The organism is Streptomyces venezuelae, from assembly GCF_008642335.1.
GTDB lineage: Bacteria > Actinomycetota > Actinomycetes > Streptomycetales > Streptomycetaceae > Streptomyces > Streptomyces venezuelae_F.
The window spans coordinates 282822-338650 of sequence record NZ_CP029191.1; the positions used below are offsets into that span (position 1 = coordinate 282822).

The window sequence follows — 55829 nt, forward strand, 5'->3', positions numbered from 1 at the left end:
CATGAGCGGCACGTCGTACCGCTTGAGGAGCCGGTAGACGGCGTATCCCGCCCAGGGCCCGACGATCGCCATGGAGAAGACGTTGGCGCCCAGGGTGGTGAGCCCGCCGTGGGCGAGCAGCAGCGCCTGGAAGAGCAGGGTGATGGTTCCGAGCACCGTCATGATCGGCGGCCGGAACAGGATCGCCCCGAGCCCGGTCCCCGTCGGGTGCGAGCAACTGCCCGTCACAGAAGGGATCTTCAGGGCGGAAAGGACGAAGGTGAAGGCCCCGGAGGCGCCGAGGAGCAGCGTGCTCTCCGGGTGTTCCTTGACTTCACGGGTCAGGGAGCGGACTCCGTGGACGACGAACGGCGCGGACGCTACGCCCCAGGCGATCGCGTGCGCCGGTGGGAGGAAACCCTCGGCAATGTGCATGGCTCGGCAGACCCTCTCCAGCACCTCGTGGATGGACAACGCGCCTTGGCCGGTCTCCTGGCTGACGGGTCGTACCGACCGGACTCCGCCTTCCCGGGTACGTGCGTACCCAGTGGCTGCCGCGAGGGCTGGAGCCGGACTTCCCGATCACAGTGGCGAGGGCCGCACCGGCATCACACCGGATTTCCCGTTCACCAAGGCGTGGTGACATTAGTGCGCATCAGACGTGCTGACAACTTGCGCGCCGTTCGGGGCGGCGCCACGCGGGCCGTGCCCCGGAAAGAGTGACGGGACCTCGGTGGATGGCCCAGGCGTGATTGGTCGTACCGGCGCGGGAGGTACATCTGCGGCTGCCGCCCCGCCACGAATGGAGACGCCTTGAAGGCAGCATCGAGAGTCCGGGCCACCCGTCGCATCCGCATCGGCGCGAAGGTGCTCGCGCTGGTCGCCACGGCCTCGCTCACCGTGGGAGCCCCCTCGTACGCGAGCGCCCCCTCCCCCGAGGACGCCCCGGCCCCTCGGATCACCTCGCCCTTCACCGGGCAGTCGGCACGGCAGAATCCGGTTCTCGCCGTGAAGTTCGACAACGCGCGCCGCGCCCGGCCGCACACCGGTCTCGACCGCGCCGACATCGTCTACGTGGAGAAGGTCGAGGGCGGCATGAGCCGCCTGATGGGCGTGTACTCCAGCAAACTCCCGAAGGCCGTCGGGCCGGTGCGCAGTGCGCGCGAGTCGGACATCGAGCTCCTGCGCCAGTTCGGGCGGCCCGCCCTCGCGTACTCCGGGGTGCGCAGCGCCCTGCAGAAGGTGCTGCGGAACTCTCCGCTGTACGCACGCTCGCACGGCAGGGTGCCCGGCGCGTACTTCCGCCACAGCGGGCGTCCCGCCCCGCACAACCTCTTCGTCCGCCCGAAGGCCCTGCTGCGTTCGGCGCCGCGGGCCGACCGCCCGACCGACATCGGCTTCCGCTTCGGCCCGGCCCCCGAGGGTGGTGCCCGTACGGCCGCGCGGACCGTCAGGTACGCCGCCGCGAGCCACACCTTCCGGTGGTCGCCGCGGCAGGGCCGCTGGCTCGCGTCGTTCGACGGGGCGCCGGCCCGCAGCACGTCGGGGCGGCAGTTGGGCGCCCGCACCATCGTGATCCAGCACGTGACCATGCGTCCGTCGCGCTTCAAGGACGTCAACGGCGCGGTGACGCCGTACATCGAGACGGTCGGCCGCGGCAAGGCGACGGTGCTGCGCGACGGCAAGCGGTACGCGACGCGCTGGGAGCGTCCCACGGCCGAGGGCGGCACCACGTTCACCCGGCCGAACGGCGAGCCGATGCCCTTCGCCCCCGGTCAGGTCTGGATGGTGTACGCGGACCGCCGCTGAGGGACCACGGCTGAGGAGCCATGTACGCCCCGGGAACGACCGAGCGGGCCGGTCGGGACTCCCCCGCTTGTGGGGTGTCCCGACCGGCCCGCTCAGCGAGTACCGCGGTGTGTCAGCGGCCGACGGGGGCCAGCTCCCGGTCCGTCTCGGCGTCGGGCGTCCCGGTGTCGCCGAGGTTCTTGTGGAGCTTCTCGCCCTCCACGTCGACGTTCGGCAGCACCTTGTCCAGCCAGCGCGGCAGCCACCAGGCGGACTTGCCGAGCAGCGCGAGGACGGCGGGCACGATCGCCATGCGGACGACGAAGGCGTCGAAGAGAACGGCGATGGCGAGACCGAAGCCCATCATCTTGATCATGTCGTCGTTCTCCATGATGAAGCCGGAGAAGACGCTGATCATGATGATCGCGGCCGCGGCCACGACCCGTCCGCCGTGGGTGAAGCCGGTCACGACCGACTCGCCGGGGCGCGCCCCGTGGACGTACGCCTCGCGCATCCGGGTCACGAGGAAGACCTCGTAGTCCATCGCCAGGCCGAAGACCACGCCGATCATGAAGATCGGCATCATGCTCATGATCGGACCCGGCTGGTCGACGCCCACGATGTCGGCGAGCCAGCCCCACTGGAAGACCGCGACCACGGCGCCGAGCGCGGCGGCCACCGAGAGCAGGAAGCCGAGCGCCGCCTTGAGCGGGACCAGGATGGAGCGGAACACCAGCATCAGGAGCAGGAAGGCGAGTCCGACGACCAGGCCGAGGTAGGGCAGGAGCGCGTCGTCGAGCGTCTGCGAGAAGTCGATGGTCATCGCGGTCTGGCCGGTGACCAGGATCTCGGAGCCGGTGTCGGCGCCGATGCCGTCTGCGGTCGAGCGGATCGACTTGACCAGTTCCTCGGTCTCGTGGTCGCTCGGTCCGGTCTCGGGGATGACGTTCAGGATCGCGGTGTCGCCGGCCTTGTTGGCCTGGGCGGGCGTCACGGCGGCGACGCCGTCGATCTTGGCGATCGAGTCGCCGACGGTCTTGGCGGCCCCCGCGACGTCGGCGTCCTTGCTGACCGTGATCATCAGCGGGCCGTTGAAGCCGGCGCCGAAGGACTGGGACAGCATGTCGTACGCCTTGCGCTGCGTGGAGTCCGGCGCGGACGAGCCCTCGTCGGGCAGACCGAGTTCCAGGCTCGCGGCGGGTACGGCCACGGCGCCGAGGCCGAGGACCGCGACCAGGAGCACGGAGAGCGGGTGACGCAGGACGAAGCGCGCCCAGCGGGTGCCGAGCTTCGGCTTGGCGTTCGGGTCGGACAGTTCGCTCGCGGACTTCTTGCGGTCCTTGCGGCGCAGCACCTTGCGGCCCGCGAAGCCGAGCAGCGCGGGGATCATGGTGAGCGCGATGAGGACGGCGATCACGACGGTGGCCGCGGCGGCCAGACCCATCTTGGTGAGGATCGGGATGTTGACGATCGCGAGGCCCGAGAGGGCGACGACCACGGTGAGGCCGGCGAACACGACGGCGGATCCGGCGGTTCCGGTGGCCCGGCCCGCGGCTTCCTCCGGTTCGCGGCCCTCGGCTATCTCCGCGCGGTAGCGGGAGACGATGAAGAGGGCGTAGTCGATGCCGACGGCGAGGCCGATCATCATCGCGAGCGTGGAGGTCGTGGCGGAGAGGTCGAGGACGCTGCCGAGCGCCGCGATGCCGGAGATGCCGATGCCGACGCCGATGATCGCGGTCAGGAGCGGCATGCCCGCGGCGACCAGCGAACCGAAGGTGAGGATCAGGACGACCGCGGAGATGGCGATGCCGATGAGTTCGGCGCTGCCGCCCATCTCCTGCTCGGCCATGACGGCGTCACCGCCGGTCTCGACCGTGAAGCCCGCGTCGCGGGTCTTGTCGGTCGCGTCGGTCAGCGCGTCCCGTGCCTTGTCGGTGAGCTCGGTGGCGGCGACCTTGTAGGTGACCGAGGCGTAGGCGGTGGTGCCGTCCTTGCTGACGGCGTTGGCCTTGTAGGGGTCGTCGACGCTCGACACCTGCGGGCCCTTGCCTATGGTGGCGACGAGCCGGTCGACCTCGCTCTTCTGCTGCCCCTCGGTGAGCTTCTCGCCCTTGGGGGCGCGGATCACGACGCGGGCGCTCGCTCCGTCGGCGCTGGCGTCGGGGAAGCGCTCCTCGAGACGGTCGAAAGCTTTCTGCGACTCCGTTCCCGGCATGGAGAAGGAGTCCTCGGGCGGGGCGGGAGCCGCCGAGGAGGCGAAGATGGCCCCCGCAAGGGCCACGACCCACAGCAGCGCCACGTAACGGCGCCGCCGGAAGGCGAGGCGGCCTAGTTTGTACAGGAACGTAGCCACGGCGAAGGGGACTCCCGTCGGGTTCGGCAGGCACGGACGACCCTCTGCCGGTGCGATCGCCGCACGTCAGGGGGTCCAGCAGGATTTCCCCTCAATCTTCACCGCGCTTTGACGTGAGCAAGTCCGCCTGCAAGCCGGACTATCGACCCACGGTCGCTGTACTGCGTCGGGCGGAGTGTCATCCCCTGGGAGGAGAGCGGATCTCCCTTTCTAGGCCACAGGGTGCAGTCACGTGTCAACGGTTTCTTCATCATTGGCGCGGAACATGCGACTCCCCTTACGTCGCGCCGCAGCTCGGTCCGTATACCTGCACCCCACACGCATCTGCGCCAGGAGGCGACGGATACGGCCGCTGGCCGGATCTCGCCGTTCCCGCCGCCCGCGCCTGCCCGAAGCCGCCCCGCGCGTCAGCGCTTGAGTGCCGCCGCGCCGTCGGCCGACTGCTCGTCCGCCCTGGCGCGGGCCACCGCGGCCCGCGCGTCGTCCCCCAGCGCGTCGGCGAGGCGGGCCTGGGCCAGCCAGTTGTACGGGCAGACCGGGCGCAGGTTGATGCGCTCGCTCAGGAGGGTGCGGGACAGGTCGTGGCGGCCGGCGCGCAGGGCGGCCTCCAGGAGCGTCTTGTGCACGGCGTCCCGTTGGGCGTGGCTCCCGCCGTACTCCGCCAGGCGGTGCCGCACGGGGAGCAGGAGCTCCACGGCCCGGTCGTAGTGGTGCTCCCCGTACGCGATCAGGGCACGGCACACGGGCAGCCCGATGTCCGCGGTCATGGCGTGGTTGGACACGCCGGAGCCGCTGCACGCGACGTACTGCTCTCGCGAGCGGACGATGCGTTCGGCGTCGCCGGTGCGGCCCGCGCCCACGTACGCCATCACGGCGTGCACGTCGTTGAAGGCGTAGTACGGGCCGTCGTGGCGGGCGGCCCAGGCGTCGGCGAGCGGCCCCCACCGGCCCCCCGTGTCCTGTCCGGCGAGCATCAGCCGCCACAGCAGGGCCGCGGCGTCCAGGAGCTCCATCGCCGCGCCCGTCGACTCCGCGTGGTGCAGGGCGGCGTCGTAGATCTCCAGGACGCGGGCGCTGTCGCCGGCCTCCAGGGCGTAGAGGCAGTAGTGCCACCAGTTGTGGACGTTGAGGTAGTTGCCGGTCGCCCAGTCCGCGGTGCGGGCGTCGAGCCAGCGGATGCCCTCGGCGAACCGGCCCTGCATCTCGTAGGTGTGGACCACGGCGTGGATGCCCCACACGTCGTTCGGCCGGCGTTCGACGGCTGCGAGGCCGGTCTCCCGCGCCTGCTCGTAGTGGCCCGACTCCTCGAGACCGAAGGCGTACATGCCGAGGACGGGGCCGTACTGCGGGTCCGACGCGTCCCAGGCGGACAGCGCGCCGCCGATGCGGTCGCGCAGGCGCCCCGCGTTGCCGGTGAAGAAGTCGATCTGGTGGCCGACGGCCAGCGCGAGCACGTCCCGCGGATACTCCACGGAGATCTCGCCGAGCACCCGGCCCGCCTGGTGCAGGTCGCCCCTGAGCCAGGAGGCGGCGGCGGCGACGTGCATCCGCTCGCGCGGTGTCATCTCACCCCGGTGCACATGCTCCTTGAAGCGTTCGAACGCGTTGCGGGCGTCGGCGGCCTCCTTCTCCTCCGTGCCGAGCAGGCCGAGGTGGGCGGCGAGGACGTGGCCCATGACCGAGCGGGGCGCGGCGGCGAGCAGTCGCTGTGACGTGTCGGCCACGTCTGCGCGGAAGAACAGCAGGTGTTCCAGCGCCTGTTCGTAGAGGGCGGCGCCCTCCGTGCCGGTGCGGGACATCGGGTGGCCGTGCCGGTCGGCCGCCCTGGTCGGCTCCTTGGCCATGGTCGGCTCCTTCCGCCGGGGGGACGCCGGGCAGGTCCGGTGAGCGGCCCGCCGGGTGAGGGAGCACCAATCCTGCCCGGCGTGCGGGCACTTGACGCCCCGCCGCCGACACGGATCCCGTCACGGGGCGCCCTGGAGGCACTCTGGCATCACCGCTTCGGGCGGCCTACCTTGGCAGCGGTTGACGCACCACTCGAACGGCTTGTCACGCACTTGTCCCTTTTCTTCCCGGCAAGAGGCACGAGGTGAGCCATGTTCCTCCGTCACAGACGTCCCAGACGCCCCGTACGCGGCCCCGCCACCACCATCCGTCCGCGCCGCCGCCCGGCCCGTCGCGCCACCGTCCTGATCGCCGTCCTCGTCGCCATGGCGACGGCCGCGGTCGGGACGGCCCGCGCGACGCCCGACGAGACCGGCCCCGCCGACCGCGGCCGGCCGTCCCTTGCGCGCCCCATCGACCCGCAGAACTGGCGCAATCCCGACGACATGACCTGGAGCGAGTACCGCTCCGTGCCCGGCACCGACTGGGCCAACCCCCGCATCGAGCCCACCGACCGGACGTTCAAGGGCGCCCTGGTCCTCCTCGACTACCCCGACGAGGAGTTCACCGTCAGCAAGCCGGCGGGCTCGACGGTGTTCGGCAACCCGCAGACCACCGCGTCCGGCATCCCGCGCGAGCGCCTTCCGCAGTTCTACGAGGACTTCCTCAACAAACCCGGCGCGCTCAACCGCGGCCACACCATCAACGAGTACTGGATGGAGGACTCCGGCGGCCGCGTCGGAGTCGACCTCAAGGCCTTCGGCGTATACCGGATGCCGTTCAAGTCGTTCCAGTACGGCATCGAGCCCGGCATGAACCCGGGCGCCTGCCCCACCGACAGCACATGCGGCAAGGACATCCGCGCCAACGGCAAGGCGGCCTGGATCGCGCAGGTCGGCGAGGCCGAGGCGGCGAAGTACGACTTCGTCTTCTATCTGACCGCGGGGCAGGACGAGTCCTCCACCTGGCAGGAGTTCGGCCAGATGAAGTTCGGCTCGGAGGGGCAGGTGCCTGCCGCGTGGGGCCCGCCGTCCCCGATCCTCTCCGGCGGCAACGCCGCCACGACCCGGTACGTGCCGTGGACGTCGTGGCAGGCGGCGGCCCGTATCTGGCCGAACGCCGTCACCGGCTCGTCCACCCAGGCCGAGAGCTCGGGCATGGGGGTGTATGCCCATGAGCTCAGCCACATACTGGGCATCGGCGACAACTACAACAACCCCTACGGCAAGCCCCTGAGCCGCGCCTACACCGGCATCTGGAGCATGCTGTCGCGCGGCTCGTTCAACGGGCCCGGCGGACCGCACACCCGCTGGAAGATCCCGGCCACCGAGGGCGGGTCGATGGGCTCGCAGCACATCCTGCGCGACAAGCTGAAGCTCGGCATCGTGGACGAGAAGAACGTGCTGCGCCTGGACCGCGACGCGCTGGACGAGTCCGGCATGGTCGTCGCGAAGGTCACCGCCCGGTCCGCGCCGCCCGGCGCGCGGGGGCTGTCCGGCATCAACATCGCCCTGTCACGCGACCTCTCCCCCGCCTGCGACCGCGCCACCGACCCGCTGTGCGACGGCGGCGGCTACGAGAACTACACGGTCGAGGTCGTGGACCGGATGGGCATGGACTCCTTCACGCCGGACAACGGCGTGCTGATCACCAAGACGAAGAACCAGGACCGCGCCCCGTTCGCCTGGGTGGTCGACGCGCACCCCGAGGACATCGACATGGTGGACTTCGTCCGCCCCGACGGCACCGAGCAGAAGATCACCATGGGTGACTACCGTCAGCTCAGCGACGCGCTCTTCCACGCCGGAACGGACTCCGGCAGTTCCTACGAGTACGTCGACCGCGCCAACCGTCTGCACTTCTACGTCACCGACATCCGGCGCGGCCGCTCGGGCGTCCTGTCGTACACGATCGCCGTGAAGTCGCTCGACGGCGCGGGCTCGCAGCGCCGCGGGACCGCTCTGCACCGCGGCGAGGCGTCGGGCAGCCCCGTGAAGAGCCGCGCGACGTGCACCTTCCCGCTGACCAACACGGGCCGCGCGCTCGCCGACCCGCCGGGCGAGCACCCGGAGGACGCCGCCCGCTACCTCGACTCGGACGTCTACCGGCTCTCCGCCGAGACCGCGGGCCGCGGCTGGTCCGCCTGGCTGCCCAACAAGCTGGCCACGGCACGGGCGGGCGCCACCGTCGACGTGGACGTCGCCGTCTCCGCGACGGCGAACGCCCACGCGAAGGGCAGGCTCACGCTGACCGCCCGCTCGGTCAGCGACCCGGGCAAGTCGGCCACGGCCACCTGCGCCCTCTCGAAGAAGGGCGGCGCGAAGAGCGACGGCCGCTGACGGAACCCCCGCGAGTTCTTCCGCCGTCAGCCCGGCAGCCTGTCAGTCCGGCAGTCCGTCAGTCCGCGGGGCGCAAGGGGCGGAAGAACTCGCGCAGTTCACGCGCGACCTGCTCGGGCTCCTCGTGCGCCATGAAGTGACCGCCGCGCTCCGGGGTGCTCCAGTGCCGCAGGTCGGTGAAGACGCGCTCGGCGAGGCTCTTCGGGTAGTGCGCGAAGGCCGGTTCGTGGCTGAGGGTGACGGCGCCGGGCACGGTGATGGACCGCACGGGCGTGTGGTGCCGTACGTAGTCGTAGTACTGCCGGAAGGACGAGCCGATGCTGCCGGTGGCCCAGTAGAGGGTGGCGACGGTCAGCAGGGTGTCCTTGTCCCACCGGGTCTCCAGGTCCCCGTCGCAGTCGCTCCAGTCGCGGTACTTGTCGATGATCCAGGCGAGCAGGCCCGCCGGGGAGTCCCGCAGGGCGGCGGCCAGCGTGTCGGGGCGGGTGCACATGATCTCGCTGTAGCCCTGGTCCTCGGCGTCGTACGCGTCCAGGTGGTCCAGGTAGGCCTGCTCCTCGGAGGTCGGCGGCCGCGCGTCGAAGTCCGCGGGGATCACCGCGGAGGTGATGTGCACGCCGACGACGTCGTCGGGGTAGCGGGCGCCGAGCCACTGGGTGACGCCGCCCCCGATGTCCCCGCCGAACGCGCCGAAGCGGCGGTAGCCGAGGGTGCGGGTCATCAGCTCGTGCCAGATCCCGGCCACGCCTCTGCGGGTGAACGGCCCCTCGGGCAGCCCGGAGTGGAGGAAGCCGGGCAGGGAGGGCACGACGACGTCGAACGCGTCGGCGGGGTCGCCGCCGTGGCCGCCCGGGTCGGCGAGCCGCCGCGCGAGGGGCAGCATCTCGACGTAGCTGCTAGGCCAGCCGTGGCTCAGGACCAGCGGCAGCGGCGCGGGCGCGCCCTCGGGCCGTACGCCGCGCAGGTGCACGAAGTGGACACGGCCGCCCGCGACGTCGGCGACGCGGTGCGGGAAGGTGTTGAGCGCGGCCTCGGCGGCGCGCCAGTCGAAGCCGTCCGCCCAGTAGGAGACGAGTTCGCTCAGGTAGTGGGGGTCGGTGCCCGCGGCCCAGTAGGTGGGGTCGGAGACCGCGGTGTAGAGGGTGCGGCGCAGGCGGGTGCGCAGGTCGTCGAGGACGTCGTCCGGGACGGAGACCTGGAAGGGCGTGGCATTCACGGTGGAGCGGTTCCTTTGCTCAGGAGGGTGCGACGCGACGTTCGGTCGCGGCGCAGTGGGCACTCCTGGCGGTGGCGTCCGGCGTGGGACGTCAGACGAGGCCGCGGACGCGGGCCGCGGGCAGGAGGGCCCGGACGGGGTGCTGCGTGCTGTGCCGCGCGGTCATCGGGCTCACCTCCATGCGTTCCACGTGTCTCGTGTCGCCGCGCGTCGGGTGCGGCGCGGGCGTCGTCGGGATCATACACACGTACGACCGTGCGATGCCGCTGAATTGGCGCGCCCCGGGCGAAAGTTGCCCTCGTACGGAAGTCCTAGGACCGACGGACGGCGCCGACGCGGTCCGGGGACCGTGGCCGGAACACCGCACCCCGCACCACACTGGTGCGCATGGACACCGAACAGATCGACGCCTACCTGCGCCGCATCGGCGCCGAGCGCCCCGCCGCCCCGACCTCGCGGGCTCTGCACGACCTGCATCTGGCGCATCTGCGCAGCGTTCCCTTCGAGAACCTTTCGATCCACCTCGGCCAGGACATCGAACTCACCGACAAGGCCCTGGTGAGCAAGGTCGTGGAGGCTCGCAGGGGCGGTTTCTGCTACGAGCTCAACGGCGCCTTCGCCGCACTCCTGGAGGCCCTCGGTTTCGACGTCGTGCTGCTGCAGGCCCGGGTGTACGACGACGCGGGAGAGCCCGGCATCCCCTTCGACCACCTCGCCCTGCGGGTGCGCACGGAGGACGGCGGCGACTGGCTCGCGGACGTCGGTTTCGGCGCCCACAGCGAGCTGCCGCTCGCCTACGCGGACCGCGGCGAGCAGGCCGACCCGGCGGGCATGTTCCGCATCGCGGAGACCCCGGACGGCGACCTCGACGTCCTCAAGGACGGCAAGCGGCAGTACGTGGTCGACCCGCGTCCCCGCGCACTGGCCGACTTCAAGGCCGGCACCTGGTACCACCGCACGTCGCCCGACTCGCACTTCACGCGGTCGCTCGTCTGCTCCCGCCTCACCGACAGCGGCCGCGTCACCCTGGGCGGGCGCACCCTGACGACGACCGCGGACGGCGAGCGCGACACCGTCGAACTGACCACGGAGGCGGAGGTGCTCGCCGCGTACGAGAGGCACTTCGGCATCGCGCTGGAGCGGGAGCCGCACGTACGGGGAGGCGCGTGACCGGTCCGAGGCGAGCAACCGGTTCACCGTGTGGCGATGAGTTCGGGGCGGTGCGACGGTCCACATAGGGAGAGACGACAGGCGGACAGGACCGCCGCGTACGCGACAGGAGAGCGTCATGCCCACGATCACGCCAAGCCTCTGGTTCGACCTGCAGGCCGAGGAGGCGGCGAACTTTTACGTCTCGGTCTTCCCCGACTCGGAGATCAAGAGCATCTCGTACTACGGCGAAGGCGCCCCGCGCCCGGCGGGCACCGTCCTGACCGTGGAGTTCGTCCTCGACGGCCAGCACTGCACGGCGCTCAACGGCGGGCCCCAGTTCAAGTTCAACGAGGCCGTGTCCTTCCAGATCTTCTGCGCCGACCAGGACGAGGTCGACCACTACTGGTACAAGCTGTCCGAGGGCGGCGAGGAAGGCCCCTGCGGGTGGCTGAAGGACAAGTACGGCCTGTCCTGGCAGGTCGTCCCGACCGTGCTCAACGAGCTCCTCACCGACCCGGACGCCGAGCGCGCCCAGCGGGCCATGCAGGCGATGCTCGGCATGAAGAAGCTGGACGTGGCGGCGCTGCGCGCGGCAGCCGACGGCACGCCGTAGCGCTATCGCTTCCGGGCCACGACAAGACGCCAGTGCGGACTCCCGTCCGGGCGGCGCCCGAAATCCTCCAGGGGCAGCAGGCGTACGTCGAATCCCGCGGCCGTGAGGTCCTCGCGGACCGGGCCGAGCGGGAAGGTCCGGTAGTACATGACGAACGGCGGGCGCCACAGGAGGTTCCGGGCGCGCATCACGGCGTCGAAGCCGAGCAGTGCCCAGTACCAGGGTGACGTGAAGGGCTGCGGGGCGCCGATCGGGAACGCGAAGAGTCCGCCGGGCCGCAGGGCCCGGTGGACGCCGGCGAACAGGGCGGGGCGTTCGGCGGGGAGGAAGTGGCCGAACGCTCCGAAGCTGACGGCCAGGTCGAAGCCGCCGTCGAAGGGTCCGGAGGACGGCAGGGCGCGGGCGTCCGCCCGGACCCAGTCGACCCCGGGGCCGCCCGGTCCTCCCGCGTCCCGCGGCACCGCTTCCGCCGCGGCGGCCAGCATGCCCCCGCTGAAGTCGACGCCGGTGACGCGCTCCCGGCACAGCTGCAGCAGCGTCTCGACGCCCGCACCGGTTCCGCAGCACACGTCGAGGCCCGCGTCGAAGGGGCCGAGGGGGCGCAGCGCGTCGGCCGTCGCCGCCAGGAATCGGCCAGGCGTGCGGAAGGGCGTGCGGTCGAACTTGGGGGCGAGCAGGTCGTACCCGTGCTCGGTGGACGACAACGCCTGAACGGCGAGCTCGCGCAGCGTGGGACCCTGGGAGGAGAACATCGTCTCCAGGGTAGTCAGCGGGGCGGTGGGCCGGGTCCGCGGCGGGGCGGTGCCGTGGCCGGATACCGCCACGAGGTCTATCGGGGGTGGCGAGGGTCCGGTAGGAGTGCACGTCTGCCCCAGACCCATTCCTCGCTCCCGGAGGTGCCCCATGGCCGCAGACCGGCACAGGACAAGCAACGCGTCGGGCAAGACCCGGTTCGACGACATCTACGACCAGCCGGACCCGCGCGCGTACTTCCGGACGCTGGCGCCCTTCGCGTACGAGATCCCGCAGCACGCCCAGGCGGTCTTCCGCCGCACCCGCGATCTGCGCGCCCGGGCGGGCGGCGGCGAGGGCCCGGTGACCGTTCTCGACCTGTGCTGCTCGTACGGCATCAACGCGGCACTGCTCAACCACGACCTGACGCTCGCCGACCTCTACGCGCACTACACGAGCGACGAGGCCGCCGCGCTCACGCCGCCCGAGATGGTCGAGCGCGACAAGGAGTTCTACGCCTCGCGGCGGCGCGCCGACGCCACCCCCGTCATCGGCCTGGACATGGCGGCGAACGCGACCCGCTACGCACTGGACGCGGGTCTGCTCGACGAGGCGTATGCCGAGAACCTGGAGCGGCATCCGCCCAGCTCCGGGCTGCGTGGCGCGATGGCACGCACCGGTCTGATCACGGTCACCGGAGGCATCGGCTACATCTCGCACCACACCTTCGACGCGCTGCTCGACTGTGCACGGATGCCGGTCTGGGTCAGCGCGTTCGTGTTGCGCACGGTGCCCTACGGGCGCATCGCCGAGACGCTCGCGGCGCACGGCCTCGACACCGTGACCGACACCTCGCGGACCTACACGCAGCGGCTCTTCACCAGTCCCGACGAGCAGCGCGACGCCGTGCGGCAGGTGCTCCTGGCGGGTGAGGATCCCGAGGGGTACGAGTCGGAGGGCCGCTATCACACGCGGCTGCACGAGTCGCGGCCGCGTCAGAGCGTCAAGGCGTAGCTGATGCCCTGACGCCCGTCGAGGCGGATGTTGCCGACCGGCGCGAACCCGGCCCGTGTGAGCACGGTCTGCGAGGCCGGGTTGTCGAGCGTCGTCGCGGCACGCAGTTCGGTGAGGCCGTACGCGGTGCCGGCGAGGCCGCACATCCGCCGGACGGCCCAGGTGGCCAGGCCCCGACCCGCGGCCTTCTCGGCGATCCGGTAGCCGAGCTCGGCGCCGCCGTCCGCCATGTCGATCAGGTTGACGCGTCCGAGGATCTCGCCGCCGTCGCCCACCAGGACGTGGAAGAAGCAGACCCCGGCGGCCTGTTCGGCCAGGCGGGCGCGGCACATCGCGTCGAAGTCGCGGAAGAAGGCGTCGCCGCGGTCGGGGACGGAGGCCGCGAAGTAGGCGCGGTTGGTCTCCTCGAAGGCGCGCAGCGCGGGCACGTGGTCGGCGCGGAGGAGCTGCAGGTCGGGGAGGTTCGCGGGGTCGGGCAGGCGCGCGGGATCGGGCATGGGAGAACTGTAATGACCTCTGTTCGGCGTGGACCGGTCAGCCCGGATCTTGCGGTTGCGCGTGCTCGTACAGCGCCACCAGCACGCCGTGCACCGGTTCTCCCTCCGCGTCCTCCTCGGCCTCGTCGACCAACCGGGCGAGGGTCTCGCCGAGTTGCCGCGCCTTGTCGGGGCTGAGGCGCACGTGGCGCAGGGACAGCGTCGTCCGCTCGGACCTGCCGAGCTCCTGGGCCACGGCCCCGAGCATCGCCGCCGTCCCCTCGGCCCGGGGTTCGGCGACGGCCATGCGCACGGCCATCCGCTGGTAGTACTGCTCGGTGCCGCCTCTGACCTTGCGGGTCTCGGCGACGTGGACGAGTCCTGCGGTGCGCAGCACCTTCAGATGGTGGGCCACGTTTCCCTTGCCCGTGCCGAGCTGGGCCGCCAACTGGCTGATGGTGGCGGGGCGGTGGCCGAGCAGGAAGAGCAGGCGCTGTCGCATGGGGTGGGCCAGCGCGGCGTGCTGTTCCGGTGACTCGATCGCGAGGTTCTGATGCGGTGGGGATTGCTGCGGCTCGGGCATGCATCAAGTGTCCAATCTTCTTGACGCTTTGGGAAGGGTGCTGCTCTACTCCTCTGCCATGACCACCACCGAGCACCACCTCGACGTCGCCCCCGTGATCGAGGCGACCAGTCAACTCCTTCTGGACCACTACGTGTTCCCGGACGTGGCCGAGCGGCTCGCCGCGCTCCTGAGACGTCACCTCGCCGACGGCACGTACGACGTCGCGGACGCCGCCGACCTGGCCCGTCTCGTCACCGCCGACCTCCAGTCCCTCAACGGCGACCTCCACCTGCGCCTCAAGCACCACGCCGGGCCCGTGCCCGCGAAGCAGGGCGCGGCCACCCTGGCGAGGATGCGCGAGAAGTTCGACCGCTCGCTGGGCGGCGCGCCCCGCGTGGAACTGCTCGACGGCCGCGTCGCGCTGCTCGAACTGGCCCCGGCCCTGTTCCCGCTGTCGTGGTCCGCCGAGCCACTGGGGGCCGCGCTCACCCTGGCCGCCCCCGCCGACGCCCTCATCCTCGACCTGCGCGGCAACACCGGCGGGGACCCGGACACGGTCGCCTTCGTCTGCGGTCACCTGCTGGACGAGCGCACCCACCTGAACTCCATGTACTGGCGCGACGGCGACCGTCTCGAACAGTCCTGGAGCCCGGCGCACGTCCCGGGCGTGCGCTTCGGCGGCAGCAAACCGCTCTACGTGCTGACGAGCGCGCAGACCTTCTCCGCGGCCGAGGAACTCTCGTACGACTTGCAGCAGTTGGGCCGTGCCGTCGTCGTCGGGGAGGCGACCAGCGGCGGTGCGCACCCGTGCGAGGGCTGGACCGTGCATCCGCACCTGGAGGCGACCATCCCGATGGGCCGGGCCGTCAACCCCGTCTCGGGCACCAACTGGGAAGGCACGGGCGTACGTCCCGACGTGCCCTGCGCCGCCGAGGACGCTCTCGACCGGGCGCGCGCACTGGCCGAGGCGAGGCTCGCCGACGCGCAGTCCGGCGAGCCCCACGACGCGACGGTCAACCCGACGCGTTCGCAGCCGAGTTGACCGTCGTGCGCGCTACGACGCGTCGCGGACCGTGCCCGTGACCACCGGGCCCGGCTGCGGCCGCCACCCCGGGTCGTAGACGTAGAGCCGGGCCTTGAGGGACTCCTCCGGCTCGCTCATCTCGTCCTTGAGGGTGGGGATGCCGACGTCGGCGGTCGTCTCGCCCGCGGGCACGCTCACGAACAGGCCCTGCCCCCGCACCAGCATCTTCGACAGTGCCCTCTCCGGGCGTGGGTCCATGCCGAGCTCGTTCGCCAGCCACTCCGGGTCGACGTCCAGGGTCGTCAGCTCCGGGCCGCCGTCGACCGGCTCGAAGGAGAGCGTGGCCAGCATGTCCACATCGACCGGCTCGGACAGCGTCATCCGCCAGGTCAGGGCCTTGCCCTCGGTCACCCGGTCCGCGACGGGTTCGAGGGTGACCTTCGGCGCCGGGTCGTCGTTCAGCGCCAGCACCCCGCCGCGGTAGGAGCCGACCACCGCGCCGCGCACCGCCTTGATGAGCGCGTCGTGCCCGGTGTCGTAGCCGTAGCGGGTGTCGCCGCGGACCTCGACGGGCACGTCGACGCGGTCGCCGGGACGTACCGTCAGCGTCCGGTGGGCGACCTCGCCCGTCTCGACGTCGGGCACGAAGAACCGGACCTTGCCGCTGCCCTTGCCGGACACCGTGACGGGGACGCGGTAGGTGCGCGCTCCGGAGTCGCCCTCCTTCACCGCCAAGCGGCCGACGTCGACACGCGGCAGCTCCGCGGCCCGTACGGTGGGCGTTCCCGGGCGCCAGCCCCAGGCGTCCATCAGCCACGCCCTGCCGGAGCGGGTGCGCGGCGTGAGTTCCACGGTCTTCACCCGCTTGAGGTCCAGCTTCTCCCGGGCCGCGGACGACAGGGGTACGCGCACCTCGCGACCCCAGTAGGAGGCCGTGAGGTCGCTGCCCGGCAGTCCGTCGACGCCGACCCCGCCGAGCTCGGCACGACGGCCCGCGGCGTCGACGAGCGAGACGTCGAAGCGGGTTCCGGTGGTGTTCGGCGGCACGATGATCCGCAGGGCCAGGTCCTTGGCGCCCGCCAGGGAGACCGGGCGCGCCGGACTCACCCGTACCGGGGCTCCCGCTCTCGACCAGCGCATCGCCACCGCGTCACGGCCGGGTTCCGGGGCGAACTCCCAGGACGCGAAGTGCGGCGACCCACCGGACGTGTCGGGCGGCAGGCAGGCCTTGGGGTCGTCGGGAGCGACTTGGGCGCAGACGCGGCCGCCCTCGACCTCGGTGGAGGCGCCGGGCAGCAGGGCCTGTGTGCGGTGCGCGCCCACCGCGTGGGTCAGGACCCGTGCGGGGTCCGCGGAGGGGGCGCGGCGGCCGGAGCCGTCGAGGAGGGGGCGCACCCGGTCGTCGCCCGCGACGAACAGCCGGGCCGCCGCGGCTATGTAGGTGGCACCGGCGGCCTGCTGCCGCGGCGCCGTCAGCCGGGTCCGCGCGCCCTTGGAGCAGACCGGGTCGGGGGTGTCGGACGAGAAGTCGTCCACGGAGGGAGCCTTCGACTGGCCGGGCGTCCACTCGCTGTTGAAGAAGTTGTGGTTGGCGCCGACCATGTACACCGCGCCGTGCAGGGCGGTGCCGCGGCTGACCCCGCGCGTCCCGTCGACGTAGAGCTCGCCCTGCAGGTCGGACACGTCTCCGTCGCAGCCCGGCAGGATCGTCACGGAGGGCACGTCGGGGGCCGGGTTCTGGCTGAAGAGGGTGGGGCCGATGAGGACGTTGCCGCGTATCTTCCAGCGGACCGGACCGCGGTGGCCGTCCTGCGCGGCGGGCGGTCGGTAGAGGCTGTCCAGGGCCGCGCGGTCGACGCCCTCACCGCCTCGGGAGTGGCCGACGAGGAGGACGCGGGACGGGTCGGCCGGGGCGACGGCGCGCACCACGGCCGGGGCGCTGGACCGCTTGCCCGCCCAGTCCGCCCAGCGGGCGAGGTGCAGCCGCACCAGCGACGAGCGGGCCTGCGCGCCGCCGTCCTCAACGAGGTGGTCCTGGCCGTTGATGCCGTTGGCGGCGATGGAGACCGTGACGTACCCCTGGGACGCCAGGAGTCTCTGGGTGCGCTGATAGCCCTGGTGGCTCGGCACCGGCTTCAGGCCGGACGCGCAGGGCCAGTTCATCTCCTGCTCGCCGCCGGGCCCGTAGCAGGTGTAGTGACGGCCGTGCAGGAAGAGGGCCAGCGGCCGTTTGCCGGGCGCGTCGGCGGGGCCGACCACGTCGGCCTTCATCTCCACCGGCTCCGGGAAGCCGGGCAGCCGCACCGACTTGAGCGTGTACGAGCCGGTGACGGCGCGGTAGCGGCCCGGGACTCCGGGGTCGACCGGGTTGGCGGGCAGGGGCGCCCCGGGACGGACGGCCGGATCGGGGCGCGGGGTGCGCGACGTCCCGCCGGACCCGGCCTCGTCCAGGCGGCGCCCGGCCGCCAGCACCTTCAGCTGTCGCACGGGGCCGAGGCGCGCGCCGCGCAGCGGCAGCCGGAACGAGCGCCCGTCCCGCGCCGCCACGGGCCGGCCGAGCAGCCGGTCCCCGGAGTAGAACTCGACCCGCGCGTCACCCATCGGCACCGGGTCTGACGAGGTCCACACGAGTTCCTTGCCCTCGCCCTTGCCGGTCAGCCGCCAGCCGTCCGGCAGCCTCGCGCCACTCTGTCCGTCGCTCGACGCCGACACCGGCGCCGGGGGCGGCCCGGTCGGCGGGGGTTCGGCGGCGGGACCGGCATGGGCGACGCCCGGCGACACCGCCGCGAGCGCGAGCACCGCTAACGCCGCGGTCGCCCCTCTCAGCACACGTCTCAACGTGATTCTCCTTGCCATCAAGCACATCGGGGCACGCCCATAGACACGGGAGTACACAGGGGTCACACCGAACTCACGTGCCCCGCTTACTCCTTCGATGACGGGAATCGGCGTCCGGGAGTTGCCTGCCGGTACGCGTGGGACACCCCCCGCGGGAGGCCACGCGATTGCCTGCCAGGATGCGGTCATGCACATCTATGAAGAGCGGCTGAGCGTCCCCCGCTCCTGGTGGGGCCTTGTCGCGCTCGGCGGAGCGGGTCTCGCCGTGGCGGCGATCCCCTTCGGCGCGCTCGCCGCGGTGATCGCGGCCGCGCTCGGCATCGCCGTGTCCGCGACGCTCGTGCACCTGCACGGCAGGGTGCGCATCCTCGTGACGCCGGGGACCCTCGTCGTCGGCAAGCGGGTCATCCCCATCGATGCGCTCGGCGCGACGGAGATCCTCGACGAGCGGGAGGCCTTCGAGTGGCGCACGGCCAGGGCGAACCCGTACGCGCTGCTGCTCCTGCGCTCCTACGTCCCCACCGCACTCCGCATCGAACTGCCCACTGCCTGGGGTGGCGCGCCGTACGTCTACGTGTCGACGCGGCAGCCGATGAACCTGGCGGCCGTACTGGCGTTCGCCCGGGGGTGACCTCGGCATCTTCGCCGGCCCCTGCGGCGCCGCCTCCCTGGCGCCGCCAATCCAGGGCTGTAGAGGCTGAAATGCCAACGATTCGTATGGATGGCGGGCGATTCAGCGATGATTTCCGGACGATACGAGTAGTCGAAGCAAAAACCAATTTTACGTTTACGCAGGTCAGGCGTTCGTTTTTGGTTATACCACTGCCATTCGTCCACATGCTGGACAGGTGACACGGGACCGCTCCCACCACCCCTGAGCTGCCCGAACGAGCGTACGGTCACCGCTCACCGGAACGCCACATCCGGAAATCGACCATCCGGATGGCACTCACTCTCCGCACCGGCAAGACTCCTCACCGCAGTCACCAACCGCATCGATCGAAGGAGAGTTCACCATGCGTCGCACCCTCAAGGCCGTGGGAGCAGCCGCGGCGGCGGCCACCTGCGTCCTCGCCGCGACGGCAGGCACCGCGCAGGCCGAGGCCCCGAAGACGGAGAGCCTCTACGCACCGTCCGCCCTCGTGCTGACGGTCGGCCAGGGCGAGAACGCCGAGTCGGCGGCAGTGGAGCGCGCCGTGACGCTCACCTGTGCGCCCCGTCCCGGGGGCACCCACCCGTCGGCGGCCGCGGCGTGCGCCGAACTCGCCAAGGTCAACGGGCAGTTCACCCAGCTCGTGAGCGCCTCGTCCGACGCCATCTGTACCAAGGAGTGGCGTCCGGTCACCGTGTCCGTCGCCGGTGTCTGGAACGGCAAGCACGTCCACTGGACCAGCACCTTCGCCAACCAGTGCACGATGAAGGCGGGTCTCGGGGAGGGTGCAGCACTGACCTTCTGACGGGATCACAGACCCTGACCACACTCAGGGGAAGTCCCGGTGACCTTTCGTGGGGGAAGGCTGCCGGGACGCGGGGCGGCCCCCGGTGTCGGGCGACACCGGGGGCCGTAGTGTTTCCACCGGCACCCGGCCCGGCGACGTCGCGAGGAGTCCATGGTGAACCGACCGCACCGAGCACAAGCGATGCCCGTCCCCTACGAGGGACTCCCCGGCGGCATCGGGGTCTCGCGGCTGACCGTGTACGACTGGCCGGCCACCGACGGCAGGCGCGGCGGAACTCCCCATCTCCACCTGACCTGTTCGGAGGGGTACGCGGTCACCGGTGGGAGCGGCGCCGTGCAGACCCTGACCGCGGACGGTTTCCGGGAGACGCCCCTCTCCCCCGGTGCCCTGGTGTGGTTCACGCCCGGAACCATTCACCGCCTGGTCAACGACGGCGGACTGACCATCAACGTCCTCATGCAGAACTGCGGGCTTCCCGAGGCCGGCGACGCCGTCCTGACGCTGCCTCCTGCGTTGCTCGCCGACCCCGAGACCTACCGCGCCGCCGTCGCCCTGCCCGCCGACGGAAGCGAGGCCGAACTGGCGGCCGCCGCCCGGCGCCGCCGTGACCTGGCCGTCGAGGGGTTCACCGCGCTCCGCGAGGCGACCGAGGCGGGGGACCCGGAGCCGCTCGCCGCGTTCCACCGTGCGGCCGTCGCCCTGGTCCGGCCGCTGGCCGCGGCGTGGCGGGAGCGCTGGCAGGCGGGTGCGGCCGCCGCGGCGGAGGCGACCGGTGACCAGCTCGACCGGCTGGAGCGCGGCGACGCCGGCTATCTGGCGCGGGCGACGGTGCGGTCCGAACGGCCCGCGGTCCGGGGACGGTTCGGGATGTGCGGGCGGCTGGACGTCTACGACGTGGCGTGAGCGGCCGCCACCGCCACGTTCCCGCCGCGTTCGGCGAGTCTGTGCAGCACGCGGCTGCGCAGCAGTTCGTACTCCTCGCGGCAGTGGCGGATCTCCGTCGGGCGGGTGACGGCGACGCCCTCGGTGAGGGTCTCGCCCGGCAGGAACTGGTTGCGGGTCAGGTCGATGTCGAAACCCGAGTCCAGCCGGTTCCACCAGTGGTATCCCGTGCGCACCCCGTCGACGTGGACCTCGGCGCATATCAGCTCGCCGCCGAGCAGGTCGTTCAGGACGAGCGCGGTGACGCCGCACTGGTCCCGCTCGGGGTTGCCCGGCAGCCAGGGCTCACCGGAACGGGGGTCGGCCGTGTCCGCTCCCCAACTGTCGTACAGCGCCGTCTCGATGTCCGTGAGTCGTAGTGGTGTCATGTCGGACACCCTCGCACCCGCCACTGACAATCACGCGTCGTCCCTGGTCACGGCCGCCCGCACCACCCCACGCACGACCGCTTGCTCGATCGCCTCCGCGTCGTACCCCCGCGCCGCGAGCACTTCCCGCGTGTCCGCCCCCGCGTCCCGCACCTCGGCCCGCACCGGCGCCGGCGTGCGGGACAGGGAGACGGGCGAGGCGAGCCCGCGGTAGTCGCCGTCCTCGACGACGAGACCGCGGTGGCGCACCTGGGGCGCGGTGAGCGCCTCGGCGACGTCGTGCACGGGCGAGGCCGGGATGCCGCATGCCGTGAGGAGCGCGGTGAGCTCGGCACGGGGGCGGGCCGTGATGACCTTCTCCAACTCGGCGCGCAGCTCCCGCTGGTGGCGTACGCGGTCCGGGTTGGTGCGGAAGCGCGGGTCCCTGGCCAGTTCGGGCACGTCCAGTACGTCGGTGAGCGCGCCGAACTGCCGGTCGTTGCCGACGGCGACGAAGAGCGGCCCGTCCGCCGCGGCGAAGGCGTCGTAGGGGGCGATGCTGGGGTGCGCGGAGCCGGTGCGGCGCGGCACGGTGCCGTCGGCGAGCCACGACGCGGAGTGCGGGTGGAGGAGGCTGATCACGGTGTCCAGGAGTGTGCAGTCGACGAGTTGGCCGAGTCCGGAGCGGTGGCGTTCGTGCAGGGCCAGCAGGATGCCGGAGAAGGCGAGGATGCCGGTGACCTGGTCGACGACGGGCACGCCGACGCGCAGCGGCGGTCCTTCCGCCTCCCCGTTGACGCTCATGAGGCCGCCGTAGGCCTGGAGGACCGCGTCGTATCCGGGCTGTCCGCCGAGGGGTCCGTCGGTGCCGAAGCCGGTGACGCGGCAGTGGACGAGGGCGGGGTACCGGCGGCGCAGTTCGTCGTCCGGGTAGCCCCACTTGGCGAGGGTGCCCGCCTTGAAGTTCTCCACGAGCACGTCGGTGCCGAGCAGCAGGGTGTCGAGGATGTCGCGCCCTTCGGGGACGGACAGGTCGACGACGATGTTCTTCTTGCCGCGGTTGAGGTTCCGGTAGTAGGCGGAGGTGTCGGGCGCGACGAACGGCGGGCCCCAGCCGCGGGTTTCGTCACCGGCGGGGGGTTCGACCTTGATGACGTCGGCTCCGTGGTCGGCGAGCAGCTGGGCGCAGTAGGGGCCCGCGAGGACGCGGGACAGGTCGAGCACCTTGACTCCGGCGAGGGCGCCGCCGTGCGCGCCGGGGCCGGTGGGCGGAGGGGTCATCAGCTGCTCCCAGTTCGGTCGGGTCCACATATTCGTATACGCGTGCGTCGTGGCGCGGTCCGGATCGGCACAATGCATCCATGATCCCCACCGAGATCCGCACGTCCCGACTCGACCTCGTCCCGCTGCGCGTCGAGCACGCCGACGAGATGGCCGCCGTGCTCGGCGACCCCGCGCTGCACGCGTTCATCGGCGGCGCACCCGACGACGTCGAGGCGCTGCGCGCCCGCTACCGGCGCATGCTCGCCGGCTCCCCCGACCCGGGCGTCTCCTGGTGCAACTGGGTGTTGCGGCTCCGCGCCGAGGAGGAAGCCGTCCTGGTCGGGACGGTGCAGGCGACGGTCACTCCGGACGATCTCGCGGAGATCGCCTGGGTGGTCGGGACGCCGTGGCAGGGGCGCGGTCTGGCGTCGGAGGCGGCCCGTGGCCTGGTGGAGTGGCTGGCGGGACGGCAGGTGCGTACGGTCGTCGCGCACGTCCATCCCGACCACGCCGCGTCCGCGGCCGTGGCGAGGTCGGCGGGGCTCGCCGCCACCGAGGTGATCCAGGACGGCGAGATCCGCTGGGAGGCGAGGCTCTGAGCTCTGCCCCGCCCCTGTCCGCGGTCCGTCCTGCGCCCGGCTCAGTACGGCAGGTCGCCCGCGATCGCGACGCGCTCCGCGACCCGCCGGTGCGGGGCGTAGTCGTCGACGGCGTAGTGCTGCGTGGCGCGGTTGTCCCAGAAGGCGACGTCGCCCGCCTGCCAGTGGAACCGCACCTGGTACTCCGGCACGTGGGCCTGGCGCACGAGGTAACCGAGGAGCCGGTCGCTCTCCTCGCGGTCCATGCCGACGATGTGCGTGGTGAAGGACGTGTTCACGAAGAGCATGCGCCGCCCGGTCTCCGGGTGCGTGCGCACCACGGGATGGGTGACGGGCGGGAAGCGGTCCTGGAGCGGGGCGAGCCGGTCAGGGCCGTAGAAGCGGGCGAAGCCGGGGATGAAGTCGTGCACGGCACGGGCACCGTCGATGCGCGCCTTGACGGTGTCGGGCAGGTTGTCGTACGCCGCCGCCATGTCCGCCCACATGGTGTCGCCGCCGAACGGCGGCACCTCGTGCAGCTGCAACACGGCGCCCAGCGCGGGCCGTTCGCGGAAGGTGACGTCCGCGTGCCAGACGTTCTCGTACGTGGGTGTGGCGCTGCCGCCCTTGTCGAAGCGGACGACGTCGTCGGCGGAGCCGCGCGCGAGCAGCGGGTTGGTCTCGAGCTCGCCCCAGTTGAGGGCGAAGGCGCGCTGCTGCTCGGAGGTGATGCGGGCGCCGCGGAAGAAGAGGACCTTCCACTCCAGCAGGGCGCGGTTCAGCTCCTCGCGCAGGGCGGGCGTCAGCGGGCGGGCAAGGTCGACGCCGCGGATCTCGGCGCCGATGACGCGTCCCTGGGGGACGACGTCGAAGAGCTCGTAGGGGCGCTCCTGCCAGTCTTCGGGCACGCGGCGCAGGGTGCGGCGGCCCTCGTACATGCCGTCGGCGGGGACGCGAGCTTCGCGCAGGGGCGCGGTGGCTTCGTGCGGGGCCGTGGTGGCGGCGGGCCGGGGTGCGACAGTCATCGGGTCTGATCCTTCTCATGCGAAAGCGGACGGGCGGGGTGGCGCGGAGCACGGCTCCGTACAGCTAGCGGCCCGATCGCTCGCACCCGCGCCGCCACGGGACGTTGAACGTCCGTGCGGCGGCGGTCAGGTGCTGGATCATGATCGTCATTGTGGGGCGTCCACCCCCGCGGGTCAACCGTCCGCTACGGCTTGCGCAGCACTCCGCCGTACTCGTAGATCCCCTTGTTGGCGTCGGTCACGCCGAGGTAGGGCACGAGGTCGGGGTCGACCGGCTCCAGGGCGGGCTGGTCGGGGTCGGGGCGCCAGTCGACGAGGTTGACCACGCCGGGCTCCACGGGCTCGAGGCCTTCGAGGAGGACGTCGACCTCGGCGGGCGTGCGGGTCTGCCACGGCACGCCGCCGCCGGCGATGTGCTCGGTCATCTTCGCGCCCCGCACCGGGTCCTGGCAGATGACCTGTGAGAAGCCGACGAAGCTGCCGGGCGCCGCGCGGTCGACGATGGTGCGCAGGATGCGGCGCGGGTCGTCGGCGTCGACGAGGTGGTGCCCGACGGAGAGGAAGAGCGTGGCGACCGGCTCGTCGAAGTCGATGAGGCGCACCACGTCGGGGTGGTTCAGGATGGCGTCCTGGTCCCGCATGTCCCCCATGATGACCGTCGTGGAGGAGTCGTCGGCGAGCAGCGCGCGGCCGTGCGCGAGGACGATCGGGTCGATGTCCACGTAGACGACGCGGGCGTCGGGTGCGAAGCGCTGGGCGACCTGGTGGACGTTGTTGTCGGTGGGCAGGCCGCAGCCCATGTCGATGAACTGGCGGATGCCCTGCTCGCGCGTCAGGTGGCGGACCGCGCGGTAGAGGAACTGGCGGTTCTGCCGGCAGATGTCGACGACCTCGGGGAACGAGGGCACGGTGGAGAGGATGAACTTCCGGTCGATCTCGTAGTTGTCCTTGCCGCCCAGCATCCAGCCGTAGCCGCGTGCCGACGTCGGGACGTCGTAGGGGATGGACGGGTTGGACGGCCCGGACACCGTCTCGGACTGGTTGTCACTCGCCACAGTGCGCTCTCCACCTCTCCCGCAGGATTCACGGAACGTGTTCCTGGGCGCGACACTATCCGGTGATCCACGTTCGGGTGAATGAAGTACGGAAACTCAACGTCCTTGTGGGAGGCGTGGGTTGGCGGGGGTTCCTGGCCGCACCCCCGGGCCGGCCCGGGGCGGGTCCTGTGGTGTGCCTCACCCGCCGACCGTCCGGGCCCGTGCATGACGGATGATCGGGGGCAGAGCCATCCGCACCACCTGATCCGTACCACCCAGAGAGGACCTCCCCATGGAAGACCGCTTCGACGTCGTCGTACTCGGAGCAGGACCCGGCGGCTATGTGGCCGCCATCCGCGCCGCCCAGCTGGGCAAGCGGGTCGCGGTCGTCGAGGAGAAGTACTGGGGCGGTGTCTGCCTCAACGTCGGCTGCATCCCGACGAAGGCCCTGCTGCGCAACGCCGAGCTGGCCCACCTCTTCACCCACGAGCAGAAGACGTACGGCATCAAGGTCGACGGGCAGGTCTCCTTCGACTACGGCGAGGCGTTCAGCCGCAGCCGCACGGTCGCGGACGGCCGGGTCAAGGGCGTCCACTTCCTGATGAAGAAGAACGGCATCACGGAGTTCGACGGCCGGGGCACGTTCCTGGACGCGAACACGCTGCAGGTCGCGAAGTCCGACGGCACGACCGCCACGATCGGCTTCGAGAACTGCATCATCGCCACGGGCGCCACGCCCCGGCTGCTCCCCGGCACGAGCCGCAGCGAGCGCGTGGTGACGTACGAGGAGCAGATCCTCGCCGACTCGCTGCCGCGCTCCATCGTGATCGCGGGCGCGGGTGCCATCGGCATCGAGTTCGCGTACGTCCTGCACAACTACGGCGTGAAGGTGACGATCGTCGAGTTCCTCGACCGGGTCGCGCCGCTGGAGGACGCGGACGTCTCCAAGGAGCTGGCGAAGCAGTACCGCAAGCTCGGCATCGACGTGATGACCTCGACGCGCGTCGAGTCGATCGACGAGTCCGGCGAGCAGGTCCGGGTCACGGTCACGGGCAAGGACGGCAAGCAGCAGGTCCTGGAGGCCGACAAGGTCCTCCAGGCGATCGGTTTCGCGCCGAACGTGTCCGGCTTCGGTCTGGAGGCGACGGGCGTGGCGCTCACCGAGCGCGGCGCCATCGAGGTCGACGGCCGCTGCCGTACGAACGTGCCGCACATCTACGCCATCGGCGACGTCACCGCGAAGCTGATGCTCGCGCACACCGCGGAGGCGATGGGTGTGGTGGCCGCGGAGACCCTCGCGGACGCCGAGACGATGGAGCTCGACTACCCGATGATCCCGCGCGCCACGTACTCGCAGCCGCAGATCGCCAGCTTCGGCTGGACGGAGGCGCAGGCCAAGGAGAAGGGCTTCGACGTCAAGGTCGCGAAGTTCCCGTTCCAGGCCAACGGCAAGGCGCACGGCCTGGGTGACACCGTCGGCTTCGTGAAGATCATCAGCGATGACACGCACGGCGAGATCATCGGTGCCCACCTGATCGGCCCCGACGTCACCGAGCTGCTGCCCGAGCTGACCCTGGCCCAGCAGTGGGACCTCACCGTCCACGAGGTGGCGCGCAACGTCCACGCGCACCCGACCCTCGGCGAGGCCGTCAAGGAAGCGGTGCACGGCCTGGCCGGGCACATGATCAACTTCTGATCGGCCGTCGGTGCCACGGGCGCCCCGCCGCGGCACGAGTGGCCGGAAACGAGTCACTCGGGTGGCGGGGCCGCCCGCTCCGGTTGATCCTGGGCGGAACACGACTGTTTGCCTCGGGGGCGAGGAGAGGCAGTAGCCGATGTTCTCTGGCCTGGGCCGATTCGTGGTGCGCCGCCCCTGGTGGATCATCCTCGCGTGGGTGATCGCGGCAGGCGCCGTCATCTCGCTGGCGCCGAAGCTCACCTCCAGCAGCGACGAGGCGAGTTTCCTGCCGGACCACTACGAGTCCATTCGCGCCGCCGACGTGCAGGAGAAGGACTTCCCCCAGCAGCGGAACGTCGGCGCGATCATCGTCTTCCAGCGCTCCGAGGGCGGGAAGCTGACGGCCGCCGACTCCGCCGACGTGGCGCGCGTCTCCAAGGACCTGCAGAACCGGAAGATCCCCGAGGTGCAGGCCGTCGTGCCGGGCGAGGTCTCGCCCAACAAGCAGGTACAGACCTCCGTCGTCGCCATGCCCAAGATCACCGACCCCGAGGACACCGCGCAGCAGGACGCCGTCAAGGAGCTGCGGGACGATCTCAACCCGGAGTTGAAGGGCACGGACCTCTCCGCGGGGATCACCGGCTCGGCGGCGCAGGCGCTCGACGAGAGCGACGCGTCGAAGAAGGCGGGGCTGCTCGTCGGCGTCGGCACCATCGTGATCATCGTCGTGCTGCTGCTCGTGATCTTCCGCAGCCCCATCATCGCGCTGCTGCCCGTCGTCCTCATCGGTCTGATCTCGCCGATGGCGACCGGTCTGATCGCCTCCGCCAACAAGGCCTTCGACCTGAAGGCCGACTCGTCCATCCAGGAGCTGCTGACCGTCGTGCTGTTCGGCGTCGGCACGGACTACATCCTGTTCCTGCTCTTCCGCTACCGGGAGGCGCTGCGCGCGGGCGAGGATCCCAAGAGCGGCATGGTGCACGCCGTGGAGCGGGTCGGCGAGGCGATCACGTCGGCGGCCGGCGCGGTCATCGTCGCCTTCGCCGCGCTGACGCTGTCCTCGCTCGGCATGCTGCGGTCGATGGGCCCCGCCCTGGCCATCGCCGTGTTCGTGACGCTTCTCGCCGGCCTCACCCTCGTCCCCGCGGTGGTGTCGCTCCTCGGCACGAAGGTGTTCTGGCCGTCGAAGTCCTGGCAGCGCGAGCCGCACGGTACGGGGTTCGCGAAGCTCGGCGCGTCCATCGCCCGCAAGCCCGCCGTCTGGGCCCTGGTGTCCGCGCTGTTCATGGGCGCCCTCGCGCTCGGTGCGCTCGGCTACAAGGCCAACTTCGACCTGGCCGGGTCCTCGCTGCCCAAGGACAAGGAGTCGATGGTCGCCCTGGACGACCTCCAGAAGGGCTTCCCCGCGGGCAGCACCGACCCGACGTCCGTGTACCTCACCTCGACGGACGGCAAGCCCGTCGCGGAGCCGCGCGCGGCCGCCTTCCGCAAACAGCTCGCCGACGTGCGCGGGGTGGGTGAGGTGGCGGCGCCGCGGCTGAGCCCGGACCGTACGACCGCCTCGTACTCCGTGATCCTCTCGGACCCGCCCGCCTCCGACAAGGCCCTCGCGACCCTCAAGGACCGGCTGCGGCCCGCCGCCCACGAGGACGCGCCGTCCGGCACTGAGGCGCTGGTCGGCGGCACCACGGCCGTGTACGTCGACATCAACAAGGCGGTCGACCGCGACTATTCGGTGGTCTTCCCGGTGGCCGCGCTCGCCATCATGGTGATCCTCGGCCTGCTGCTGCGCAGCCTGGTCGCGCCCTGGTACCTGATGCTGTCCGTCGCGCTCGGCTTCGGCGCGACGCTCGGCGCGACCTCCCTGCTCTTCCAGCAGATCGGCAGCCAGCCCGGCCTGATGTTCATGCTGCCCGTGATCATGTACTTGTTCGTGGTCGCGCTCGGTACGGACTACAACATCCTCATGGTGTCGCGGCTGCGCGAGGAGGCCCGCGAGGGGCGCTCCCCGCACGACGCGGCGGGCACGGCGGTGCGCCACTCGGGGCCGACGATCGGCTCGGCCGGCGTGATCCTCGCGGGTACGTTCGCGACGCTGATGCTCGCGGGCAACTCGACGCTCTCCCAGATGGGTTTCTCGCTCTCCTTCGGCATCCTCATCGCCGCGTTCGTCATGGCGTTGATCTTCACTCCGGCGCTGACGGCGCTCATAGGACACGCGGCGTGGTGGCCCGGGCACGGGGACGAGAAGCGGAACGGGCGCGACGTGACGGACCCGTCGGACGAGCAGGCGACGAGCGGCGCGACACGGTCCGGATAGGTGCTCGGGTCCCCCGCGTCAGGCGGTCTCCGTCGCCGACTCGGGCGTGCCTGACGCCGCCGCCGTACGGGACGACGCCTCCGGCGGCTCCGCCCGGACGATCCCCGTCAGTGTCCCGCTCAGCGCCACGCACACCACGCCCGCGCCGACGGCCAGGCACACCTTGGCCACCCCGAACCCGGCCGCCGCCGCGGTGACGGCGGCGGCTCCGAGCGGGCCGAGCGAGTAGTGCGTGGTCCAGAACGCGGCGGTGACCCGCCCGAGCAGATGACCCGGCGTCACCTCCTGCCGCAGCGACATGGAGCAGATCCCGGCGACGCCGGTGGCCAGCAGCATGGTCGCCGAGAGCGCACCCATCACCGGCACGCTCCCGGTCAGTCCGAGGCAGCCGACGGCGATGCCGGCGAGCGTGACGGCGCCGATCCAACTCACCCCGAAGCCGAGGCCCTTGCGCAACCGGGCGACCAGGAAGGAGGCGACGAACGTACCGATCGTGCCCGCGCTCAGCACGTAGCCCACCGTGCCGTCGCCGTGGCCGAGGTCTTCCTTGATCCGGAAGATGATGACGTCGGTCATGCCGTGCGTGAGGAAGATGAACAGGGACAGCAGCACGGTCAGCGGGCGCAGCACGGGGTGCTTCCACAGGAAGCGGAAGCCGGCGAGGAACTCGCCGCGGACACCCGCGCGTTCGCCGCGCTCGCTCTCCTTCTCCTCGGCGGGGCGTGGGGTCGGCCGCAGCCTGACGAGGAGGAGTCCGGCGGCCGACACGGCGAACGTCGCGGCGTCGATCCCAATCGCGGCCACGGGCCCGAACGCCGCCGCGACGAGGCCCGCGAGGGTGGGCCCGCCGACCGTCGCCACGGCGTAGGAGCCGTACAGGTGGGCGTTGGCCCGGATGATCTGGCCGGGCTCGACGATGGCGGGCACCACGGTCACGTACGTCACCTGGAAGAGCATCGCGAAGCCGCCGGTGAGCGGAACGACCGTGTAGATGAGCCACATCGGGGTCGCGAACACCCAGACCAGCGGGATCAGCGCGTACAGCAGACAGCGCGCCACGTCGGCGAGCATGAGGAGCCTGCGCCGGTCGAACCGGTCGGCGATCACACCGGCGAAGAGTCCGGTGACGATCGACGCGACGCCCGTCAGGCCGGTGACGAGGCCCATCTGGACGACCGAGCCGGTGCTGTGCAGCACGAGCAGCGGAATGGCCACGAAGGAGAACGAGTCGCCGAGCGCGGAGAGCGTCTGGATGACGAGGAAGACGCGGTAGTCGCGATTGCCCCACAGCGAGGTGGCCACTGTCTCCCCCATTCCCGGTCCAGGGGGTGAACGTTAGCGCGAGTTGCCTTTTCGTGAAAAGTGTGAGCACAGCACCCACTCCCGCGGGGCCTCTCATTGCTCACAGCCGAAGCGAAAATGCAAGTGGAATCCATAAAGCCGTCAAAAGTCGGTGGCCTAGGAAAGCGAGCGAAAAGTCAAGTCGCCGGACAGGTCTGCTGAGTTTTGTTTTTCACGGCCCCGACCAGCGGTTTTGAGGTGTTAGTGTTTTTACTCGTCCCGAGCCGGCCCGCATTTGCACCGGCGCACCGCTCGGATTGCGCTGCGGCGCACCGCCCCTTCGCGGCGGCCGCCGTCGCCCCTCACACCGGAATGGAAGATGGCCTTCCAGGTCTGATTCCCGTTCCGGCGGAATGTGCCCGCGTCATCCACGTACCTGCCCTGGAGCTCTTTCATGTCTGCTGACAGCACGGCTGTCACCACACCATCGCCCGCGGACACCACCGCGCCGCCCGGCGGCGGCCGGCACCTCGGCCTGGCCCTGTTCGTCATCGCCGCGGCCCAGCTCATGGTGGTGCTCGACGGCACCATCACCAACATCGCGCTGCCCAGCATCCAGACCGCGCTCGACGTGTCCGACGCGAACCTGGCCTGGATCGTCAACTCCTACGCGCTGGCCTTCGGCGGTCTTCTGCTGCTCGGCGGCCGGGCCGGCGACCTCTTCGGCCGCAGGCTGATGTTCCAGGTGGGCATCGCCGTATTCACGCTGGCCTCGCTGCTCGGCGGGCTCGCCCCGAACGAGGGCCTGCTCATCGGTGCGCGCGTCCTGCAAGGTGTCGGTGCGGCCGTCGCCGCGCCCAGCGCGCTCTCCCTGATCGCCACGACGTTCCCCGAGGGCAAGCCGCGCAACAAGGCGATGGGCGTCTACGCCGCCATGGCGGGCATCGGCGCCACCGTGGGTCTGCTGCTCGGCGGTGTCCTCACCGACGCCCTGGACTGGCGGTGGGTGTTCTTCGTGAACATCCCGATCGGTCTGGCCGTGCTCGCCGGGACGAAGACGCTCGTCGAGGCGGAGCGCCACCCGGGCAGGCTCGACCTGCCGGGCACCGTCACCGGTACGGGCGGACTGATCGCCCTGGTCTACGGCATCACGCGCGGCGGCGAGCACGGCTGGACCGACGGCCTGACCCTGTCCTGCTTCGGCGTCGCCGCGGTGCTGCTCGCCGCCTTCCTCGTCATCCAGAACCGCACCGCGAACCCGATGATGCCGCTGCGCCTCTTCAAGGACCGCAACCGGTCCGGGTCCTTCGCCACGATGCTGTTCATCGGCGCCGGGATGATCGCCACCTTCTACTTCCTCACCCTCTACATGCAGCTGATCCTCGGCTACAGCGCGGTGAAGACGGGCTTCGCCAACCTGCCGTTCAGCCTGGGCATGGGGGTCGCCGCCGCGGTCAGCGCCAAGCTGGTGACGCGTCTCGCGCCGCGCGCCATCGCCGGGCCCGGTCTGCTCGTGGCGGCGGGCGGCATGTTCTGGTTCGCCACGCTGACCCCGGACTCGTCGTACACCGGGCACCTGATGCCCGCGATGTTCGTCACCGCCCTCGGTCTCGGGATGGGCTTCGTCCCGATGACGCTGGGCGCGGTCAGCGGCGTCGAGCACCAGGACACGGGCATCGCCTCCGCGCTCCTGAACACCGCCCAGCAGATCGGCGGCGCCCTGGGCCTCGCCGTCCTCGCGACCGTCTCCACCTCGGCGGCCGACGACCGGCTGCCCGACGCGGCCGCCTCGCTCTACCGGGGCCTGGCCACGAAGGACCACGGCCTGGTGGCCAGGGCGGCCGACGCCCTGACCCACGGCTACACGCTGGCGTTCGTCGGCGCGGGAATCATGTTCCTCGCCGGTCTCGCCGTCACCGCTCTCGCCATCAACGCCCGTAAGCAGGAGACGGCGGAGGGCACGGCACCGGTCCACATGGGCTGAGCCGTAAAGCCTTCTCCACACGGTGAGACGGACGAGCGCGCCGTGAGACCCACGGCCGGGACCGAGGACCTGCTGCGCCTGCACGCGCCACAGGTCCTCGGCGCGCTCATCCGCCGGGACGGACACTTCGGCGCCGCCGAGGACGCCGTACAGGAAGCGCTCCTCGCGGCGCCTCATGGACCGACTGCCGCGCCGACGAGGCACGGCGGCGTGAGGCCGCGAGGCCTACCAGTCGGCGGCCCGGGGCAAGCTCAGCCGCCCCGAGGCCCACTACGTTCAGACGCGCGCCGCCAGACCGGCCCCCTGAACCGGCACCTGCCCGGACGGCGCGCAGTGCCCGGCGACGGTGTCCGCGAAGGCGCGGGCCAGCGGGCTCAGCGCGTCCCAGCGGCGCACCGCCCACCCCACCGGCAACGGCGGCAGTTCAGGCACCGGCACGAGACGGAGCCCCGGGGGCCCGCACTCGCGCCAGCCCGGCAGCAGCGGCACCACGGCCTGGCCGAGCCCCAGCTCCGCGAGGAGGACGGCGGTGTCCCAGTCGGCGACGCTGGTGACCGTCCGCAGCACCACATCCAGTTCGCCGAGGCGCGCGTCGAGCCGAGCACGGGACGTCGACCCCACCGGCGGCGCGATGAGCTGCCCCGCGGCCAGTTCGGCGGGCTCGACGCGCGGCCGCCCGGCCAGCGGGTCGTCGGCGCGGACGGCGAGGACCCAGGGCAGTTCCATGACGGGCCGCTGCTCGATGCCGCGCACGGGCTCGCCGACGGTGATCCACGCGAGGTCGAGGTCGTCGGCGGCGAGGGCCTCGAAGCAGCTGCGGCTCGAGCTCATGGTCCGGAACTCCAGGCCGACGCGCGGGTAGCGGTCCCGGAAGCCGACGACGGCCTCGGCCATGAAGTGCCGTACGGAGGTGGCCCCGGTGGTGATCCGCACCGTGCCGCCCTCGCCGCGCACCTGCTCCTTGAGGCGGCGCACGGCGAGGTCGATGCCGCCGATTCCGTCCGAGGCGGCGGCTCGCAGGATCCGCCCGGCCGAGGTGGGCACGACGCCCCGCGCCTGCCGCTCCAGAAGGCTTACGCCGAGCTCCCGTTCCAGGCGTTTGACGTGCTGGCTCACGGCGGACTGCGTACAGGACAGCTCACGGGCGACGGCGCTGAGGCTGCCCGCGCGGCACACGGCGATGAAGATCCGAAGGTCGTCGAGGGTCACAGCGGATGAAGTTATCTCTCGGGGGGATGCAAGGAAACCCGAGGATTGACTGGGGTTTTGGCCGTGCACCAAGATCGGCGAAGGCCCGGGCGGCGACCCGGCGACGGGCGTCGACCCGGGGCCGGCAACATCAGGAACACAGGAAAAGGTGACGCGTGGAAGCGCTCGAAATGGTGGCCGTGGGTGCCGCCGGTGTCGCGGCCGGCGGGCTCAACGCGGTGGTCGGGTCCGGCACCCTCATCACCTTCCCCACCCTGCTGGCCTTCGGCTTCCCGCCGGTGCTCGCCAACGTGTCGAACAACCTCGGCCTGGTGCCGGGCACCCTGAGCGCCGCGTACGGCTACCGCCGGGAGATGAAGGGCCAGTTCAGGCGTCTCGTGCGGTTCGGGACGGCCTCGCTGATCGGCGGTCTGATCGGCGCGCTGCTCCTGCTGAAGCTCCCCGACGACGCCTTCCAGGCGGTGGTCCCCGTACTCATCCTGAGCGCCTGCCTCCTGGTGCTGCTGCAGCCGTGGCTGACGCGCAGGCTCCGGAACCGCGAGGGAAGCGGCAGGGCGGACGGCGGCATCCCGATGTGGTGCGGGGTCCTCGCCACCGGCGTCTACGGCGGCTACTTCGGGGCGGCACAGGGCGTGCTGCTCATGGCCCTGTTCGGCACGTTCCTCCTGGACGACCTGCAGCGGCTGAACGCCGCGAAGAACGTGCTCGCGTCGATCGTCAACGGCGTCGCCGCCGTCGTCTTCATCGTGGTCGCGGACATCGACTGGACGGCGGCCGGTCTGATCGCCGCCGGTTCCACGGTGGGCGGCCTCGTGGGCGCGCGCTACGGCCGACGGCTCCCGCCGCTGGCGATGCGCACCTTCATCGTGGTCGTGGGGACCACGGCTTCGATCATCATGCTGATCCAGTGACCTCCATCATGCTGATCCAGTGACCTCGGAACACCAGCGCATGGTTTATCGTTGAACATGATGTGGCTCCGACCGCGATTCCCCCGTCCGGTCGGGGCCACATCCCTTTCACGCCACTTCACGTCGGCTCCATGTGGGCGTCTTCCCCGGTTTTCACGCCTTCGAGGGCGAATATGACAAGCGCAGCGCGTCACACACGCCCGGGCGGCATCATGCGTCCATGGACGGTGCCAAGCCTGTGCAGGTCTTGTTCACGCCCGACGAGTACGCCGCGATCCTGCGTCACGCGGACCGCCTCGGGGTGCCGGTGGCCGAGTTCATCCGCCGCGCCGTGACCGTCCGGGCCGAGGAGCCGCCCGGACCCTGCCAGACGTCCGACAGCCGGCGCGGGGCTTCCGTACCACCCGTCCAGCGGGGCCTCGGCCCGGACGGCACACCGGCGCTCCGCCGGTTCCTCGACACCCTCGCCGCCTCGGCGGACCCCGAGGACCAGCAGGGACGGTGACCGGGGAGGGACGCGCGGGTCAGGTGAGAACGATCTCCGGACGGTAGATGTCCAGCCAGAGCGCCAGGTCGAGGGTCCGCTCGAGGCCGCGCCGCGAGGCCTGGGTGATCTGCGGCGCCTCCCGCCCCGCGGCCTTCGCGGCCTGCTCCCGGTCCACCAGGTCGAAGACGGGATGCCCGGGCCGCGCGAGCAGATCCTTGACGTGCCCCTGGAGCGCGACGGCGTACTTCGGGTCCTGGGTCGAGGGGTACGGGCTCTTCACCCGGTCGTAGACCGACCGCGGCAGCACGTCGGCGGTCGCCTCGCGCAGCAGGCTCTTCTCCCTGCCGTCGAAGGACTTCAGCGCCCAGGGCGCGTTGTAGACGTACTCCACGAGCCGGTGGTCGCAGAACGGCACGCGTACCTCCAGGCCGACCGCCATGCTGGCGCGGTCCTTGCGGTCGAGCAGGACGCGGACGAACCGGGTCAGGTGCAGATACGAGATCTTCCGCATCCGGAACTCGAAGTCGCTCTCGCCGTCCAGGCGACGGATGCCGCCCACGGCGCCCGCGTAGCTCTCCTTGACGAAGGCGGGCAGGTCGAGCGCGGCGGTCAGGTCGGGGCGGAGGATGCCCGCGTCGTCCCCGAAGTGTTCCGCGAACCGCACCAGCCAGGGGAAGGTGTCGGCCGTGCGCGCCGCCTCGTCGAAGAACTGCAGGTAGCCGCCGAAGACCTCGTCCGCGGACTCCCCGGAGAGCGCCACCGTGGAGTGCTCGCGGATGGCGCGGAAGAGGAGGTAGAGGGAGGCGTCCATGTCGCCGAAGCCCATGGGTATGTCCCGTGCGCGGATCATCTTGGCGCGGACGTCCGGGTCGGCGAGGGCGTGGGAGTCCAGGACGATGTCGCGGTGGTCGGTGCCCGCCGACTTCGCGACGTCGTGGACGTAGGGGGTGTCGGGGGTGCCGCGCAGCTCGTCGGCGACGAAGTGGTCGGCCTGGCCGACGAAGTCGACGGCGAAGCTGCGGACCGTCTCGCCCGCCTCGGCGAGTTGCCGGGCGGCGATCGCGGTCATCGCCGAGGAGTCGAGGCCGCCGGAGAGCAGTGTGCAGCGCGGCACGTCCGAGACGAGCTGACGGCGCACGATGTCGTCGAGGAGCTCGCGGACCCGGGCGACGGTGGCGTCCCGGTCGTCGGTGTGCGGACGGGTCTCCAGGGACCAGTACACGTGACGGCGCAGACCGGCGCGGTCCACCGTGACGACGGTGCCGGGCCCGACCTCGTTCATGCCGTCCCACACGGCGTGACCGGGCGTCTTGACGAGGGCGAACACTTCCCTGAGTCCGTCGAGGGCGACCCGGCGCCGGGCGAGCGGGTTGGCGAGAATCGCCTTGGGCTCGGAGCCGAACAGGACGCCGTCGGACGTCTCGTAGTAGTAGAAGGGCTTGATGCCCATGCGGTCGCGGACCATGACGAGCCTGTCGTGGCGGGCGTCCCAGATCGCGAAGGCGTACATGCCGTTCAGCCGCTCGGCGAGGGCCTCGCCCCATTCGAGATAGCCGCGCAGGACGACCTCGGTGTCGGACTCGGTGGTGAAACGGTGGCCGCGGCCCGTCAGTTCGCGGCGGAGCTCGGTGAAGTTGTACGTCTCGCCGGAGTAGACGAGCGCGACGGTGCCCTGGGGTGTCTCGACGGTCATGGGCTGGCGTCCGCCGGGCAGGTCGATGATCGCGAGCCGCCGGTGTCCGAGCCCGGCGGGCCCGCCGACCCAGGTGCCGCGGTCATCGGGCCCGCGGCAGGACATCGTCTCCGTCATCGCGTCCAAGGTGGTGGACCCGTCCGTCAGATCACGGTCGAAGGAGACCCAGCCGGTGATGCCGCACATGCGCTTTCCTTCCGCTCGCCGAACTAGGTGTAACTAGCACCTATGTGTGCAGCGTGCTCCTGCACCTGCGCACGGTCAACGCCCCCGTGAGCGGACCGGTCCGCCGACCCCGGCGATTTCGGCCGCTCTTTACCGCCCCTTACCGATGACCACAGGCCCTGACTCGTGTCAGCGGGGCGCATACCGAGCACGCCGGGCACCAGGACTCGCGCCGCCGGGAAGAGCGGCCGGAAGGGAAGATTCCGGCCACGGGCAAAGACTTGTCAACGAAGTGCCGACCCCCGCTCCGCGGCCGCGACCAACAGCGCCTCCGCGTCGCCGCGGGCCTCCTCGATGGCGTGCGGGAACACGCGCAGGCCGTGCGCGACGAGCGCGCCCTCGTGCAGCAGCATCAGCGTGCGCCCGAGCCGCGCGGCTTCCGCTTCGGACGGCGCGACTCCCCTGGCGAAGTCGGTGAACAGCGCGAGCATCCAGGCCTTCTGACCGACGATGATCGGGTACGCGGGATGCGTGGGGTCACTGATCTCGGCGTGCGCGTTGACCATGCCGCACCCCTTGACCAGCCGACCATCGGGCCCGCCGGCCCAGTCGCGCAGGGCGTCGAAGACGGCGAGGACCCGGGCGCGGGGCGCGCCCGCGGCCTCGATGTACGGGGCGAGGAAGGCGCGCCAGCGGTCGTCGCGGTCGGCGAGGTACTCCACGACGATCTGCTCCTTGGAGCCGAACCGGTCGTAGAGGGTCTTCTTCGTGACCCCGGCCTCGACGGCGATCAGGTCCACGCCGACGGCGTGGATGCCGCGCTCGTAGAAGAGGCGTCCGGCGGCATCGAGAGCGCGGCGGGCGGCCGGTGTCATGACGATGCGATGCGGCACCGCTGCGGCCCCGCCTTCCGTGTTCGGCGTGTCCTCACCCATGGACCCCATGGTAGACCGACCGGTATACATCGCGCCTAAACCGATCTGTATACTCGACCACCAGGTAGACAGATCGGTTTACTCGCCCACGACGGGCCTCCGCGCGACGCCGGGGACCCGAGACGGGAGAATCCCATGAACGTCCTGCTGTCGACCGCCTTCGTGCTGACCTGGAGCTCGGGGTTCATCGGCGCCAAACTGGGCGCGGGCAGCGCGTCCGCCGTGACGGTGCTGATGTGGCGCTTCCTGCCGCTGGCAGTGGTGCTGGGGCTGGTCGCCCTGGTGCTGTCCCGGGCGGCGTGGCGCGGCCTGACGGCGCGTGATGTCGGACGGCAGGCGGCCGTCGGCGCGCTGTCGCAGAGCGGCTACCTCCTCACCGTGTACCTGGCGATCCAGCTCGGCGTCTCCAGCGGCACGACCGCCCTGATCGACGGCACCCAGCCACTGGTCGCGGGCGCCCTGGCCGGGCCGCTGCTCGGTCAGTACGTCTCGCGCACGCAGTGGACCGGTCTCGGCCTCGGCGTGACCGGGGTCGTCATCGTCACCGCCGCCGACTTCTCCCAGGGCGGCGCCACGCCCGCCTGGGCGTATCTCGTGCCGTTCCTCGGCATGCTCTCGCTGGTGGCGGCGACGTTCCTCGACCGGCGTGCGCCGCGCGCGGTGGCCCCTTCGGTGGCGATGACCGTCCACTGCGCCACCAGCGCCGTCGTCTTCACGGGTCTCGCGGTGGTGTCCGGTGCCGCGACGCCGCCGGCCGAGGGGTCGTTCTGGGGCGCGATCGCGTGGCTGGTCGCACTCTCCACGTTCGGCGGGTACGGCCTGTACTGGCTGATTCTGCGGCGCTCCGGGGTCACGCAGGTCAACACGCTGATGTTCCTCATGGCGCCCGTGACCGCGCTGTGGGGTGCGCTGATGTTCGGTGAGCCCTTCGGGCCGCAGACCGTGGCGGGGCTCGCGGTCGGGCTCGCGGCGGTGGTGGTCGTACGTCGAGGAGGACGGGGAGCGGCCCGGTCCGGCGGTGCGGCCGCCGCGGCGGCGACGGCTGACACCAACGCTGCCGCCACCATCCGGAAGGCGCGGATCAGCGGGGGGTCAGCAGCGCCTGCACCGCGGGTGCGTACCGGGCGGTGATCTCGGCGATCTCCGTGGCGCGCAGGTGCGCGCCGCGGGCGATGCCGTACATCACGCCGAGCCCGAGCAGCATGCCGACGGCGAGCTCGGCCCGCAGCCCCGCGTCCGGCCCCGAGAGGCGCTCGGTCAGCCGCTGGGCCACCTGCACGCGGAAGTTGTCCCGCAGGATGTCGCCCTGCTCGCCGTGGAGCGGGGCGAAGACGATGCGCAGGATGGGGTCGGCGCCCCGCTCGGCCTGGCCGGTGAGCAGGTGCAGGACCATGTGGCGGGCGAGGTCGTCGACGGGGGCGTCGAGGAACGTGTCCGCGTCGGCCTCGAACGACATGACCTGGGAGAACAGGGCGTCCTTGTTGCCGAAGTACTTCAGGATCAGCGGGGCGCTGACTCCGGCCCGGTCCGCCACGGCCTTGAGGGTGATGTCCCCGTGCGCGTGCCGGGCGAGCAGGTGACGGGCGGCGCGGATGATGGCCGCCTTGCTCGCCTCGGAGTCCCTGCGTCCGGCGGGCGGGGCGTGGTGCGACGCGGCCGCGCGCCCGTCCACGCGTACGTCCACCTCCGTGCGAACCTCCGCCATGGTCAGCTTCCTTCCAGAGCGGTCTCCTGTGCGGGCCCCTCGCGCCCCGCGGTCTTGCGGCCGTTCCGCGCGGCCGGGGCCGTGTCCGAGGGTATGGCCAGGGCGACGGCGCAGGCGACGAGCGCCACCGTACCGGCCAGGGTGAAGGCGAGCCGGTAGCCGCCGAGCGTGGGGAACTCGACGCCTCCGGCGGACGCGGTGTGCCGGACGAGCACCGCGGCGACCGCCGCACTCGACACGCTCTGCCCGATCGTCCGCATCAGGACGTTCACGCCGTTCGCGGACGCGGTCTGCTCGACCGGCACGGCCCGCAGGATCAGCGTGGGCAGCGCCGAGTACGCGAGGGTCGTCCCGGTCGAGACGATCGCGGCGCCCAGCATGATCACCCACAACTCCCTGCTGTCCACGACGCGTACGGCGTAGCCGAGCGCCATGACCGCGCCGCCGAGGGCGAGGGTCACCCGGGGGCCGCGTGCCGTCGAGACACGGGCCGACACCGGCGAGAGGGCCAGCATGATGACGCCGTTCGGCAGCAGGCAGAGGCCGGTCGCCACGATCGACAGCTCCAGGCCGTAGCCGCTCTCGGCGGGCGCCTGCACGAGCTGTGCGGTCACCAACGAGTTGGCGTAGAAGGCGAATCCGGCGAGCAGCGCGGCCAGGTGCGGCAGCGCGACGCGCCGTCCGGACGCGAGGCGCAGGTCCACCAGCGGCTGCTTCGCGCGCAGCTGCGTCCGCCACCACACGGTCAGGATCACGACCGCGCCCGCGAACAGGCCGAGGACGGGGCCGCTCCCCCACCCCCACTGACCGCCCTGCGACACCGCGAGCAGCAGACAGACGAGTCCGGCCGCCAGGCCGAGCGCGCCCCATGTGTCGAACCGCCCCGGCGAACGCACCGGGGACTCCCGCACCGCCCACCGGGCGAGCAGCAGTCCGGCCGTGCTCAGGGCGGCCGTCGCCCAGAACATGGCGTGCCAGTCCGCGTACTGCACGATGAGCGCGGCCAGCGGCAATCCGAGCGCGGCGCCGATGCCGACCGTGGAGCTCATGAGGGCGACGGCGGAAGCGGTGCGCCGGGGCGGGAGTTCGTCGCGCAGGATGCTGATGGACAGCGGCACCACCGAGGCGGAGGCGCCCTGCAGGGCGCGTGCCGCGATCAGCAGCCGGATGTCGGACGTGAGCGCGCAGAGCACGGAGCCCCCGGCCATCAGGCCGAAGGCGAGCAGCAGGACGCGGCGCTTGCCGTACATGTCGCCGGCCCGGCCGAGCACGGGGGTGAGGACCGCGCCGGACAGCAGCGTCGCGGTGACCAGCCAGGACACGGCGCCGGGCGAGCTGCCCGTGAGGCGGGGCAGGTCGGGGAGCAGGGGGACGACCACGGTCTGAGTGACGGCCATCAGGATGCCGCCGAACGCGAGCACGGGGACCGTGAGACGGGCGCGCGGACCTCCCCCGTCGCCGACTGCCGGATCCGGCGCCATGGCATCTCCCCCGAGGATGAGGTGAATTCAAATTCACCATAGCGGGTGAATGGGAATTCACCCAGAGAAATTCGGGAGGGACACCGACGCGGCGTCCCGTCCGCCCGTGGCCGTGAACCGCCCCGGCCCACCGGGCGCCCCTGCCGCGAGAGGTCCGCCGTCGGCGGCTTCGGTCATACTGCGGCCCATGAACCGACTCCGCTTCGGCCTGGTGGGCACCGGCCCCTGGGCCTCCGCCACGCACGCCCCCGCGCTGTCCCGCCACCCCGGTGTGGACCTCAGCGGCATCTGGGGCCGCCGCCCCGAGGCCGCGGCCGCGCTCGCCGCCGAGCACGGGACGAGGGCGTACGCGGACGTGGACGAGCTGTTCGCCGCGTGTGACGCCGTGGCGTTCGCGGTGCCGCCGGACGTGCAGGCGCCGCTCGCCGCGCGGGCCGCGGCGGCGGGCTGCCACCTGCTCCTCGACAAGCCGGTGGCCACGACGGCGGCCGGGGCGCGGGACCTCGCGGCGGCGGCCGAGCGCGCGGGCATCGCCTCCGTGGTCTTCTTCACACTGCGCTTCACCACCGCCTCGGCGGCCTGGCTGGCCGAACAGAGCGCCACGGGCGGCTGGTTCACCGGCCGCGCCGACTGGTACGGCTCGTTCTACGCGCCGGACGGCAGCGCCGCCTTCTCGTCACCCTGGCGCGCGAGCCGGGGCGGCCTGTGGGACGTGGGCCCGCACGCCCTGTCGATGCTGCTGCCCGTGCTCGGCGACGTGACGGCCGTGACGGCGGCCGAGGGCCCCAAGGACACGGTCCACCTGATCCTGCGGCACGAGAGCGGCGCGTCCAGCACGGCGACGCTGACCCTGACGGCGCCGCCCAAGTGCGAGGGCCTCGCGGTGGAGCTGCGCGGGGAGAGCGGCACGGTGGCGCTTCCGCCGTGGGAAGGCGCGGGCGACGCGTTCGGGGCGGCGGTGGACGCGCTCGTCGAGTCCGCCGCGACGGGCACGGCCCATCCGTGCGACGTACGGTTCGGGCTGCGGGTCTCGGAGATCCTGGCGCGGGCGGAGGAGCACATCACGGCCACCTGACGCGCCCGGAACGACCACGGGCGGCCGGTACCGTGGCCGCTACGTAATGGCGAGTGACGGCACCGACCGCAGCCGGTGGTCCTACGGAACCGGAAGCGGGAAGCCGAGCCGTGCGGTCCTGTGCTGCTCCGATTCCGACCACACGGATCAAAATACGAACAGTTGTCCCACACGCTTCCCACATCGGTCCTGTAGGCCTAGGGGGTACCCAATGCCGGGGAATTTCAGCCATTCTCATGCTCCCCGGACAAGATGCCCCGCTGTTGTGCACGGGAGTCGTCCGACGTTCAAACCTGCAGGTCGGTGACCCCGCACACTCCATGATGCCCGAGCGACTGATCGTTTTCTTCGGGCAATGTTTACTACCAAAGCCGATGTGAATATTTAGACTGATCACGCTCCAACTCGGCGTGCACCAAGAGGGATTACCCACCATGAACAAGACGGCGCTCCGCGCTCTGCTCCGCGAACGACGCGCCCTCATAGCCCCCGAATCGCACGGCTTCGCCCGCCCGACAGGCCAGGGACGGCGCGCGCCCGGCCTGTCGCAGCACCAGGTCGACCAACTGCTCCACCGCACGTTCGGGACGTACCACCGCCTCGAGTCCGGCAATTACCCCAACCCGCCGACCTCCCTGCTCCGCGACGTGGCCCGCCTGTTCGGTCTCAACGAACAGGAGTGGGTGTCCCTCTGCCGCTACGCACTGCTCCAGGACCCGCCGGGGCCGCTCCACCTCTCCTCCGGCAAGGAGGTCCCCGGCGTCTGGCAGGAGGCGGTCGACGGGATCGGGCACATGGCCTACGTGACCGACGCCTCCTGGGAGATGCTCGCGTACAACAGCGCCTTCGCCGCGATGTTCCCGGGCGGCAAGGTCCCCGGCAACACCCTGCGCTGGATGCTCCTGGACCCGCACGGCCGCGAGACCCTGATGGACTGGCACAACGCGTGGGCCCCGATGGTTCTCCCCCAGCTGCGCGCCGCGCTCGCCACCCGGCCCGACGACGACATCCTGCGGCGGATCGAGAAGGAGATCCTGGCCGACCCCGAGACGGCCGACCTCTACGCCGCCGGCAACTCCCACCCCCACCCCGACGGTGACGAGCGCCCCCTGATGCACGCCCAGGAGGGCCCCGGCTGGGTCACCATGTGTGCGGCGCAGCCCCTGACGGCGCCCGGCTCCCGGCTGATGATCCTCGTGTTCCACCGCGGCTCGCAGCGCGTCCACTCGCGCGCGCCCAATCTGCGCTCCGACTGACCCCGACTGACCCCGACTGACCCCGACTGACTCCGACTGACCCCGCGCGGACACCTGGCCGATTTCGTACGCACATTCGACCCGAATCGTACGCAGGTTCGATCTGGTGGCGCATAACAGGGCACTCCGGGCATAGTGCAGTAACTTGGCCACATCCCCACCCGCACCGCTGATCCACGGGGAGCCGCCACGTGACTGCTCACGTTCTGCGACCACGGACCGTCCTCGGCGACCACAAGGTCACCACCGCCGAGATAGCCGACGACGTGAGCGCGCACCACGCCGACCACCCGCGCCTGCGCGCCCTGCTCCGCGTCATCGGCAACTGCGGCGTCCGTACGCGCCACTTCACGCGCCCGCTCGACTCCCCCACCGTGTCCGGCACGGCCGACGTCGGGGAGCGCGCCCGGGTCGCCTTCTCCGACGCGCTCGACATGGCCGAACGGGCCTGCACCAGGGCACTGGACGACGCCGGCCTCACCGCGCGCGACATCGACGCCATCGTCACCACGCACACCACGAGCTGGGCCGTCCCCAACCTGGACATCCACCTCGTCACACGGCTCGGCCTCCGCCCCGACCTGCGCCGCGTCGCCCTCACCTCCGTGGCCTGCCCCGGCGGCACCCAGGCCCTGACCCGCGCCGCCGACCTCCTCGCCGCACACCCGGGCAGCAAGGTCCTCGTCGTCGCCTCCGAGGTGCTGTCCAGCATCTACCACCACAGCGACACCACCATCGAGTCGATGATCTACAAAGCGCTGTTCGGCGACGCGGCCTCCGCGACCGTCGTCACCGACACCCCGCTGGGTCCCGGACTCGCCGTCGAGGACACCTACGAGTACGTCCTCCCCGACAGCCTCGAACGCCAGCGCGGCAGGATCGCCGAGGACGGCATCCACTTCGACTCGACCAAGCAGGTCCTGGCCGCCGTCACCGACGTGACGCCGCCCCTCCTGGAGTGGCTCGGCCCCCGGCGGCCCGACTTCGCCGTCATCCACCCCGGCAGCCCGCGCATCATCGCCGACACGGCGGCCGCGCTGGGCCTGGACGAGCACGCCGTACGGCACTCCACGGACACCCTCAGCCACGAAGGCAACCTCGGCGGCGTGAGCATCCTGCGCGTCCTGGAACGCACCCACGCCGACCCTCCGGACGACGGTGCGCACGGCGCGGCCATCGCCTTCGGCCCCGGCTTCACCACGGCGGCCCTGCGCTGCCGCTGGCGCTCGTGAGGTCTGCCCGTGGGCACTCCCGGGGTCTGACCGTCCCGGCGAAAACCGGTTGCCGCCGCTTCGCCCCGCTGCTGAGGTGACCGCATGGATCACGCAGCGGTACTGGCCGCGTACGACCGTCAGCTCCGGCACGACACCACGGGTGAGGGCGGTGACACCCGGGTCGAGCGGACCGGGGGCGTCGTGCGCGTCACCGGCTCCGCGCACGACTGGAACGGTGTCCTGTGGACCGACATCGACGCGTCGACGGCGGACGCCGTGATCGCGGAGCAGGTGCGTCATTTCACCGACGCGGGGCGCGAGTTCGAGTGGAAGCAGCACTCGTACGACCGTCCCGCCGACCTGGGCGAGCGGCTCCTCGCGGCCGGGTTCGAGGCCGAGCCGACGGAGACCGTGATGGTCGCCGAGGCCGCCGCCCTGCCCGCGGGCCCCGAACTGCCCGACGGCATCCGGCTGGTCCCGGTGACGGACGCGGCGGGCGTGCGCCTCATGTCCGAGGCGCATCTGGCCGCCTTCGGCGAGGGCGACGCGGCGCTGAGCGAACACCTGGCCCGGCGTGTGCTCGCGCAGCTCACCGAGACACCGGACGACATCGTCGCGGTCGTCGCGATGGCCGGCGACCGGCCGGTGTGCGGCGCCCGCATGGAGTTCCGTCCCGGCACCGACTTCGCCGGGCTGTGGGGCGGCGGCACCGACCCGCGTTGGCGCGGCAAGGGCATCTACCGCGCGACGGTCGACTACCGCGCCCGCATCGCCGTCGAGCGCGGCTACCGCTATCTGCAGGTCGACGCCTCCGACGACAGCCGCCCGATCCTGGACCGGCTCGGCTTCACGACGCTCTGCACGACCACGCCGTACGTGTACCGGCCGTAGGACCCGGGAGGCCCGGGGTCCGGCGGCGGGCTCTCAGCCGCGGCCGACCAGCGCGACGATCGCTTCCGCCGTGTCCGTCTCGCCGAGCCTCGGGAAAATCTTCTCCACGCTGTTGCGGTGGGCGTCGGCGTCCATGTCGGTGACGGCGTCGACGGCCACGGTCACGTGGTAGCCGTGCTCGTGCGCCGCGCGGGCCGTCGACTCCACGCCGATGCTCGTCGCGATGCCGGCGAGCACGACCTGGGTGACGCCCCTGCGGCGCAGCTGCAGGTCGAGGTCGGTGCCGTAGAAGGCGCCCCACTGCTGCTTGGTGACGACGATGTCCGTGTCCGTGCGTCCCAACTCGGGCACGAGGTCCGCCCAGTCCGCGGGCACGTCACCGCTGCGCGCGGGTCCCTCGGTGCGGCCGGGGGCACCTCCCGTCACCCGCACGAGGACGACCGGCAGCCCGTGCTCGCGGAAGGCGCGGGCGAGCGCGGCGGACCGTTCGACGATGTGCTGCGCGGGAGGGGCGGTGGGCAGCGCGGTGATGCCCTTCTGGAGGTCGACGAGCACGAGGGCGGTGGTGCGGTCGAGGAGGGTGGCGGTCATGGGTGGTGCCTTTCTCGAACTGTGCTGATTACTTGCGTACGTGGTCGATTGCGTGCCTATCCGGCCGGGCGGCGGCGCAGCGCGCGGTCCGTGGCGGTCAGGACGACGAGGGCCAGGGCCAGGACCGCGCCGACGGCGGCCATGAGGTGCAGGCCTCCGTCGTCGGCGCGCTGACCGTAAGCGAGGCCGATCAGGCCCGAGGCCGTGATGGCGCCGATGTACTGCGCGGTGCGCTGGAGTCCGGCGGCCGACCCGATGGCCTCCGCGGGCGCGAACTGCTGCACGGCCGCCTGGTTGCCGGTGCCCATGAGCCCCTGCGGGATGCCGAAACAGGCGCCGGCCAGGAGCAGGACGGCGAGCGGCGTGGAGCCCGTGGTGAAGAGCAACAGAGCGCTGCCCGCCGCGAGGAGCACGGCGGCAACGGTGAGAGGCGCCCGAATTCCCTTCGTGCGCGCCCCGATCAGGGAACAGGCCAGCGCGGCGAGGGACATCGGCAGCATGACGAGTCCGGTGTGCAGCGAGGAGTAGCCGCGCTCCTCCTCCAGCCATTGGGTGAAGCCGTACATCACGCAGTACACGACGAGGTAGCTCAGCCCGTGCCGCAGATAGGTGCGGGCGAGGGCATGGTTCGTGCCGAGCATGCGCAGGTCGATGAAGGGGTGCGGGTGGCGCAGCTGCCACCCCGTGAGCAGGGCGGAGAGCACGACGACCGGGGCGAGCAGGGGCCACATGGGGTGGCGCAGGTCGAGCAGGAACACGACGAGGCAGCTCAGCGCGCCCGTGAAGAGCACGATCCCCAGCGGATCGAGCGTCCCCGTCTTCCCTGTCCGGCCTGCCGTCGCCCTGTCGCGCGGCGCCTCCTTGGGTATCCATCGCAGGGCGGTGGCGTACGCGATGACCGCGACCGGCACGTTGACGGCGAAGACGGCGCGCCAGCCCGCGGTCGCGACGAGGAGACCGCCGAGGGTCGGTCCGATCGCCGCGCTGCCGAGCGCCGCGAAGGAGAGCCGGCCGAGGACGGTGCGCGGGGTGGGGGTGCCGAGCCGGGTCGATTCGTCGCGCAGGACGGCCATCGCGGCGGGGTACGCGGCTGACGTGCCGATGCCGAGGAGCGCCCGGGAGACGAGCAGCCAGCCGAATCCCGGGGCGAGCGCTCCGACGAGGCCCGAGGCGACGACGAGGACGAGTCCGCCGAGGAAGACGCGGCGCGGTCCGAGGCTGTCGGCGAGCTTGCCGAGCACGGGCTGGGCGACGGCGCTGGCGAGGTAGAGCACGGAGACGAGCCAAGCGGTGTCGGAGGCGCCGACGCCGAAGTCGTGGCCGATCGCCACCAGGCCGGTGGAGATCATGGTCGTGTTGAGGGGGTTGAGCAGGGAGCCGAGGAGCAGGGGCGCGGTCAGTCGCGCTCCGAAGCCGGGGCGCTCGCGCGCCGGGCGCCGCTTCGCCCGCGCGATGGAGGTGCCGTTCACCTCTGCACCAGTCGCTCCAACAGCGCGACGGCGTCGGCGAGTTGGCGCCGCTCGGCCGGGTCGAGCTCCTCGGAGACGGCCTCCGAGAGCCAGCCGCGCTTGGCGGCACGGCCGTCGGTGAGGGTACGGCGGCCCTCGTCGGTCAGGGAGAGGACGGACTGCCGCCCGTCGTTCGGGTCGGGCGCCCGCTCGATGAGCTCCATGGACTCCAGGGCGCTCACGGTCATCCGCATCGACTGCGGCCGCACGAACTCGGCTCGCGCGAGCTCCGCGGTGGTGGTGGGGCCGCCCCGGTCGAGACGGGCGAGGACGGAACGCTGCGAGGGGCTGAGCCCGTTCATGGGCGACGCGCCGCGCAACTTCCGTACGAGACGCCCGACGACGTGCGTGAGGTCGGCGGCGACTTGCTCCGGGGTGGGCTCTCCAGGGGGTCCGCTCATAGGGCGACGGTACGAGGTAGGAAGTCAAACTTGCAAGCCTTACTTCCTAACCACCTCCACTTTCTGCGTTCGGATACGGCATGTCACCCAATTTGCGATGGATACTCCTTGCGCCCGTTACATCGCTTACGCATGGGCTTGATGCCGAGTGCGTAGCTTCGTGGACATCCCACTCGAATCGGAGCGAGCCAGAGGAAAGAGACGATGTCCACCCGCGTGCGCTTGAGGGCCCTCATGATCGTCATCGCGGCACTCGCCGCCGTCGCCCTGCCGACGGCCGCGGCCTTCGCCGACACCCCCCGAACCCATCCCGCCACAGCCGGGCACGCACCGCGCCTCTCCCCGCGCGAGGAGATCCAGCCAGCCGCCCACATCGTCGGCGACCTGGCCCGCAAGAGCGCGGAGCGCTCGACGGGCCGGCCCATCGGCATGCTGCCCGAGCAGCCCCGGGACGCGGCGCGCGTCGCGCTCTAGGGCCTGTGTCGAAAGTCCCGTCGTCCGCCCGGAGGGCGGGCCCGGCGGCGTCCGGTGCGTGCGATCGCAAGGCGGAGGGTCGCCCCGATACTGGTTGTATCGGGGTGTCCCGACAACGCCGCGAGGGCGCGTGCCGGGCGTCGCCGGGCAGACGGGACTTTCGACACAGGCCCTAGCGTCCGGCGGCGGGTTCGTCGCGCAGGCCGAGCCTCAGGTGCTCGACGTGGAAGAGGGCCTGCTCGAGCAGCTCGGCGACGTGGCCGTCATAGAGGGCGTAGACGATGGAGCGGCCCCGGCGCTCCCCGGTGACGAGACCGAGGTTGCGCAGCAGGCGGAGCTGGTGGGAGCAGGCGGAGGCCTCCATGCCGACGGCCTCGGCGAGGTCGCCGACCGCGCAGGGGCCTTCCTGGAGGCGGGCCAGGATGTGCAGCCGCGAGGGGGTCGCGAGGGCCTGCAGGGTGGCGGCGACGTCAGTGGCCCCCACCGCGTCGAGGCGCTCGCGGGGGGTGGCGTGGTTCCTGGCGTCGGCTCCGTGACCCATGCCGCCACCCTATCGATGACATATGAAGACCTGTTCAGATGTTCCTGTACGGTGTGCGTGTCGCCGTCCCCCCGCCCCCGAAGGGGTTGCCTCGCCATGCCCTCCGACCTGCTCCCACCGCCCGCACAGGCGGCTCCGGCCGCCCCGCGTCCCGCACCGGGACGACGTACCCGGGTGTTCGCCCTGCCGGAAGCGCGCTGGGCCGCCGCGGCGCTGGTGCTGTTCCTCGTCGCCCTGCCGCTCCAGCTGACCGGCGCACCCGCCTGGTCATGGGGACTTCTCTACGCCGCCGTCTACGCGACCGGCGGATGGGAGCCCGCGTGGGCGGGCGTGACGGCGCTGCGCGAGAAGACCCTGGACGTGGATCTGCTGATGATCGTCGCCGCCCTCGGCGCGGCCTCGATCGGGCAGACGATGGACGGCGCGCTCCTGATCGTCATCTTCGCAACCTCGGGCGCCTTGGAGGCCCTGGCCACCGCCCGGACCCAGGACGCGGTGAGGGGGCTGCTCGACCCCGCGCCGGCCGTCGCCACCCGCCTGGCCGACGACGGCAGCGAATCGACCGTTCCCACGCGGGAGTTGGTGGTCGGGGACACCGTCCTGGTCCGCCCCGGCGAGCGGATCGGCGCGGACGGTCGCGTCCTGTCCGGGACCAGTGAGGTGGACCAGTCCACGATCACCGGTGAGCCGCTGCCTGTCGCGAAGAAGGCGGGGGACGAGGTCTTCGCCGGCACCCTGAACGGCACCGGCGCCCTGCGGGTCAAGGTGGAGCGGGACGCATCGGACTCGGTCATCGCCCGGATCGTGGCGATGGTCGAGGAGGCCTCCCGGACCAAGGCGCCCACCCAGCTGTTCATCGAGAAGGTTGAGCAGCGGTACAGCGTGGGCATGGTCATCGCGACCGTGGCGGTCTTCCTGGTGCCCCTCGCGTTCGGCGCGGACCTGACCGCCTCACTGCTGCGGGCGATGACGTTCATGATCGTGGCCTCGCCGTGCGCGGTGGTCCTTGCGACGATGCCTCCGCTGCTGTCGGCGATCGCCAACGCCGGACGCCACGGTGTCCTGGTGAAGTCCGCCGTGGTGATGGAGCGGCTCGGGCAGGTCGACGCGGTGGCCCTGGACAAGACCGGCACGCTGACCGAGGGCACCCCGCACGTCACCGACATCCGCCCGGTGCCCGGCTCCGGACTGACCGAGGACGCCCTCCTGTCGCTCGCGGCGGCCGCCGAGCACCCCAGCGAACACCCCCTGGGCCGCGCCGTCGTCGAGGCCGCCCGCACCCGCGGCCTGACCGTCGCCGCCCTGCGGGACTTCACCTCCACGCCCGGCGTGGGCGTCACCGCCACCGTCTCCGACCACGCGGTCACGGTCGGCGCGCCCGCCCGTCTCCTCGACCGCGCCGACGACACCGCGACGACCGAGGCCACCGACATCACCACCGGCCTCGAGGCCGGTGGCCGCACGGCCGTCGTGGTCCTGCTCGACGAGGTCCCGGTGGGGGTGCTGGGCATCGCCGACCGCCTGCGTCCCGACGCCGCCGCGACCGTCGCCGCCCTGACCGCCCTGACCGGCGCCGCCCCTCAGCTGCTGACGGGCGACAACCCCCGCGCCGCCGCCCGCCTGGCCGCCGAGGTCGGCATCCCCGACGACGGGGTCCACGCCGGTCTCCTGCCCCAGGACAAGGTCGAAGCCGTACGCCGCCTGGAGGCGCGCGGCCGCAGGACGCTGGTCCTCGGCGACGGCGTCAACGACGCCCCGGCCCTCGCCGTCGCCCACACCGGGATCGCCATGGGCCGCGCGGGCTCCGACCTCGCCCTGGAGACCGCCGACGCCGTCGTCGTCCGCGACGAACTCGCCACCGTCCCCAAGGTCGTCGCCCTGTCCCGGGCGGCCCGCCGCCTGGTGGTGCAGAACCTGGTGATCGCCGGGGTGTTCATCTCCGGCCTGGTCGTCTGGGACCTGGCGGGCGACCTGCCGCTGCCGCTCGGCGTCCTCGGTCACGAGGGCTCGACCGTCATCGTGGGCCTCAACGGCCTGCGTATGCTGCGCGACGCCGCCTGGACGACAAGGAGCACGACGTGACGACCCTCGCCCTGTACCTCCCCGGTTCCGGCTCGCTCCCGCGCTGGGCGCAGATCGCCGTCGGTGTGGTGGTCCTCGGCCTGGTCGCGACCCGACTCTGGCTGACCTTCCGACGCCGGAAGTAGTCACACCCGGCGAACACGCCCGACGGACACGTCTACCGAATCGGCATCCCCGACAGCGTCCGAGCGATGACCAGGCGCTGGATCTCGCTCGTGCCCTCGAAGATCGTGTAGATGGCCGCGTCGCGGTGCATGCGCTCCACCGGGTACTCGCGGGTGAAGCCGTTGCCGCCGAGGATCTGGACCGCCTGGGCGGTGACCTTCTTGGCGACCTCGCTCGCGTAGAGCTTCGACATGGAGCCCTCGGCCGACTCGAACTTCTTGCCGGTGGTGGCCATCCAGGAGGCGCGCCACACCAGGAGGCGGGCCGCGTCGATCTGGGTGCGCATGTCGGCGAGCTGGAAGGCGATGCCCTGGTTGTCGATGATCGGGCGGCCGAACTGGGTGCGCGTCTTGGCGTACTCCAGGGCCTCCTCGTACGCGGCGCGCGCCGTGCCCACGGCCATGGCGCCGACCGCCGGGCGGGACGCCTCGAACGTGGCCATCGCCGCGTTCTTGACGCGCTCGCCGCCGGACTTGGCGCGCTCCCGGGCGCGGGCCATGCGCTCGTCCAGCTTCTCCTTGCCGCCGAGCAGGCAGTGCCCGGGGACGCGCACGTCCTCCAGGACGACCTCGGCGGTGTGCGAGGCGCGGATGCCGTGCTTCTTGAACTTCTGGCCCTGGGACAGGCCGGGGGTGTTCGGCGGGACGATGAAGGACGCGTGGCCCTTCGAGCCGAGCTCGGGGTCGACGACCGCGACGACGACGTGGACGTTGGCTATGCCGCCGTTGGTCGCCCAGGTCTTCGTGCCGTTGAGGACCCATTCGTCCTTGGCCTCGTCGTAGACGGCGCGGGTGCGCATCGCGGCCACGTCGGATCCGGCGTCCGGCTCGGACGAGCAGAACGCGGCGACCTTGACGTCGTTCACGTCGCCGTACATCTGCGGGATCCAGGTGCCGATCTGCTCCTCGGTGCCGTTGGCGAGCACACCGACGGCGGCCAGGCCCGTGCCCATGATGGACAGGCCGATACCGGCGTCACCCCAGAAGATCTCCTCGGTCGCCATCGGGATGCCGAGGCCCGAGGGGTCGAAGAACTGCTGGGCGTAGAAATCGAGAGAGTAGATCCCCAGCTTCGCCGCTTCCTGGATGATGGGCCACGGGGTCTCCTCGCGCTCGTCCCACTCGGCGGCCGCGGGGCGGATCACATCGGCGGCGAACCCGTGGAGCCAGTCCCGGACCTCCTTCTGTTCGTCGTTGAGCTCCATGGTGAACTCGGCCATGACCCCTCCAGGACCTGCGATCATCTGCGACGTTACTTGCGGTAACCGCAGTCTGTTACCGGCCAGTAGTCCATGTCAACTCCCGGCGGCCCGTTCGATCCGCACGGGACGACGGGTGTTACGTTGCGCGTGCGTCACCGATTCAGCACGGGCGGGGAGAAACGATGGAGACCACGCAGCGGACCGATCAGCAGCGGTCCGCCGAGCACCGGCGGCGAGAGCTCCTCGAGGCCGCGGACCGGGTCGTGCTCCGCGACGGCCCGGGCGCCTCGATGAACGCCATCGCCGCGGAAGCGGGCATCACGAAGCCGATCCTGTACCGCCACTTCGGCGACAAGGGCGGCCTGTACGCGGCACTCGCCAAGCGGCACACCGATGCCCTCCTGGAGGCCTTGCGGGCCGCGCTCGACGCCCCCGCCGAGCGCAGGGAGCGGGTCGAGGCGACGCTCGACACCTACCTCGCGGCGATCGAGGCCCGTCCTCAGGTCTACCGCTTCCTCATGCATCCGTCGGAGGCCCCCTCCCCCGGCGAGCAGGGCTTCGACGTCGGGCTGCACTCGGCTCCCCTGCTGCGCCGGCTCGGCGAGGAGCTCGCGGAGGTCATCGAGGAGCGCGTCGACCTCGGCCCCGAGAGCGCCGAGCTCGCCCGGGTCTGGGGACACGGCATCGTCGGCATGATGCACGCGGCGGGCGACTGGTGGCTCGGCGAACGGCCCTGCCCCCGCGCCCAGTTGGTGCGCAGCCTCGCCGACCTGCTCTGGGGGCGGCTCGCGGCGGCGGGCAACCGCGTCGGAGGGCCCGGTTTCTGAGAGCCTGTCTTTGCACCCCTCAGGAATTCCAGGGCGCCCTGGCCGCGGCCCGCAGCACCCTGCGGCGCCGCCAGCCCGTGACGCGGTCGGTGTAGACGCCGCCGTCGAGGTGGTCGCACTCGTGCTGGAGGCAGCGGGCGAACCAGCCCGTCCCGTGCACCTGGACCGGCTCGCCCCGCACGTCGACGCCCTCGACGACGGCGTGGTCGAAGCGCGGCGTGCCCGCTTCGAGTCCGGGCAGCGAGAGACAGCCCTCGGGGCCGCGCACCGTCACGCCGTCCGCCTCGACGAGTCTCGGGTTGACCACGTGCCCGAGGTGGCGGACGTCCTCGTCGTCCGGGCAGTCGTAGACGAACACCCGGCGGCCCACGCCGATCTGGTTCGCGGCGAGTCCCACGCCCCGTGCGGCGTACATCGTCGCGAACATGTCCTCGACGAGGCGCGCCAGTTCGGGGCCGAAGTCGGTGACCTCCTCGCACGGCGCGTGCAGCACCGGGTCGCCGAGCAGGGTCAGAGGTCGTACGCGCCCCGAGGCGCCCGGGATCGTGCCGTGTCGCATGGCGGCAAGAGTACGGTCCAGGGGACGGAGCGGCACCGCCGAGGTGCCGGAGGTGGTGCCGCAATTCGGGCTTGCAGATGGATCTCGATAGGCTGAGCAGCGAAACGATGCCGGGGGCAGGCGCGGCGCCGTACGCAAGGAGGATCTCGACAGATGTCAGGCAACACGGACCCGCTGTCGCCGCGGGCCAAGCTGGCCGTGACGGCGGGCAAGGCGGCCGCGGCGGTGTCCCGGGCAGCGGGCCGCGGCAGCGGATCGGTGATCGGCGGCAAGGTCGCGCTCAGGCTCGACCCCGAACTGCTCGGGCGGCTCGCCACGCACCTGGACGTCGTCCTCGTGTCGGCCACCAACGGCAAGACGACCACCACGCGCCTGATCGCCGAGGCGCTGCGGGCCAGCGGCCCGGTCGTCTCGAACGCGCTCGGTGCGAACATGCCCGCCGGAATCACCTCGGCGCTGGCCGGCGGCTCGGACGCCAGGTTCGGTGTGATCGAGGTCGACGAGAAGTACCTCGCGGGCGTCGCCCGTGACGTCGACCCCAAGGCGATCGCGCTGCTCAACCTCTCGCGCGACCAGCTGGACCGCGCCGCGGAGACCCGCATGCTCGCCGAGAAGTGGCGCGAGGGCCTGGCAGGATCCAAGGCCGTGATCATCGCCAACGCCGACGACCCGCTGGTCGTCTGGGCGGCCTCCTCCTCGCCGAACGTGGTGTGGGTGGCGGCGGGCCAGGAGTGGAAGGACGACGCCTGGTCGTGCCCGTCCTGCGGCGGCGTCATGCAGCGCCCCGGGGACGACTGGTTCTGCGGCGAGTGCGGCTTCCGCCGTCCGGCGCCCAGCTGGGTGCTCTCCGGCGACCACGTCCTCGACCCGCACGGCTCGGCGTGGCCGATCCACCTGCAGCTGCCTGGCCGGGCGAACAAGGCCAACGCCGCGTCGTCGGCCGCCGTGGCCGCCGTCTTCGGCGTGCCGCCGCAGGTCGCCCTGGAGCGTATGTACCAGGTGCAGGCGGTCGCGGGACGCTACGACGTCGTGCAGTTCCAGGGCCGTGACCTGCGACTGCTGCTGGCGAAGAACCCCGCGGGCTGGCTCGAAACGTTTTCGCTGATCGACCCGCCGCCGACCCCGGTGATCCTCTCCGTGAACGCGCGCGGCGCCGACGGCACGGACACCTCCTGGCTCTGGGACGTCGACTACACCCGGCTCGCCGGTCACCCGATCTTCGTGCTCGGCGACCGCAAGCTGGACCTCGCCGTGCGCCTCGAAGTGGCGGGCCTGGACTTCCGGGTCTGCGAGAGCGTCGACGAGGCGGTGCAGTTCGCCCCGCCGGGACGCATCGAGACGATCGCGAACTACACCGCGTTCCAGGACCTTCGCCGCCGCGTCGGCAACTGACCCGCCCGGATAAGGACATGAGCATGAGCGACAACAGCCTGCGGCTGGTGTGGGTCTACCCCGACCTGCTGAGCACGTACGGAGACCAGGGCAACGCCCTGGTCGTGGAGCGCCGGGCGCGTCAGCGCGGCCTCCAGGTCGAGCGCTACGACGTGCGCAGCGACCAGCCGGTGCCCACCTCCGGCGACATCTACCTGATCGGCGGCGGCGAGGACCGCCCGCAGCGGCTCGCGGCCGAGCGGCTGCGCCGCGACGGCGGCCTGCAGCGCGCGGTCGGCAACGGAGCGATCGTCTTCTCGGTCTGCGCCGGCTACCAGATCCTCGGCAACGAGTTCATCAACGACCTGGGCCAGCGCGAGCCGGGCCTCGGCCTCCTCGACGTGGTCTCCACCCGCGGCGAGGGCGACCGGTGCGTCGGCGACGTGCTCGCCGACATCGACCCGCAGCTCGGCCTGCCGCCGCTGACCGGGTTCGAGAACCACCAGGGCATCACGCACGTCGGCCCGGCCGCGCGGCCGCTCGCCCGCGTGACGCTCGGCCGCGGCAACGGCACGGGCGACGGCACCGAGGGCGCGTACAACGGCACGGTCTTCGGTACGTACATGCACGGTCCTGTCCTCGCCCGCAACCCGCTCATCGCGGACCTGCTCCTGAAGCTGGCCCTCGACGTGAACGCGCTGCCGCCGACGGACGACCGCTGGTACGACGCGCTGCGCAACGAACGCATCAACGCCGCGCAGCAGCCCGCGTAACACCCCTGCCGCACCCCCGTCCGAGGGCCCCTCTGACGCCCCGCCCGCACATGTGAGCGGCGGCGTCCAGCCCTCGGACGCCGGGTGCGGTCCGGCCCCCCGGCGCCTATAGGGTGGCGGGGATCCAGCCGGACGACGTGGTCCGGTCATCGACCCACGTTGCAAAGGTATTCCGGGCCATGCGCATTGGTGTCCTGACCTCCGGCGGCGACTGCCCCGGTCTGAACGCCGTCATCCGCTCCGTCGTGCACCGCGCGGTGGTGGACCACGGCGACGAGGTCATCGGGTTCCACGACGGCTGGAAAGGCCTCCTGGAATGCGACTACCGCAAGCTGGACCTCGACGCGGTGGGCGGCATCCTCGCCCGCGGCGGCACCATCCTCGGCTCCTCGCGCGTCCAGCCCGCGCATCTGCGGGACGGCGTGG

General features: G+C 71.7%; 52 protein-coding genes, 1 pseudogene and 1 riboswitch (2 of these 54 cut by a window edge). Of the genes and pseudogenes, 28 read left to right on the forward strand and 25 right to left on the reverse strand.

Translation table 11 applies throughout. The features are described 5' to 3' along the window. Positions 1-414: the 5' portion of an energy-coupling factor ABC transporter permease gene (locus DEJ49_RS01280; protein WP_150181953.1), read on the reverse strand. The gene continues 315 nt to the left of window position 1, outside the view; only the first 414 of its 729 coding nucleotides appear in the window; the start codon lies at positions 412-414; the stop codon falls past the left edge of the window. A 29-nt stretch (positions 415-443) separates the two neighbouring features. After that, positions 444-628, reverse strand: a riboswitch (cobalamin riboswitch). Positions 629-792: 164 nt separating this feature from the next. Between DEJ49_RS01280 and DEJ49_RS01285 the strand changes: the two genes are divergently transcribed. Then, positions 793-1788, forward strand: a complete 996-nt coding sequence (locus DEJ49_RS01285; protein ID WP_150181954.1) for a DUF3048 domain-containing protein — start codon at positions 793-795, stop codon at positions 1786-1788. 112 nt (positions 1789-1900) lie between these two features. Here the strand turns inward: DEJ49_RS01285 and DEJ49_RS01290 are convergent, their stop codons facing one another. Both DEJ49_RS01290 and DEJ49_RS01295 read right to left on the reverse strand, forming a co-directional pair. Further along, positions 1901-4120 carry an MMPL family transporter gene (locus tag DEJ49_RS01290; protein WP_150181955.1) on the reverse strand — a complete coding sequence of 740 codons (2220 nt, stop codon included), beginning with the start codon at positions 4118-4120 and terminating at the stop codon, positions 1901-1903. Positions 4121-4527: 407 nt separating this feature from the next. After that, on the reverse strand, positions 4528-5964 hold the full coding sequence (locus tag DEJ49_RS01295; protein ID WP_150181956.1) for a tetratricopeptide repeat protein: 1437 nt from the start codon (positions 5962-5964) through the stop codon (positions 4528-4530). 252 nt (positions 5965-6216) lie between these two features. Here DEJ49_RS01295 and DEJ49_RS01300 point away from each other — a divergent pair, with 252 nt between their 5' ends. Further along, positions 6217-8343 (forward strand): M6 family metalloprotease domain-containing protein, encoded by a 2127-nt coding sequence (locus DEJ49_RS01300; RefSeq protein ID WP_150181957.1) that lies wholly within the window; start codon positions 6217-6219, stop codon positions 8341-8343. Between the two features lie 58 nt (positions 8344-8401). On the opposite strand, the gene DEJ49_RS01305 is transcribed toward DEJ49_RS01300, so the two are convergent. Then, positions 8402-9559: an epoxide hydrolase family protein gene (locus DEJ49_RS01305; protein WP_150181958.1), complete on the reverse strand. Its 1158-nt coding sequence runs from the start codon at positions 9557-9559 to the stop codon at positions 8402-8404. Between the two features lie 91 nt (positions 9560-9650). Continuing rightward, positions 9651-9800 (reverse strand): hypothetical protein, encoded by a 150-nt coding sequence (locus DEJ49_RS35845; RefSeq protein ID WP_190329234.1) that lies wholly within the window; start codon positions 9798-9800, stop codon positions 9651-9653. A 146-nt stretch (positions 9801-9946) separates the two neighbouring features. Here DEJ49_RS35845 and DEJ49_RS01310 point away from each other — a divergent pair, with 146 nt between their 5' ends. Continuing rightward, the gene (locus DEJ49_RS01310; protein WP_150181959.1) at positions 9947-10729 is read left to right on the forward strand and encodes an arylamine N-acetyltransferase family protein; all 783 of its coding nucleotides are present in this window, start codon (positions 9947-9949) and stop codon (positions 10727-10729) included. Positions 10730-10847: 118 nt separating this feature from the next. Further along, on the forward strand, positions 10848-11324 hold the full coding sequence (locus DEJ49_RS01315) for a VOC family protein (RefSeq protein ID WP_150181960.1): 477 nt from the start codon (positions 10848-10850) through the stop codon (positions 11322-11324). A gap of 2 nt (positions 11325-11326) precedes the next feature. Here the strand turns inward: DEJ49_RS01315 and DEJ49_RS01320 are convergent, their stop codons facing one another. Further along, positions 11327-12076: a class I SAM-dependent methyltransferase gene (locus DEJ49_RS01320; protein ID WP_150181961.1), complete on the reverse strand. Its 750-nt coding sequence runs from the start codon at positions 12074-12076 to the stop codon at positions 11327-11329. Positions 12077-12227: 151 nt separating this feature from the next. On the opposite strand from DEJ49_RS01320, the gene DEJ49_RS01325 reads away from it, so the two are divergent. Further along, positions 12228-13070 carry a hypothetical protein gene (locus DEJ49_RS01325; RefSeq protein WP_150181962.1) on the forward strand — a complete coding sequence of 281 codons (843 nt, stop codon included), beginning with the start codon at positions 12228-12230 and terminating at the stop codon, positions 13068-13070. On the opposite strand, the gene DEJ49_RS01330 is transcribed toward DEJ49_RS01325, so the two are convergent. Both DEJ49_RS01330 and DEJ49_RS01335 read right to left on the reverse strand, forming a co-directional pair. Beyond that, entirely contained in the window at positions 13052-13567 is a 516-nt protein-coding gene (locus DEJ49_RS01330) for a GNAT family N-acetyltransferase (protein WP_150181963.1), read from the reverse strand. The two genes, DEJ49_RS01325 and DEJ49_RS01330, sit on opposite strands and share 19 nt — an antisense overlap. A 37-nt stretch (positions 13568-13604) precedes the next feature. Beyond that, on the reverse strand, positions 13605-14129 hold the full coding sequence (locus DEJ49_RS01335) for an ArsR/SmtB family transcription factor (protein ID WP_150181964.1): 525 nt from the start codon (positions 14127-14129) through the stop codon (positions 13605-13607). Positions 14130-14187: 58 nt separating this feature from the next. Between DEJ49_RS01335 and DEJ49_RS01340 the strand changes: the two genes are divergently transcribed. Continuing rightward, positions 14188-15153: a S41 family peptidase gene (locus DEJ49_RS01340; protein WP_150181965.1), complete on the forward strand. Its 966-nt coding sequence runs from the start codon at positions 14188-14190 to the stop codon at positions 15151-15153. A 12-nt stretch (positions 15154-15165) separates the two neighbouring features. On the opposite strand, the gene DEJ49_RS01345 is transcribed toward DEJ49_RS01340, so the two are convergent. Beyond that, on the reverse strand, positions 15166-17991 hold the full coding sequence (locus DEJ49_RS01345; RefSeq protein WP_150181966.1) for a hypothetical protein: 2826 nt from the start codon (positions 17989-17991) through the stop codon (positions 15166-15168). Between the two features lie 169 nt (positions 17992-18160). On the opposite strand from DEJ49_RS01345, the gene DEJ49_RS01350 reads away from it, so the two are divergent. The 3 genes from DEJ49_RS01350 to DEJ49_RS01360 all read left to right on the forward strand — a co-directional run bounded on the left by DEJ49_RS01350 (position 18161) and on the right by DEJ49_RS01360 (position 20336). Beyond that, positions 18161-18604, forward strand: coding sequence for a DUF3093 family protein (locus tag DEJ49_RS01350; protein ID WP_150181967.1), 444 nt, complete (start codon positions 18161-18163; stop codon positions 18602-18604). Positions 18605-18989: 385 nt separating this feature from the next. Next, the gene (locus tag DEJ49_RS01355; RefSeq protein ID WP_150181968.1) at positions 18990-19430 is read left to right on the forward strand and encodes an SSI family serine proteinase inhibitor; all 441 of its coding nucleotides are present in this window, start codon (positions 18990-18992) and stop codon (positions 19428-19430) included. Between the two features lie 153 nt (positions 19431-19583). After that, the gene (locus DEJ49_RS01360; RefSeq protein ID WP_223832679.1) at positions 19584-20336 is read left to right on the forward strand and encodes a cupin domain-containing protein; all 753 of its coding nucleotides are present in this window, start codon (positions 19584-19586) and stop codon (positions 20334-20336) included. On the opposite strand, the gene DEJ49_RS01365 is transcribed toward DEJ49_RS01360, so the two are convergent. Beyond that, positions 20321-20743, reverse strand: a complete 423-nt coding sequence (locus DEJ49_RS01365; RefSeq protein WP_150181969.1) for a hypothetical protein — start codon at positions 20741-20743, stop codon at positions 20321-20323. The genes DEJ49_RS01360 and DEJ49_RS01365 overlap by 16 nt on opposite strands. Positions 20744-20773: 30 nt before the next feature. Further along, complete coding sequence (locus DEJ49_RS01370; protein ID WP_150181970.1) at positions 20774-22003, reverse strand: CaiB/BaiF CoA transferase family protein; 1230 nt, start codon at positions 22001-22003, stop codon at positions 20774-20776. Positions 22004-22083: 80 nt separating this feature from the next. Here DEJ49_RS01370 and DEJ49_RS01375 point away from each other — a divergent pair, with 80 nt between their 5' ends. Next, positions 22084-22584, forward strand: coding sequence for a GNAT family N-acetyltransferase (locus DEJ49_RS01375; protein WP_150181971.1), 501 nt, complete (start codon positions 22084-22086; stop codon positions 22582-22584). Positions 22585-22625: 41 nt separating this feature from the next. Here the strand turns inward: DEJ49_RS01375 and DEJ49_RS01380 are convergent, their stop codons facing one another. Together DEJ49_RS01380 and DEJ49_RS01385 are read right to left on the reverse strand one after the other, a co-directional pair. After that, positions 22626-23501, reverse strand: a complete 876-nt coding sequence (locus DEJ49_RS01380; protein WP_150187979.1) for a TauD/TfdA dioxygenase family protein — start codon at positions 23499-23501, stop codon at positions 22626-22628. A gap of 272 nt (positions 23502-23773) precedes the next feature. Further along, on the reverse strand, positions 23774-24643 hold the full coding sequence (locus tag DEJ49_RS01385; RefSeq protein WP_223832680.1) for an SAM-dependent methyltransferase: 870 nt from the start codon (positions 24641-24643) through the stop codon (positions 23774-23776). Between the two features lie 274 nt (positions 24644-24917). On the opposite strand from DEJ49_RS01385, the gene lpdA reads away from it, so the two are divergent. Continuing rightward, positions 24918-26321 (forward strand): dihydrolipoyl dehydrogenase, encoded by a 1404-nt coding sequence (gene lpdA / locus DEJ49_RS01390; protein ID WP_150164077.1) that lies wholly within the window; start codon positions 24918-24920, stop codon positions 26319-26321. Between the two features lie 139 nt (positions 26322-26460). Further along, positions 26461-28623 (forward strand): MMPL family transporter, encoded by a 2163-nt coding sequence (locus tag DEJ49_RS01395; protein WP_150181972.1) that lies wholly within the window; start codon positions 26461-26463, stop codon positions 28621-28623. A gap of 18 nt (positions 28624-28641) precedes the next feature. Here DEJ49_RS01395 and DEJ49_RS01400 read toward each other — a convergent pair whose 3' ends face one another. After that, a complete protein-coding gene (locus tag DEJ49_RS01400) occupies positions 28642-29937 on the reverse strand; it encodes an MFS transporter (RefSeq protein ID WP_150181973.1) in 1296 nt (431 codons plus the stop codon). Between the two features lie 421 nt (positions 29938-30358). On the opposite strand from DEJ49_RS01400, the gene DEJ49_RS01405 reads away from it, so the two are divergent. After that, entirely contained in the window at positions 30359-31888 is a 1530-nt protein-coding gene (locus DEJ49_RS01405) for an MFS transporter (RefSeq protein ID WP_150181974.1), read from the forward strand. A gap of 42 nt (positions 31889-31930) precedes the next feature. Continuing rightward, positions 31931-32059: pseudogene (locus DEJ49_RS36245) on the forward strand (RNA polymerase sigma factor); the annotation flags it as partial. Positions 32060-32164: 105 nt separating this feature from the next. Here the strand turns inward: DEJ49_RS36245 and DEJ49_RS01415 are convergent. Continuing rightward, on the reverse strand, positions 32165-33097 hold the full coding sequence (locus DEJ49_RS01415) for a LysR family transcriptional regulator (RefSeq protein ID WP_150181975.1): 933 nt from the start codon (positions 33095-33097) through the stop codon (positions 32165-32167). Positions 33098-33252: 155 nt separating this feature from the next. Between DEJ49_RS01415 and DEJ49_RS01420 the strand changes: the two genes are divergently transcribed. Both DEJ49_RS01420 and DEJ49_RS01425 read left to right on the forward strand, forming a co-directional pair. Further along, positions 33253-34008, forward strand: a complete 756-nt coding sequence (locus DEJ49_RS01420) for a sulfite exporter TauE/SafE family protein (protein ID WP_150181976.1) — start codon at positions 33253-33255, stop codon at positions 34006-34008. Positions 34009-34228: 220 nt separating this feature from the next. Continuing rightward, on the forward strand, positions 34229-34513 hold the full coding sequence (locus DEJ49_RS01425) for a plasmid mobilization protein (protein WP_150181977.1): 285 nt from the start codon (positions 34229-34231) through the stop codon (positions 34511-34513). Positions 34514-34532: 19 nt separating this feature from the next. Here DEJ49_RS01425 and asnB read toward each other — a convergent pair whose 3' ends face one another. After that, entirely contained in the window at positions 34533-36374 is a 1842-nt protein-coding gene (gene asnB / locus DEJ49_RS01430; RefSeq protein WP_150181978.1) for an asparagine synthase (glutamine-hydrolyzing), read from the reverse strand. 263 nt (positions 36375-36637) lie between these two features. Then, entirely contained in the window at positions 36638-37288 is a 651-nt protein-coding gene (locus DEJ49_RS01435) for a TetR/AcrR family transcriptional regulator (protein ID WP_411757128.1), read from the reverse strand. Positions 37289-37423: 135 nt separating this feature from the next. Here DEJ49_RS01435 and DEJ49_RS01440 point away from each other — a divergent pair, with 135 nt between their 5' ends. Then, complete coding sequence (locus DEJ49_RS01440; protein ID WP_150181979.1) at positions 37424-38419, forward strand: DMT family transporter; 996 nt, start codon at positions 37424-37426, stop codon at positions 38417-38419. On the opposite strand, the gene DEJ49_RS01445 is transcribed toward DEJ49_RS01440, so the two are convergent. Both DEJ49_RS01445 and DEJ49_RS01450 read right to left on the reverse strand, forming a co-directional pair. Continuing rightward, entirely contained in the window at positions 38370-38993 is a 624-nt protein-coding gene (locus tag DEJ49_RS01445) for a TetR family transcriptional regulator (protein WP_150181980.1), read from the reverse strand. The two genes, DEJ49_RS01440 and DEJ49_RS01445, sit on opposite strands and share 50 nt — an antisense overlap. Before the next feature lie 2 nt (positions 38994-38995). Continuing rightward, complete coding sequence (locus tag DEJ49_RS01450; RefSeq protein ID WP_150181981.1) at positions 38996-40474, reverse strand: MFS transporter; 1479 nt, start codon at positions 40472-40474, stop codon at positions 38996-38998. A 187-nt stretch (positions 40475-40661) separates the two neighbouring features. Between DEJ49_RS01450 and DEJ49_RS01455 the strand changes: the two genes are divergently transcribed. From DEJ49_RS01455 to DEJ49_RS01470, 4 genes are all read left to right on the forward strand, one after another. Next, positions 40662-41549, forward strand: a complete 888-nt coding sequence (locus DEJ49_RS01455) for a Gfo/Idh/MocA family protein (RefSeq protein ID WP_150181982.1) — start codon at positions 40662-40664, stop codon at positions 41547-41549. A 434-nt stretch (positions 41550-41983) separates the two neighbouring features. Continuing rightward, positions 41984-42805 (forward strand): helix-turn-helix domain-containing protein, encoded by an 822-nt coding sequence (locus tag DEJ49_RS01460; protein ID WP_150181983.1) that lies wholly within the window; start codon positions 41984-41986, stop codon positions 42803-42805. A 191-nt stretch (positions 42806-42996) separates the two neighbouring features. After that, positions 42997-44037, forward strand: a complete 1041-nt coding sequence (locus tag DEJ49_RS01465) for a type III polyketide synthase (protein ID WP_150181984.1) — start codon at positions 42997-42999, stop codon at positions 44035-44037. Between the two features lie 84 nt (positions 44038-44121). Continuing rightward, positions 44122-44910, forward strand: coding sequence for a GNAT family N-acetyltransferase (locus tag DEJ49_RS01470; protein WP_150181985.1), 789 nt, complete (start codon positions 44122-44124; stop codon positions 44908-44910). Between the two features lie 33 nt (positions 44911-44943). Here the strand turns inward: DEJ49_RS01470 and DEJ49_RS01475 are convergent, their stop codons facing one another. Genes DEJ49_RS01475 through DEJ49_RS01485 form a run of 3 tightly spaced genes read right to left on the reverse strand, consistent with a single transcriptional unit; the run spans position 44944 to position 47410 of the window. Then, positions 44944-45501: an isochorismatase family protein gene (locus tag DEJ49_RS01475; RefSeq protein WP_150181986.1), complete on the reverse strand. Its 558-nt coding sequence runs from the start codon at positions 45499-45501 to the stop codon at positions 44944-44946. Between the two features lie 56 nt (positions 45502-45557). Further along, positions 45558-46970, reverse strand: coding sequence for an MFS transporter (locus DEJ49_RS01480; protein WP_150181987.1), 1413 nt, complete (start codon positions 46968-46970; stop codon positions 45558-45560). Beyond that, a complete protein-coding gene (locus DEJ49_RS01485) occupies positions 46967-47410 on the reverse strand; it encodes a MarR family winged helix-turn-helix transcriptional regulator (protein WP_150181988.1) in 444 nt (147 codons plus the stop codon). The genes DEJ49_RS01480 and DEJ49_RS01485 overlap by 4 nt, the downstream gene beginning before the upstream one ends. Positions 47411-47614: 204 nt before the next feature. Here DEJ49_RS01485 and DEJ49_RS01490 point away from each other — a divergent pair, with 204 nt between their 5' ends. Beyond that, positions 47615-47884 (forward strand): hypothetical protein, encoded by a 270-nt coding sequence (locus DEJ49_RS01490; protein ID WP_150181989.1) that lies wholly within the window; start codon positions 47615-47617, stop codon positions 47882-47884. A 172-nt stretch (positions 47885-48056) separates the two neighbouring features. Here the strand turns inward: DEJ49_RS01490 and DEJ49_RS01495 are convergent, their stop codons facing one another. Then, complete coding sequence (locus tag DEJ49_RS01495) at positions 48057-48425, reverse strand: ArsR/SmtB family transcription factor (protein ID WP_150164108.1); 369 nt, start codon at positions 48423-48425, stop codon at positions 48057-48059. Between the two features lie 96 nt (positions 48426-48521). On the opposite strand from DEJ49_RS01495, the gene DEJ49_RS01500 reads away from it, so the two are divergent. Beyond that, on the forward strand, positions 48522-50507 hold the full coding sequence (locus tag DEJ49_RS01500; protein WP_150181990.1) for a heavy metal translocating P-type ATPase: 1986 nt from the start codon (positions 48522-48524) through the stop codon (positions 50505-50507). Beyond that, positions 50504-50632 carry a hypothetical protein gene (locus tag DEJ49_RS36700; RefSeq protein ID WP_263398773.1) on the forward strand — a complete coding sequence of 43 codons (129 nt, stop codon included), beginning with the start codon at positions 50504-50506 and terminating at the stop codon, positions 50630-50632. The genes DEJ49_RS01500 and DEJ49_RS36700 overlap by 4 nt, the downstream gene beginning before the upstream one ends. Before the next feature lie 32 nt (positions 50633-50664). On the opposite strand, the gene DEJ49_RS01505 is transcribed toward DEJ49_RS36700, so the two are convergent. Continuing rightward, positions 50665-51891: an acyl-CoA dehydrogenase family protein gene (locus DEJ49_RS01505; RefSeq protein WP_150181991.1), complete on the reverse strand. Its 1227-nt coding sequence runs from the start codon at positions 51889-51891 to the stop codon at positions 50665-50667. Between the two features lie 164 nt (positions 51892-52055). Between DEJ49_RS01505 and DEJ49_RS01510 the strand changes: the two genes are divergently transcribed. After that, positions 52056-52700 (forward strand): TetR family transcriptional regulator, encoded by a 645-nt coding sequence (locus DEJ49_RS01510; RefSeq protein ID WP_150181992.1) that lies wholly within the window; start codon positions 52056-52058, stop codon positions 52698-52700. A gap of 19 nt (positions 52701-52719) precedes the next feature. Here DEJ49_RS01510 and def read toward each other — a convergent pair whose 3' ends face one another. Beyond that, positions 52720-53259 carry a peptide deformylase gene (gene def, locus DEJ49_RS01515; RefSeq protein WP_150181993.1) on the reverse strand — a complete coding sequence of 180 codons (540 nt, stop codon included), beginning with the start codon at positions 53257-53259 and terminating at the stop codon, positions 52720-52722. 153 nt (positions 53260-53412) lie between these two features. On the opposite strand from def, the gene DEJ49_RS01520 reads away from it, so the two are divergent. The 3 genes from DEJ49_RS01520 to DEJ49_RS01530 form a co-directional block, all read left to right on the forward strand. Continuing rightward, positions 53413-54651, forward strand: coding sequence for a MurT ligase domain-containing protein (locus tag DEJ49_RS01520; protein ID WP_150181994.1), 1239 nt, complete (start codon positions 53413-53415; stop codon positions 54649-54651). A gap of 23 nt (positions 54652-54674) precedes the next feature. Continuing rightward, positions 54675-55403 carry a type 1 glutamine amidotransferase gene (locus DEJ49_RS01525; RefSeq protein WP_150181995.1) on the forward strand — a complete coding sequence of 243 codons (729 nt, stop codon included), beginning with the start codon at positions 54675-54677 and terminating at the stop codon, positions 55401-55403. Between the two features lie 179 nt (positions 55404-55582). Further along, a protein-coding gene (locus DEJ49_RS01530) for a 6-phosphofructokinase (protein WP_150181996.1) crosses the window boundary here: on the forward strand, positions 55583-55829 show its 5' portion. It continues 779 nt past the right edge of the window; 247 of the gene's 1026 nt are visible here — the first part of the coding sequence; its start codon is at positions 55583-55585; its stop codon lies beyond the right edge, outside the window.

Coding starts and splice junctions, on each gene's coding strand:
- def (WP_150181993.1), bottom strand. CDS start 53,259: ATGCGACACGGCACGATCCCGGGCGCCTCGGGGCGCGTACGACCTCTG.
- DEJ49_RS01505 (WP_150181991.1), bottom strand. CDS start 51,891: ATGGCCGAGTTCACCATGGAGCTCAACGACGAACAGAAGGAGGTCCGG.
- DEJ49_RS01330 (WP_150181963.1), bottom strand. CDS start 13,567: ATGCCCGATCCCGCGCGCCTGCCCGACCCCGCGAACCTCCCCGACCTG.
- DEJ49_RS01440 (WP_150181979.1), top strand. CDS start 37,424: ATGAACGTCCTGCTGTCGACCGCCTTCGTGCTGACCTGGAGCTCGGGG.
- lpdA (WP_150164077.1), top strand. CDS start 24,918: ATGGAAGACCGCTTCGACGTCGTCGTACTCGGAGCAGGACCCGGCGGC.
- DEJ49_RS01405 (WP_150181974.1), top strand. CDS start 30,359: ATGTCTGCTGACAGCACGGCTGTCACCACACCATCGCCCGCGGACACC.
- DEJ49_RS01520 (WP_150181994.1), top strand. CDS start 53,413: ATGTCAGGCAACACGGACCCGCTGTCGCCGCGGGCCAAGCTGGCCGTG.
- DEJ49_RS01500 (WP_150181990.1), top strand. CDS start 48,522: ATGCCCTCCGACCTGCTCCCACCGCCCGCACAGGCGGCTCCGGCCGCC.
- asnB (WP_150181978.1), bottom strand. CDS start 36,374: ATGTGCGGCATCACCGGCTGGGTCTCCTTCGACCGTGATCTGACGGAC.
- DEJ49_RS01425 (WP_150181977.1), top strand. CDS start 34,229: ATGGACGGTGCCAAGCCTGTGCAGGTCTTGTTCACGCCCGACGAGTAC.
- DEJ49_RS01325 (WP_150181962.1), top strand. CDS start 12,228: ATGGCCGCAGACCGGCACAGGACAAGCAACGCGTCGGGCAAGACCCGG.
- DEJ49_RS01365 (WP_150181969.1), bottom strand. CDS start 20,743: ATGACACCACTACGACTCACGGACATCGAGACGGCGCTGTACGACAGT.
- DEJ49_RS01360 (WP_223832679.1), top strand. CDS start 19,584: ATGGTGAACCGACCGCACCGAGCACAAGCGATGCCCGTCCCCTACGAG.
- DEJ49_RS01340 (WP_150181965.1), top strand. CDS start 14,188: ATGACCACCACCGAGCACCACCTCGACGTCGCCCCCGTGATCGAGGCG.
- DEJ49_RS01375 (WP_150181971.1), top strand. CDS start 22,084: ATGATCCCCACCGAGATCCGCACGTCCCGACTCGACCTCGTCCCGCTG.
- DEJ49_RS01380 (WP_150187979.1), bottom strand. CDS start 23,501: ATGTACGAGGGCCGCCGCACCCTGCGCCGCGTGCCCGAAGACTGGCAG.
- DEJ49_RS01450 (WP_150181981.1), bottom strand. CDS start 40,474: ATGGCGCCGGATCCGGCAGTCGGCGACGGGGGAGGTCCGCGCGCCCGT.
- DEJ49_RS01355 (WP_150181968.1), top strand. CDS start 18,990: ATGCGTCGCACCCTCAAGGCCGTGGGAGCAGCCGCGGCGGCGGCCACC.
- DEJ49_RS01470 (WP_150181985.1), top strand. CDS start 44,122: ATGGATCACGCAGCGGTACTGGCCGCGTACGACCGTCAGCTCCGGCAC.
- DEJ49_RS01350 (WP_150181967.1), top strand. CDS start 18,161: ATGCACATCTATGAAGAGCGGCTGAGCGTCCCCCGCTCCTGGTGGGGC.
- DEJ49_RS01315 (WP_150181960.1), top strand. CDS start 10,848: ATGCCCACGATCACGCCAAGCCTCTGGTTCGACCTGCAGGCCGAGGAG.
- DEJ49_RS35845 (WP_190329234.1), bottom strand. CDS start 9,800: ATGATCCCGACGACGCCCGCGCCGCACCCGACGCGCGGCGACACGAGA.
- DEJ49_RS01310 (WP_150181959.1), top strand. CDS start 9,947: ATGGACACCGAACAGATCGACGCCTACCTGCGCCGCATCGGCGCCGAG.
- DEJ49_RS01525 (WP_150181995.1), top strand. CDS start 54,675: ATGAGCGACAACAGCCTGCGGCTGGTGTGGGTCTACCCCGACCTGCTG.
- DEJ49_RS01485 (WP_150181988.1), bottom strand. CDS start 47,410: ATGAGCGGACCCCCTGGAGAGCCCACCCCGGAGCAAGTCGCCGCCGAC.
- DEJ49_RS01475 (WP_150181986.1), bottom strand. CDS start 45,501: ATGACCGCCACCCTCCTCGACCGCACCACCGCCCTCGTGCTCGTCGAC.
- DEJ49_RS01320 (WP_150181961.1), bottom strand. CDS start 12,076: ATGTTCTCCTCCCAGGGTCCCACGCTGCGCGAGCTCGCCGTTCAGGCG.
- DEJ49_RS01300 (WP_150181957.1), top strand. CDS start 6,217: ATGTTCCTCCGTCACAGACGTCCCAGACGCCCCGTACGCGGCCCCGCC.
- DEJ49_RS01445 (WP_150181980.1), bottom strand. CDS start 38,993: ATGGCGGAGGTTCGCACGGAGGTGGACGTACGCGTGGACGGGCGCGCG.
- DEJ49_RS01495 (WP_150164108.1), bottom strand. CDS start 48,425: ATGGGTCACGGAGCCGACGCCAGGAACCACGCCACCCCCCGCGAGCGC.
- DEJ49_RS01435 (WP_411757128.1), bottom strand. CDS start 37,288: ATGGGTGAGGACACGCCGAACACGGAAGGCGGGGCCGCAGCGGTGCCG.
- DEJ49_RS01370 (WP_150181970.1), bottom strand. CDS start 22,003: ATGACCCCTCCGCCCACCGGCCCCGGCGCGCACGGCGGCGCCCTCGCC.
- DEJ49_RS01295 (WP_150181956.1), bottom strand. CDS start 5,964: ATGGCCAAGGAGCCGACCAGGGCGGCCGACCGGCACGGCCACCCGATG.
- DEJ49_RS01455 (WP_150181982.1), top strand. CDS start 40,662: ATGAACCGACTCCGCTTCGGCCTGGTGGGCACCGGCCCCTGGGCCTCC.
- DEJ49_RS01335 (WP_150181964.1), bottom strand. CDS start 14,129: ATGCCCGAGCCGCAGCAATCCCCACCGCATCAGAACCTCGCGATCGAG.
- DEJ49_RS01490 (WP_150181989.1), top strand. CDS start 47,615: ATGTCCACCCGCGTGCGCTTGAGGGCCCTCATGATCGTCATCGCGGCA.
- DEJ49_RS01510 (WP_150181992.1), top strand. CDS start 52,056: ATGGAGACCACGCAGCGGACCGATCAGCAGCGGTCCGCCGAGCACCGG.
- DEJ49_RS01395 (WP_150181972.1), top strand. CDS start 26,461: ATGTTCTCTGGCCTGGGCCGATTCGTGGTGCGCCGCCCCTGGTGGATC.
- DEJ49_RS01400 (WP_150181973.1), bottom strand. CDS start 29,937: ATGGGGGAGACAGTGGCCACCTCGCTGTGGGGCAATCGCGACTACCGC.
- DEJ49_RS01460 (WP_150181983.1), top strand. CDS start 41,984: ATGAACAAGACGGCGCTCCGCGCTCTGCTCCGCGAACGACGCGCCCTC.
- DEJ49_RS01345 (WP_150181966.1), bottom strand. CDS start 17,991: ATGGCAAGGAGAATCACGTTGAGACGTGTGCTGAGAGGGGCGACCGCG.